At 65.0% G+C, this 56148-nt stretch carries 54 protein-coding genes, 3 tRNA genes, 1 other RNA gene and 1 pseudogene (2 of these 59 cut by a window edge); 29 read left to right on the top strand and 30 right to left on the bottom strand.

Annotated elements, in window-relative coordinates:
* The 4 genes from rnpB to NZK81_RS09165 form a co-directional block, all read right to left on the bottom strand.
* An RNA gene (gene rnpB / locus NZK81_RS09150) (RNase P RNA component class A) lies at window positions 1-241 on the bottom strand; it reaches 222 nt to the left of the window's first position.
* Window positions 242-249: 8 nt separating this feature from the next.
* Window positions 250-954 carry an N-acetylmuramoyl-L-alanine amidase gene (locus NZK81_RS09155; protein ID WP_260045822.1) on the bottom strand — a complete coding sequence of 235 codons (705 nt, stop codon included), beginning with the start codon at window positions 952-954 and terminating at the stop codon, window positions 250-252.
* A 31-nt stretch (window positions 955-985) separates the two neighbouring features.
* Window positions 986-1627, bottom strand: a complete 642-nt coding sequence (locus NZK81_RS09160; protein WP_260045823.1) for a histidine phosphotransferase family protein — start codon at window positions 1625-1627, stop codon at window positions 986-988.
* Window positions 1628-1646: 19 nt separating this feature from the next.
* Entirely contained in the window at window positions 1647-2090 is a 444-nt protein-coding gene (locus NZK81_RS09165) for a M67 family metallopeptidase (protein ID WP_311202081.1), read from the bottom strand.
* A 13-nt stretch (window positions 2091-2103) separates the two neighbouring features.
* Between NZK81_RS09165 and NZK81_RS09170 the strand changes: the two genes are divergently transcribed.
* The 4 genes from NZK81_RS09170 to mtgA all read left to right on the top strand — a co-directional run bounded on the left by NZK81_RS09170 (window position 2104) and on the right by mtgA (window position 6714).
* Complete coding sequence (locus NZK81_RS09170) at window positions 2104-3048, top strand: RluA family pseudouridine synthase (RefSeq protein ID WP_260045824.1); 945 nt, start codon at window positions 2104-2106, stop codon at window positions 3046-3048.
* A 97-nt stretch (window positions 3049-3145) separates the two neighbouring features.
* Window positions 3146-4051, top strand: coding sequence for an RNA polymerase sigma factor RpoH (rpoH, locus tag NZK81_RS09175; RefSeq protein WP_260045825.1), 906 nt, complete (start codon window positions 3146-3148; stop codon window positions 4049-4051).
* Window positions 4052-4203: 152 nt separating this feature from the next.
* Window positions 4204-5976: a GGDEF domain-containing protein gene (locus NZK81_RS09180; RefSeq protein WP_260045826.1), complete on the top strand. Its 1773-nt coding sequence runs from the start codon at window positions 4204-4206 to the stop codon at window positions 5974-5976.
* A gap of 72 nt (window positions 5977-6048) precedes the next feature.
* Window positions 6049-6714, top strand: a complete 666-nt coding sequence (gene mtgA / locus NZK81_RS09185; RefSeq protein ID WP_260045827.1) for a monofunctional biosynthetic peptidoglycan transglycosylase — start codon at window positions 6049-6051, stop codon at window positions 6712-6714.
* An 18-nt stretch (window positions 6715-6732) separates the two neighbouring features.
* Here the strand turns inward: mtgA and NZK81_RS09190 are convergent, their stop codons facing one another.
* Both NZK81_RS09190 and NZK81_RS09195 read right to left on the bottom strand, forming a co-directional pair.
* Window positions 6733-7344 (bottom strand): carboxymuconolactone decarboxylase family protein, encoded by a 612-nt coding sequence (locus NZK81_RS09190; protein WP_260045828.1) that lies wholly within the window; start codon window positions 7342-7344, stop codon window positions 6733-6735.
* Between the two features lie 203 nt (window positions 7345-7547).
* Entirely contained in the window at window positions 7548-10073 is a 2526-nt protein-coding gene (locus tag NZK81_RS09195) for a TonB-dependent receptor (RefSeq protein WP_260045829.1), read from the bottom strand.
* 388 nt (window positions 10074-10461) lie between these two features.
* Here NZK81_RS09195 and NZK81_RS09200 point away from each other — a divergent pair, with 388 nt between their 5' ends.
* A complete protein-coding gene (locus tag NZK81_RS09200) occupies window positions 10462-11403 on the top strand; it encodes a cation diffusion facilitator family transporter (protein ID WP_260045830.1) in 942 nt (313 codons plus the stop codon).
* Window positions 11404-11413: 10 nt separating this feature from the next.
* Here the strand turns inward: NZK81_RS09200 and NZK81_RS09205 are convergent, their stop codons facing one another.
* From NZK81_RS09205 to clpP, 3 genes are all read right to left on the bottom strand, one after another.
* The gene (locus NZK81_RS09205; protein ID WP_260045831.1) at window positions 11414-12274 is read right to left on the bottom strand and encodes a VOC family protein; all 861 of its coding nucleotides are present in this window, start codon (window positions 12272-12274) and stop codon (window positions 11414-11416) included.
* A 173-nt stretch (window positions 12275-12447) separates the two neighbouring features.
* Window positions 12448-13710 (bottom strand): ATP-dependent Clp protease ATP-binding subunit ClpX, encoded by a 1263-nt coding sequence (clpX, locus tag NZK81_RS09210; RefSeq protein WP_260045832.1) that lies wholly within the window; start codon window positions 13708-13710, stop codon window positions 12448-12450.
* A gap of 120 nt (window positions 13711-13830) precedes the next feature.
* Window positions 13831-14499 carry an ATP-dependent Clp endopeptidase proteolytic subunit ClpP gene (gene clpP, locus NZK81_RS09215; RefSeq protein ID WP_260045833.1) on the bottom strand — a complete coding sequence of 223 codons (669 nt, stop codon included), beginning with the start codon at window positions 14497-14499 and terminating at the stop codon, window positions 13831-13833.
* A gap of 218 nt (window positions 14500-14717) precedes the next feature.
* On the opposite strand from clpP, the gene NZK81_RS09220 reads away from it, so the two are divergent.
* Entirely contained in the window at window positions 14718-16184 is a 1467-nt protein-coding gene (locus NZK81_RS09220) for an amidase (protein WP_260045834.1), read from the top strand.
* 106 nt (window positions 16185-16290) lie between these two features.
* Window positions 16291-17799 carry a hypothetical protein gene (locus NZK81_RS09225; RefSeq protein WP_260045835.1) on the top strand — a complete coding sequence of 503 codons (1509 nt, stop codon included), beginning with the start codon at window positions 16291-16293 and terminating at the stop codon, window positions 17797-17799.
* Window positions 17800-17878: 79 nt separating this feature from the next.
* Here NZK81_RS09225 and tig read toward each other — a convergent pair whose 3' ends face one another.
* Together tig and NZK81_RS09235 are read right to left on the bottom strand one after the other, a co-directional pair.
* Window positions 17879-19519, bottom strand: a complete 1641-nt coding sequence (gene tig / locus NZK81_RS09230) for a trigger factor (RefSeq protein WP_260045836.1) — start codon at window positions 19517-19519, stop codon at window positions 17879-17881.
* Between the two features lie 75 nt (window positions 19520-19594).
* A tRNA-Leu gene (locus NZK81_RS09235) sits at window positions 19595-19679 on the bottom strand.
* Window positions 19680-19829: 150 nt separating this feature from the next.
* Between NZK81_RS09235 and NZK81_RS09240 the strand changes: the two genes are divergently transcribed.
* Window positions 19830-19991, top strand: a complete 162-nt coding sequence (locus NZK81_RS09240) for a hypothetical protein (RefSeq protein ID WP_260045837.1) — start codon at window positions 19830-19832, stop codon at window positions 19989-19991.
* 3 nt (window positions 19992-19994) lie between these two features.
* On the opposite strand, the gene sppA is transcribed toward NZK81_RS09240, so the two are convergent.
* Window positions 19995-21866 (bottom strand): signal peptide peptidase SppA, encoded by a 1872-nt coding sequence (sppA, locus tag NZK81_RS09245; protein ID WP_260045838.1) that lies wholly within the window; start codon window positions 21864-21866, stop codon window positions 19995-19997.
* 110 nt (window positions 21867-21976) lie between these two features.
* On the opposite strand from sppA, the gene NZK81_RS09250 reads away from it, so the two are divergent.
* Together NZK81_RS09250 and NZK81_RS09255 are read left to right on the top strand one after the other, a co-directional pair.
* On the top strand, window positions 21977-22957 hold the full coding sequence (locus tag NZK81_RS09250; RefSeq protein ID WP_260045839.1) for an aspartate carbamoyltransferase catalytic subunit: 981 nt from the start codon (window positions 21977-21979) through the stop codon (window positions 22955-22957).
* A complete protein-coding gene (locus NZK81_RS09255; RefSeq protein WP_260045840.1) occupies window positions 22954-24210 on the top strand; it encodes a dihydroorotase in 1257 nt (418 codons plus the stop codon). Before NZK81_RS09250 ends, NZK81_RS09255 begins: the two co-directional genes overlap by 4 nt.
* Window positions 24211-24280: 70 nt before the next feature.
* On the opposite strand, the gene NZK81_RS09260 is transcribed toward NZK81_RS09255, so the two are convergent.
* From NZK81_RS09260 to NZK81_RS09270, 3 genes are read right to left on the bottom strand one after another with little or no spacing between them, the layout of a single operon-like run.
* On the bottom strand, window positions 24281-25603 hold the full coding sequence (locus NZK81_RS09260) for a tetratricopeptide repeat protein (RefSeq protein WP_260045841.1): 1323 nt from the start codon (window positions 25601-25603) through the stop codon (window positions 24281-24283).
* 39 nt (window positions 25604-25642) lie between these two features.
* Window positions 25643-26215: a hypothetical protein gene (locus tag NZK81_RS09265; RefSeq protein ID WP_260045842.1), complete on the bottom strand. Its 573-nt coding sequence runs from the start codon at window positions 26213-26215 to the stop codon at window positions 25643-25645.
* 13 nt (window positions 26216-26228) lie between these two features.
* Window positions 26229-26954, bottom strand: coding sequence for a ParA family protein (locus tag NZK81_RS09270; protein ID WP_260045843.1), 726 nt, complete (start codon window positions 26952-26954; stop codon window positions 26229-26231).
* A gap of 272 nt (window positions 26955-27226) precedes the next feature.
* Here NZK81_RS09270 and NZK81_RS09275 point away from each other — a divergent pair, with 272 nt between their 5' ends.
* From NZK81_RS09275 to NZK81_RS09295, 5 genes are all read left to right on the top strand, one after another.
* Window positions 27227-28336 (top strand): SPOR domain-containing protein, encoded by a 1110-nt coding sequence (locus NZK81_RS09275; RefSeq protein ID WP_311202083.1) that lies wholly within the window; start codon window positions 27227-27229, stop codon window positions 28334-28336.
* A 15-nt stretch (window positions 28337-28351) separates the two neighbouring features.
* A complete protein-coding gene (locus NZK81_RS09280) occupies window positions 28352-29608 on the top strand; it encodes a DUF418 domain-containing protein (protein ID WP_260045845.1) in 1257 nt (418 codons plus the stop codon).
* A gap of 68 nt (window positions 29609-29676) precedes the next feature.
* Window positions 29677-29871 carry a (2Fe-2S)-binding protein gene (locus tag NZK81_RS09285; RefSeq protein ID WP_260045846.1) on the top strand — a complete coding sequence of 65 codons (195 nt, stop codon included), beginning with the start codon at window positions 29677-29679 and terminating at the stop codon, window positions 29869-29871.
* A 58-nt stretch (window positions 29872-29929) separates the two neighbouring features.
* Entirely contained in the window at window positions 29930-30409 is a 480-nt protein-coding gene (bfr, locus tag NZK81_RS09290; RefSeq protein WP_260045847.1) for a bacterioferritin, read from the top strand.
* 22 nt (window positions 30410-30431) lie between these two features.
* Entirely contained in the window at window positions 30432-31487 is a 1056-nt protein-coding gene (locus tag NZK81_RS09295; RefSeq protein ID WP_260045848.1) for an NAD(P)H-dependent flavin oxidoreductase, read from the top strand.
* Here NZK81_RS09295 and NZK81_RS09300 read toward each other — a convergent pair.
* Window positions 31477-33591 (bottom strand): prolyl oligopeptidase family serine peptidase, encoded by a 2115-nt coding sequence (locus tag NZK81_RS09300; RefSeq protein ID WP_419181668.1) that lies wholly within the window; start codon window positions 33589-33591, stop codon window positions 31477-31479. The genes NZK81_RS09295 and NZK81_RS09300 overlap by 11 nt on opposite strands.
* A 166-nt stretch (window positions 33592-33757) precedes the next feature.
* Here NZK81_RS09300 and NZK81_RS09305 point away from each other — a divergent pair, with 166 nt between their 5' ends.
* A complete protein-coding gene (locus NZK81_RS09305; protein WP_260045849.1) occupies window positions 33758-34891 on the top strand; it encodes an AI-2E family transporter in 1134 nt (377 codons plus the stop codon).
* A gap of 227 nt (window positions 34892-35118) precedes the next feature.
* The gene (locus NZK81_RS09310; protein WP_260045850.1) at window positions 35119-35427 is read left to right on the top strand and encodes a hypothetical protein; all 309 of its coding nucleotides are present in this window, start codon (window positions 35119-35121) and stop codon (window positions 35425-35427) included.
* A gap of 39 nt (window positions 35428-35466) precedes the next feature.
* Here the strand turns inward: NZK81_RS09310 and der are convergent, their stop codons facing one another.
* Entirely contained in the window at window positions 35467-36843 is a 1377-nt protein-coding gene (der, locus tag NZK81_RS09315; protein WP_260045851.1) for a ribosome biogenesis GTPase Der, read from the bottom strand.
* Window positions 36844-36970: 127 nt separating this feature from the next.
* Here der and NZK81_RS09320 point away from each other — a divergent pair, with 127 nt between their 5' ends.
* Window positions 36971-37615: a CHAP domain-containing protein gene (locus NZK81_RS09320; protein WP_260045852.1), complete on the top strand. Its 645-nt coding sequence runs from the start codon at window positions 36971-36973 to the stop codon at window positions 37613-37615.
* A gap of 24 nt (window positions 37616-37639) precedes the next feature.
* Here NZK81_RS09320 and NZK81_RS09325 read toward each other — a convergent pair whose 3' ends face one another.
* On the bottom strand, window positions 37640-37942 hold the full coding sequence (locus NZK81_RS09325) for a DUF3297 family protein (RefSeq protein WP_260045853.1): 303 nt from the start codon (window positions 37940-37942) through the stop codon (window positions 37640-37642).
* Between the two features lie 93 nt (window positions 37943-38035).
* Between NZK81_RS09325 and NZK81_RS09330 the strand changes: the two genes are divergently transcribed.
* From NZK81_RS09330 to NZK81_RS09355, 6 genes are all read left to right on the top strand, one after another.
* Window positions 38036-38110, top strand: a tRNA-Val gene (locus tag NZK81_RS09330).
* Between the two features lie 117 nt (window positions 38111-38227).
* Complete coding sequence (locus NZK81_RS09335) at window positions 38228-38419, top strand: YgaP family membrane protein (RefSeq protein ID WP_260045854.1); 192 nt, start codon at window positions 38228-38230, stop codon at window positions 38417-38419.
* A 315-nt stretch (window positions 38420-38734) separates the two neighbouring features.
* Window positions 38735-40015 (top strand): serine--tRNA ligase, encoded by a 1281-nt coding sequence (gene serS / locus NZK81_RS09340; RefSeq protein ID WP_260045855.1) that lies wholly within the window; start codon window positions 38735-38737, stop codon window positions 40013-40015.
* Between the two features lie 93 nt (window positions 40016-40108).
* Complete coding sequence (gene surE / locus NZK81_RS09345; protein ID WP_260045856.1) at window positions 40109-40873, top strand: 5'/3'-nucleotidase SurE; 765 nt, start codon at window positions 40109-40111, stop codon at window positions 40871-40873.
* Entirely contained in the window at window positions 40870-42114 is a 1245-nt protein-coding gene (locus NZK81_RS09350) for a LysM peptidoglycan-binding domain-containing protein (RefSeq protein WP_260045857.1), read from the top strand. Before surE ends, NZK81_RS09350 begins: the two co-directional genes overlap by 4 nt.
* 10 nt (window positions 42115-42124) lie before the next feature.
* Window positions 42125-43159, top strand: a complete 1035-nt coding sequence (locus tag NZK81_RS09355) for a potassium channel family protein (protein WP_260045858.1) — start codon at window positions 42125-42127, stop codon at window positions 43157-43159.
* Here the strand turns inward: NZK81_RS09355 and NZK81_RS09360 are convergent.
* Window positions 43151-43543, bottom strand: coding sequence for a DUF1761 domain-containing protein (locus NZK81_RS09360; RefSeq protein ID WP_260045859.1), 393 nt, complete (start codon window positions 43541-43543; stop codon window positions 43151-43153). The genes NZK81_RS09355 and NZK81_RS09360 overlap by 9 nt on opposite strands.
* A 228-nt stretch (window positions 43544-43771) precedes the next feature.
* Here NZK81_RS09360 and rimO point away from each other — a divergent pair, with 228 nt between their 5' ends.
* The 3 genes from rimO to NZK81_RS09375 all read left to right on the top strand — a co-directional run bounded on the left by rimO (window position 43772) and on the right by NZK81_RS09375 (window position 46878).
* Window positions 43772-45154, top strand: coding sequence for a 30S ribosomal protein S12 methylthiotransferase RimO (gene rimO, locus NZK81_RS09365; RefSeq protein ID WP_260045860.1), 1383 nt, complete (start codon window positions 43772-43774; stop codon window positions 45152-45154).
* A 412-nt stretch (window positions 45155-45566) separates the two neighbouring features.
* Complete coding sequence (locus NZK81_RS09370) at window positions 45567-46328, top strand: competence/damage-inducible protein A (RefSeq protein WP_260045861.1); 762 nt, start codon at window positions 45567-45569, stop codon at window positions 46326-46328.
* Window positions 46312-46878 (top strand): hypothetical protein, encoded by a 567-nt coding sequence (locus NZK81_RS09375; RefSeq protein WP_260045862.1) that lies wholly within the window; start codon window positions 46312-46314, stop codon window positions 46876-46878. The genes NZK81_RS09370 and NZK81_RS09375 overlap by 17 nt, the downstream gene beginning before the upstream one ends.
* Before the next feature lie 24 nt (window positions 46879-46902).
* On the opposite strand, the gene NZK81_RS09380 is transcribed toward NZK81_RS09375, so the two are convergent.
* Both NZK81_RS09380 and NZK81_RS09385 read right to left on the bottom strand, forming a co-directional pair.
* Window positions 46903-47751: a TauD/TfdA dioxygenase family protein gene (locus NZK81_RS09380; protein WP_260045863.1), complete on the bottom strand. Its 849-nt coding sequence runs from the start codon at window positions 47749-47751 to the stop codon at window positions 46903-46905.
* A gap of 84 nt (window positions 47752-47835) precedes the next feature.
* Entirely contained in the window at window positions 47836-48261 is a 426-nt protein-coding gene (locus tag NZK81_RS09385; protein ID WP_260045864.1) for a helix-turn-helix domain-containing protein, read from the bottom strand.
* A 68-nt stretch (window positions 48262-48329) separates the two neighbouring features.
* Here NZK81_RS09385 and NZK81_RS09390 point away from each other — a divergent pair, with 68 nt between their 5' ends.
* A complete protein-coding gene (locus tag NZK81_RS09390) occupies window positions 48330-49178 on the top strand; it encodes a class I SAM-dependent methyltransferase (RefSeq protein ID WP_260045865.1) in 849 nt (282 codons plus the stop codon).
* Window positions 49179-49323: 145 nt separating this feature from the next.
* Here the strand turns inward: NZK81_RS09390 and rplA are convergent, their stop codons facing one another.
* From rplA to NZK81_RS09425, 7 genes are all read right to left on the bottom strand, one after another.
* Window positions 49324-50025, bottom strand: coding sequence for a 50S ribosomal protein L1 (rplA, locus tag NZK81_RS09395; RefSeq protein WP_260045866.1), 702 nt, complete (start codon window positions 50023-50025; stop codon window positions 49324-49326).
* Between the two features lie 4 nt (window positions 50026-50029).
* Window positions 50030-50461 carry a 50S ribosomal protein L11 gene (rplK, locus tag NZK81_RS09400; RefSeq protein ID WP_260045867.1) on the bottom strand — a complete coding sequence of 144 codons (432 nt, stop codon included), beginning with the start codon at window positions 50459-50461 and terminating at the stop codon, window positions 50030-50032.
* 178 nt (window positions 50462-50639) lie between these two features.
* Complete coding sequence (locus NZK81_RS09405; protein WP_260045868.1) at window positions 50640-51722, bottom strand: acyltransferase family protein; 1083 nt, start codon at window positions 51720-51722, stop codon at window positions 50640-50642.
* A 98-nt stretch (window positions 51723-51820) separates the two neighbouring features.
* Entirely contained in the window at window positions 51821-52357 is a 537-nt protein-coding gene (gene nusG, locus NZK81_RS09410; protein ID WP_260045869.1) for a transcription termination/antitermination protein NusG, read from the bottom strand.
* 29 nt (window positions 52358-52386) lie between these two features.
* Window positions 52387-52581, bottom strand: a complete 195-nt coding sequence (secE, locus tag NZK81_RS09415) for a preprotein translocase subunit SecE (protein WP_260045870.1) — start codon at window positions 52579-52581, stop codon at window positions 52387-52389.
* A gap of 145 nt (window positions 52582-52726) precedes the next feature.
* Complete coding sequence (locus NZK81_RS09420; protein WP_260045871.1) at window positions 52727-54238, bottom strand: hypothetical protein; 1512 nt, start codon at window positions 54236-54238, stop codon at window positions 52727-52729.
* Between the two features lie 237 nt (window positions 54239-54475).
* Window positions 54476-54551 (bottom strand) — tRNA-Trp (locus NZK81_RS09425).
* A gap of 132 nt (window positions 54552-54683) precedes the next feature.
* Here NZK81_RS09425 and aat point away from each other — a divergent pair.
* Window positions 54684-55454: a leucyl/phenylalanyl-tRNA--protein transferase gene (gene aat / locus NZK81_RS09430; RefSeq protein WP_260045872.1), complete on the top strand. Its 771-nt coding sequence runs from the start codon at window positions 54684-54686 to the stop codon at window positions 55452-55454.
* Window positions 55455-55489: 35 nt separating this feature from the next.
* Here aat and NZK81_RS21620 read toward each other — a convergent pair.
* Window positions 55490-55789: pseudogene (locus NZK81_RS21620) on the bottom strand (DUF2155 domain-containing protein); the annotation flags it as partial.
* A 131-nt stretch (window positions 55790-55920) separates the two neighbouring features.
* On the bottom strand, window positions 55921-56148 hold the 3' portion of the coding sequence (locus NZK81_RS09440; protein ID WP_260045873.1) for an NADH:ubiquinone oxidoreductase subunit NDUFA12. It continues 174 nt past the right edge of the window; 228 of the gene's 402 nt are visible here — the last part of the coding sequence; the start codon falls outside the window, past its right edge; the stop codon is at window positions 55921-55923.

Here is a 56148-nt window from a genome sequence, read left to right on the forward strand (position 1 = left end):
CCGCTCGCCGTTACCGGAAGCGCGGTGCGCTTTTACCGCACCCTTTCACCCTTGCCTGTGAGCCCAACCGCCAGACTGACGGCGTGCTCCATCGGCGGTATACTCTCTGTGGCACTTTCCCTGAGCTTCGGAAGGCCTGAGAACCTCCCTCGCCCGGCGGGCGTTACCCGCCACCCTCGTTTCGTGGAGCCCGGACTTTCCTCGGCATTCTTGCGAATGACGCGGCTGCCCGGCTCCCCGACGCGGCGCTCACCTAGCACGGCCGGTGTCGCGCTCCAACAGGAGTTCGAACAGGATTCCGCCGATTTCACCGTCGATCTCGCCGTCGATGATCATCGGCCGCCAGCGCCGCTGGAACGCACGTACCGCCGCGCGCCCGTCGGCGATGTCGTAACCGAAGCGTTCAAGGGCAAGGTAGAAGGCGCCGGGATTGTCGTAGAACAGGTTCATCTTGGCCGCGGGAATATCGAGCGCAAGCCCGAGCTGGCCGAGCCGGTGCCAGTCGAAATACTCCCCCGGGTCCTGCTTTCGTGCCGGCGCGATGTCCGAATGGGCCACGATGTTGGCGCGTGGAATGTCGTGGCGCTCGACGATGTCCGCCAGCAGCGGCAGCAGCGCGTCCATTTGCGGCTCGGGAAACGGACGATAGCCGAATTCGTGCCCCGGATTGACCAGCTCAATGCCGACGCTCGCCGAATTCACGTCGGTAATGCCGCGCCAGTAGGATTGCCCCGCATGCCAGGCCCGCTTCTCCTCGGGCACCAGCGAGGTGACGATCCCTTCCTCGTCGATCATGTAGTGCGCCGAAACTTCGGCCTCGGGATCGCACATGCGCGCGAGCGCTTCTTCCGCGCTCTTCATGCCGGTGTAGTGCAGCACGACCATGGAAACCGGAAGCTTGCGCTCGTTCCAGTTGGGCGATTCGACGATGCGGTTGACCAGCCAGCGGTTCATCGTGCCCTTTCCCTGTTCACGCCTGCATTCCTCAGGCCCCCGGCAGCATCGCGCCCAGAACCAGCGCGCCTTCGGAAAGCGCGAACTGCAATTTACCGCCCTGCTCTTGCGCCATGCGCTGGATCATCGTTGCCGGCGCGGTCCGGCTCGAAAGTTCGCCTTCCGGCAGGCTCCCTTCCAGCGCCCGCCCGATGTCGCGATCGAACGCGATGCGGGGCCCGGCCGCGCGCACGACGATCTCGCTCGAACCATCCCTGAATTCGGCCGCGACGTCCAGCGTGCCGCCACGCGGCAAGGCTTCTATGCCGATATGCGCGAAGTTCAGCAGCGTCTTGATGGCCGGCTTGGGCAGGGAATCGCCCGCCAGCGCCCAGTTCACCACGATCCGGGCATTGTTCGCCACCAGCGCATCGATGAGCGCCTGCGCCTCGCTGACCGGCACGAGTTCGCCGAAACCACCGGCCGCCCCGAAGGCAAGGCGGAAGAATTTCAGCTTGTCCGTGGAAATCCGCGCGCTCTGGTCGAGCAGTTCGAAACAGCGCTGGCGCATCTCCGGATCCTTCTCGTCCGCCAGCAACTCGAGCCCGTTCGACAGGGCGCCGACCGGGCTGAGCATGTCATGGCAAAGACGCGAACACAGGAGACTGGCAAGATCGAGCGAGCTCGTAGTCATTTGATGGGACGCTTTCCGTTCACTTCGTCTTGATGTGATCCGCAGGGCATTCTTCCACCATGCGGCAGGTCAATTCGACAAATCCTTTCCCGCTATCGCGCCAGAAAGCAACCTGCCCGCCGGCAATGATCGCCCAGATGCGCAAATCCCCGGTGGAATGTTCGCAATCGGTGGCCGAAGGCACCAGATGCCCGAGGGGATGGGAGTGATAATAGCCCAGAACCTTCGGCCCGTCTTCCCTTGCCGCCTTGTGCGCCGCCAGCAGCACGACAGGATCGATCTCGAAGCGCAAACGCGGCTGGTCGGAGACATTGGCGGCCGGCATCGCCGTGTCTATCCGCCCGATCCCGCCCGGTTCACCGCATCCCAGCAGCAGTCCGCAGCATTCCTGCGGCGCGGCACGATCCGCTTCCCGCCGCAGTGTTGCCATAACGCCACTTGTCACCTCGACAACCATGCCCATGTCAATACCCGCAATGGGGTCAATCGAAAACATCATCCGGGGCGAAATCGGCACGAGTGGCGGACGGCTCGACAAGGCACTGGCAGAGGCGAGCGGCCTTTCGCGCGAACGCATCAAGGCGCTGCTGGGCGAAGGACGCATAAGCCTCTCGGGCAAATCCGTCTCGCAAGCCTCCCTCAAGGTCGAGGCCGGCACCCCGTTCGCGATCACGGTGCCCGAAGCCGCGCCTGCCGAAGCCGTCGCGCAGGACATCCCGCTCAACGTCGTGTTCGAGGACGAGGATCTGATCGTCGTCGACAAGCCAGCCGGTCTCGTGGTCCATCCGGCAGCAGGCAATCTGGACGGAACGCTGGTCAACGCCCTGCTCCATCACTGCCGGGGGCAGCTTTCGGGCATCGGCGGCGTGGCCCGGCCCGGTATCGTCCACCGCATCGACAAGGACACCTCGGGCCTGCTCGTCGTCGCCAAGACCGACCGCGCGCACGAAGGGCTTGCCGCCCAGTTCGCCGACCACTCCATCGAACGCGCCTATCTGGCGGTCGTGGCCGGACGGCCGGTTCCGCTCGCCGGCACTGTAACCGGATCGATCGCCCGTTCGAATACCAACCGCAAGAAGATGGCAATCGTCGAAGATGGAAGAGGCAAGCACGCCGTGACGCATTACCGCACGCTGGAATCGCTCAAGGGCGCCTCGCTGGTCGAGTGCCGGCTGGAAACCGGACGCACCCACCAGGTACGCGTTCATATGTCATCAATCGGGCATATGCTACTGGGTGATCCTGTCTATGGACGTACACCTTCAGCGATTCGCCCGATCCTGCAAAAGCTGGGTTTTTCACGCCAGGCGCTTCACGCCGCGGAACTTGGCTTCATCCATCCCGTTACAGGAGAAAGGGTCCATTTCGTCAGCCCGATTCCCGACGATATGCGAACCCTGATCGACGAATTGCAACACTGAAATCGGATTTATGTGCTATCATGAAAAGGTGGCCGCAAGCTAAGATGCCTAGCAAGGGTCTTTGACCGCTGGCCGACCTAGAAAGGACGGAAAGATAGTGAGCAACAAGAAGCGCAACCTCCCCGCGGTGCCGGCATTGGGCGGTGAGCAGAGTCTCAACCGCTACCTGTCCGAAATCCGCAAGTTCCCGGTTCTGGCGCCCGAGCAGGAATACATGCTCGCGAAGCGCTACAAGGAACACGAGGATCCCGAAGCCGCCGCGCAGCTGGTGACCAGTCACCTGCGCCTCGTCGCGAAGATCGCGATGGGTTACCGCGGCTATGGCCTGCCCGTTTCGGAACTCATCTCCGAAGGCAACATCGGCCTCATGCAGGGCGTGAAGAAGTTCGAACCCGATCGGGGCTTCCGCCTCGCCACCTATGCTATGTGGTGGATCAAGGCCTCGATTCAAGAGTTCATCCTGCGCTCGTGGAGCCTCGTGAAGATGGGCACCACCGCCGCGCAGAAGAAGCTGTTCTTCAACCTGCGCCGCATGAAGAAGAACCTCGACGCCTACGAGGACACCGACCTGCACCCTGACGATGTCGCCAAGATCGCGACCACGCTGGGCGTGTCGGAGACCGAGGTCGTCAACATGAACCGGCGCATGATGATGGGCGGCGATGCCTCGCTGAACGTCTCGCTGCGCGAGGAAGGCGAAGGCCAGTGGATGGACATCCTGCAAGACGATGGTCCGCTGCAGGACGAAATCGTGGCCGAGGCCGAGGAAAAGACCGTTCGCCACGACATGCTGGTCGAGGCGATGGACTCGCTCAACGACCGCGAACGCGACATTCTCACCGAACGTCGCCTGACGGACGATCCCAAGACGCTCGAGGAACTGAGCCAGGTCTATCATGTCAGCCGCGAACGCGTGCGCCAGATAGAGGTGCGCGCCTTCGAAAAGCTGCAGAAGGCCATGAACCGCATCGCCGGCGAAAAGAAGCTCATTCCCGCGCTCTGATCGCCCCGCACCGGGTAAACGAAAAGCCGGGCCCTCCCTCGCGGTGGGGGAGCCCGGCTTTTTCGTGTCCGACCGACGCCTCCCTGTCGGCAAGCACGCGGAAAATCGGGGAAATCTCAAGAGAGATAATGAAAAATTAAGCATAAAAGGGCATGCGGGTGGCAGTCATGGACACTGTCTTCCGCCCCCGGTTCAACGCGCTGAAGGTGCTCGCCATCCTGGCCACCGTGCTGCTGTGGTGTGGCTGGGCAGGCGGCGCCCGCGCCGAGGTCTTCCTGGAGCAACCGCTGTGCCATGCCGTCACCGCGACGCCGGCGCAGCCCGACACCGCACCGCCCTTCTTTTCCTGCGAGGGCCAACCGGTTGGATACCAGCACGGCAGCCTGTGGCTTCGCGCCGATCTCGACCAGCTTGCCGTCAATCCCGACGATCTGGCCCTGCTGGTTCACAATTCCCGGTTCGACCGCCTCGAAGTGGCCTTCACTTACGAAGATGGCCGGATCATTCGACAGGCCGTAGGCAGCGGAGACTTCGGCACGCACTGGCGCACCGGAGCCCAGGTCGCCTTTGAAGCACCCGTGCGCGACGCGCCGCTCAAGGCCGTGACCATGCGCTTCGACCGTCTGGCGAGCGCGCACCTGCTCCGCATGCGCCTGATGAGCCGGGGTGAGGCCAGCCTGCAGTCCACCGCGCTTTCCATCTCTGTTGCCGCCGCCCTGACGCTCCTGCTCATGGGCGCGGTCTTCAATACCTTTCTGGCCGCGACGCTGCGCCGGCAATTTCCCGTGTGGCAGGCCGCATGGGCCACGAGCGTGCTGGTCTGGGGCATGATCTGGTCCCAGCTCAACCTGTTCATCGTGCCGGGCATGGCGGGCGCGGTGTCGGCACAGGCAAGCACGGCGCTTTCCTGCCTGGCCATCACTTGCGCCGCGTTCAGTGCCGTTACCGCCATCGACCCCGCGAATCTGCCGCGCATCCTCCGGCGCATCACGCTCGCGGTCGCAGCCGGCGTGGGCGTTCTGGGCATTCCCCTGACACTCATGCGCAGCGGTCCCATCAATGCCATGGCCAATACGCTGGGCCTCATGGTTCTGGCCGTACTGGCCGGCGTGGCGCTATGCCTCGGCTGGGCCTGGCGTCGGGGCAGCCCGGAGGCGCGGAGCTTCGCCGGCGCCTGGTCGCTGCCGATGGTGACGCTCGGCGTCGTCCAGTTCGCCGATACCGATGCCATGCTGTGGGGCGGCGGGGCGCAGTTGCTGGTGCTGTTCGCCGCGGCCTGGCAAACGCTGTGGCTTGCCGCCGCCGCCTCGCAGACCCATGCGCGGCTTCGCATCGAACACGACAGGGCGCGCACAGCCGAGGCCCGGGCGCACGAACTGGCGCGCCGCGATCCGCTGACCGGCCTGCACAACCGCCGCGGGTTCACCGAAGCAGTGGCACCTATGCTCAAGCTCGCGCATGCCGCCACGAGCCCGATCGCCTTGCTGCTGCTCGATGTCGACCTGTTCAAGCGCATCAACGACAACTACGGCCACGACACCGGCGACGGCGTACTCCAGACGATCGCGCAGCGCCTCAGCCGCTGGGAAGGCGACATGTGTCAGGTGGCCCGGCTGGGCGGCGAGGAATTCGCCCTGATGATTGCCGGCATGGAGGGATTCGCCCTCGCCCGGTTCGCCGAGAGCGTGCGACTGGGCATTGCCGCCTGCGACCACGGACCGGCGATCGAAGGCAGCAAGGTCACCGTCAGCATCGGCGTTGCCAAGGCTCCCTTCCAGTCCGATTTCCGCCAGCTCTACCGACTGGCCGACGAAGCGCTCTACACCGCCAAGCGCCAGGGCCGCGACCGTGTGGTATTCCATGGGCAGGAGGATCGCGAGACGGCTTCGCTCCAGACCACACAGCAGGCGTCGCAAACGGTGTAGTGCACCGTTGCCACGAGCCCCGCACTGGCTCTACAAGCCGGCGCGATACACTACTCGGGTTCTCGCCAGTTCATGCGTCTCATCGCCAGGATCATCGTCTGGTTCATTGCAATCAGCGTCGGACTTACCCTGCTCTACCGCTTCGTGCCGCCGCCGGTGACGATCACCATGATCGTCGACAGCAATGGCATCACCAAGGACTGGGAGCCGTTGAGCCGGATCGACCGCAATATGGTCGCCGCCGCCATCGCCGCCGAGGACGGAAAGTTCTGCGGCCACAACGGCTTCGACACCGATGCGATCGAGAAGGCCATGGAACGCAATGCCGAAGGCGGGCGCCTGCGCGGCGGATCGACGATCAGCCAGCAGACCGCCAAGAACGTGTTCCTATGGCAGGGCGACGGCTGGAGCCGCTATCTGCGCAAGGGACTGGAAGTCTGGTTCACCTTCCTGATCGAGAACCTGTGGGGCAAGCGGCGCATCATGGAAGTCTACCTCAATGTCGCCGAAACCGGCATCGGCACGTATGGCGTAGAGGCAGGCGCGCACCGTTACTGGGGCAAGTCGGCCGCGAACCTGACCCCGCTCGAAGCCGCCCGCATGGCCGCCGCCCTGCCCAGCCCCAAGACCCGCAGCGTCAAGAACCCCACCGGCTTCACGCGTCGCTACGGCAACACCATCGCCGCGCGCATCGCCACGGTAAAGCGCGACGGATACGACGCCTGCATCTACGAATAGGATTGCAGGCCCGTCTCTTCAGCGGGTCTCCAGGCCGTCCGGATTGTTGTCCGTCAGCCGGGTGCGCAGCGAATTCTGCACATAGGCGGTCATGACGTAGTGGCCCACGACGATAGGCAATTCGAGCAGTTGCCGTGCGTCGAGATGGCTGGCGAGCAGGTTCCAGGTTTCGTCACCGATCATGGAATTGGCGTGCAGTTCCTCGGCGGCGCGCAGAACGGCCCGGTCGAGTTCGTCCCATCCCCCGGCCTGCGAGCCCTGCGTGATCCGCTCGATGTCCTCGCGGCTCAACACCCTGTCGCGCGAGGAGTGGACGTGCTCGCCCCATATATAGGGCGCGCCATGAAGCCAACCGGTACGCAGGATCGCCAGTTCGCGCACCCGTGCCGGCAGCGCGCTCCGGATCGAGGCGGTCACGCCCAGGTCGATGTACCCGGCGAAGAATTCAGGACTGTGCGCCAGCGTGGCAAAGAATGGTGCAAGCGGCATGCCTTCGGGATAACCGTAGAGCACCCGCAACTGCTCCATCGCCTCGAAATGCCGCTGATCGAGCTGATCCTTGTCGAGAAAGGGCAGGCGCTCGCGCGATCCCACCACCTGTTCCGTGCGCTCGGCGGCATCCCACCCCATGGCCCGTGCTCCTCACCCTGTCCACGCGCCTGTCTTGCACGCTTGCCCCAAGGCTATCGCCGGCACAGCCGTATACGCAAGGTGGTCGATACTGTTACCGCCCTAGGGATGGAGCCACTGCAGCCGCGGTCACGACAGGCAGCAGAAAGGGGAGGAACCTCGCGGTTCCTCCCCTCCTTGTTCTGCAGTCCTGATCGCTTGGATCAGAAGCCCATGATGAACGAGGCGCTGATCGCACGCGGCGCACCGATGTTCACGTAGCTCGACGTGGTGGTCAGACCGCCAGAGGCGGAACCGATGTAAACTTCGTCGAACAGGTTGGTGATGTTGAGCTGCAGGTAGGACTTGTCCAGACCTGCCTTTTCCAGCGAGAAGCGAACATCGAGATCGACGACCGTGTAGCCGGGCAGCGCGATGGTCTCGTCGTTGACATCGTTGAGGTAGCGCTTGCCGGTCCGCTTCACCTGCGCACCGATATCGAACGAACCGATCGTGCCCTGGATGCGGCCACCAAGGGTATAGATCGGGGCACCGCGTTCACGCTTCCCGGCCGTGTTCACATAGGCCAGGCCGTCTGAAATATGGCAGTAGCCGTCAGGCAGGCTGCCGCAATCGGTACCGTAGAGCACGTCGTTCTTGATCTTGGACTTCAGGGCCGACCCGAAGACATAGACCAGGATCGGATCGATCGGACGCCAGGACACGCTGCCGTCGACACCATACTTCTCGACCTTGCCGAGGTTGGTCGTGATCGAGCAGTCACACTCGGCGAAGTAGGACGAAGCCAGGCGGTTCTGGTAGGTGTTGTACCAGCCCGCGATCTGCGCCTGAACGTTGCCGGTCTGGTAGCGAATGCCGATGTCGAACGAATCCGAGGTTTCCGGGCTGGGCTTCGCCGCAGGGTCGCTCTTGGCAAAGTACAGCGCGCCGTAAAGATCGTCGGTGCCCGGAACCGAGAGGTTCTTGGCATAGCTGACGAACATGCTGGCTTCCGGCGTGAACTTATAGGTGATGCCCGCGCTCGGAAGGAACTTGCTGTAGTTGTACGTGCGCGACGTGGGAGCGACACTGTCCGGATAGGCTGCGAGATAAGCCGCCGTGTCCGAGGAAGCGATGCAATTGCCGTAGCCGTCGCCCGGGTAAGCCGAGAAGCAGTACTGGTTCAGCTCACGCTGGAAAAACGGCACGCGTGCGCCGATAAGCACGACCAGGCTGTCATCCATGAACGAGCCGCGATACTCGCCCGAAACCTGGTTCAGCATGGCGATCGACTTGCGATCACGCTTGTTGAGCACGAAGCCATCAGCGGTCAGGATCGGGTCGTTGACCGGGAACACGTCGTAGGGCTCGCCGTTCGTCTTCAGGTAGCCGATCTGGCCCGACTGGCGGTGACGCGCACGATCGAACGTGTACGAGATACGAACGCGGTTCTGATCGTTGATGTCGTAGGCGAGGTTGGCGATCACGCCGATGCGGTCGGTCTGAGTCTGGCTCGGCGCAAGGACGCGCACAGAATCCAGCAAATCGCCGTCACCATTGAGATCGATGCCCGCGTAGTAACGACCACCGATCTGCCCAAGCAGACCGCCGCCGTTCGCACCGTTTTTGTCCGCATCGCCATTGCCATACTCATAGGCCGTCCCGGTGCCGCCACCGTTGGCCTTGACGTACTGGTAGTACGGCTCGACGTTGAGGATCAGGTTGTCCATCAGTGTGAAGCGCGAGGCAACGCGGATATTGCCGGTGTTCGACGGATTATAGCGACGCTCAAACGGCGCACCGCAGCTGTTGGGACTGTCGGGTTCACCCGGCTCGGGCGTATCGGTGGTGCAAGGCGTACCGTCGTAGAGCGTGTAGAAGCGATCGCTCGGCGACTGGATGCTCCAGCCATCCGCGTTGAGGCTGGCCGGCGAACCGTTGAAGTTGTTGCGGTTCTCGTTGTAGTGACCGGCGACTGAAATGAAGTCACCATTGTCACCGATCGGCTGATAGATCTTGCCGTTGTACTGCTGCTTGTCGACGCCGCCGTAGTTCGAGAAGGTCGAGTCGTTCTCGGTCTTCGAAGCCGAGAACCAAGCCTTGGTGCCGGCTGCGGTGAATTCGCCCGTGTTCACAAGGATGAAGCCACGGTACATCATGCGGTCGCCCGGGTGGCCGCGGGCAATGACGTTGCCATAGGTCAGGCTGGTCAGCACGCCGAAGTCATCGCTCGGATCGATCGAACGGATGTTGATCGTGCCGCCGGCAGCCGAAGCGGTCGGGCTGTCAACGTCGGTCGAACCCAGGCTGACCGTCGCGGATTCGATGATCTCGGGGTCGAGCATCTGGTTGGTGTAGAGCGCGTAGTTGCCCGAGTCGTTCAGCGGGATACCGTCAACGGTCTGCGAGATACGATCCGAGGAGAAGCCACGGACGGTGAAGCTGCCGCCCAGCGAACCCCAGGGGTCGTTGTTGGTGAAGCTTACGCCCGGGACCAGGTTCAGCGTTTCGTTGATGGTCTGGCCCGCAGTCTGATGCGAGATCAGTTCCTTGGTGATTGCAACCTTGGCCTTCGGCGTTTCAGGAACATCGATGCCGCCGATCGCGGTTTCGCGGACGCCGGAAACAACGATCGCATCGCCTTCGAATTCGGCCGAGCCGGTCGACTGCGCGAATGCCGGAACGGCAAGGAATACGGTACCAACGGCAAGCGTGCTGGTTGCCGTCTTGAGAACGGATTGGAAATTCATTTTAGCCCCCTGAGCTCTTTCGGACTGGGTGGACACAATCTGCGACGATTTGACTTGTTGCCCTCCGCCGCATTGTTGCTGCGGCTGCTAAGAGCAGGGCGATATGACAACTTTCTGACGTTTGGGACTCATTTGCATTCGCATGCGCGAAATTTTGTGACAATTCAGTCATATTTCCCAGGGGAACGAAATTTTATCCTTTTAATACAATACATTAAAATCGACGTTCGATTTTGCACTGCGGCAAAAATGTCACGGCGAGCGATTTCCACCACCCGCGACAAATCCTAACAGACTATGTCACTGATAACCCTGCTGATACCACCGAACCATGTGATGTTACGTCATCGCTTGATGCGGTCACGCGCCCCGTGCGAAAGATTTCGGCATGAGCGCCGGACACCACCATCATCACGGTCATGACCACGGCCACCACCATCCCGCCCCTCCGGCGGGTGGAAACGTGGGCCGGGCCTTCGCACTTGCGGTAGCCTTCAATCTGGTCTTCGTCGTCACGGAAGTGGCCGCGGGATTCCTGAGCGGCTCGATGGCGCTGCTGGCGGATGCCGGGCACAACCTGTCGGACGTGCTCTCGCTGCTGCTGGCATGGGGGGCCAGCGTGCTGTCGGCCCGCCCGCCTTCGGAACGCTTCACCTACGGCCTCAAGAGTTCCTCGATCCTCGCCGCCATCGCCAATGCCGCGCTGCTGTGGGTCGCGGTGGGCGCGATCCTGGTCGAGACGATTCGCCGCTTCGCCGACCCCGCGCCGGTGACGGGCACGACGATGATGGTCGTTGCCGGCATCGGCATCGCGGTCAACGCCTTGTCCGCGCTCCTCTTCGCCAAGGGCTCGAAATCTGACCTGAACCTGCGCGCAGCCTTTATCCATCTCCTTGCCGATGCCGTGGTCTCGGTCGGCGTGGTCATCGCCGGGCTCGTGATCCTCGTCACCGGCTTCGAACTGATCGACCCGATCACCTCACTGGTCATCACCGCCGTCATTGCCTGGTCGAGCTGGGGCCTGCTGCGCGATTCGCTGCGCATGGGCATGCTGGGCGTGCCCGAAGGCATCGATGTCACCGAGGTGCGCGCGCACCTTGAGGGATTGCCCGGCGTCGCGCGGGTCCACGACCTGCACATCTGGCCGATGAGCACCACCGACACGGCCCTGACCGCCCACCTCGTGATGCCGGCTGGGATGCCGGGAGACGCCTTCCTGCGCGATCTGGCCCATGAACTCGACCACGACTTCGGCATCGGCCATCCGACCATCCAGATCGAGGCCGACGGCGACTGCGCCTGCCCGCTGGAGCAGGCGGGCGCGATCTGAGCCCGGGCGATCAGCCCGGCAGGAATTCGTGCCGGGCGCCCAGGAAATCCTCAGGGTCGATCGCGAAGCCCGATGAGACGCACCCGTCCTGCGTCAGCCGCAGCTTGAGCTTGCCTGCGAAGTGCACTTTCGCGCGCTCTTCCTCGGCGACCTTCCAGACCAGCGCATAGATGCCGTTCTGGTCCCTGGCGAGGAAGGCTCCGAGCGGGCCGGAACCAGTGTCTTCCGGCTGAAGGAAGGCGACCCGCGTATGGCCCACGCGCAGCAGAACGCGGCGGGCGGGCTGCGGCAGATCGGTTCGTGCGTCCTCCAGAATCTCGCCGTCGACGATTTCGGTGAAGAAATGGAGCGCCCCCGCCATGTCGGCAGTCACGCAGGCGATGTGGTCCAGGCCGGTGACCGCGCAGGCATGCCCCGCGCCCACCGCCGGGTTCCAGTTGCCGCGATCGTAGGGATCGTTCGGCATCGGCAGTTCGCACACTTCCAGCAGCACGCCGCCCGTCGATTCGGGCTTCACGAAGAAGAACACGCCATAGTCGCTCGCCACCGTGCAGCCCGCCTCGCGGAACGCCGCGCTGGCGGCATTGCCGTCGGGCACCTTGATCTCGAAGGAGTGGAACGCCTGGCCGATCTTCGCCGTCATGCGCGCGAAAGGCTTGGTCAGGTCTTCAGAGTGGCGCGGCCCCATAGGTTCCACCATGTGGTCTGTCACATAGAGCAGCGCCGCGTCGCGGTCCTCGGCAGGGAAATAGTTCTCCGCAAAGACGAGTCCCCCGAGCGCATCCTGATAGAGCAGGCGGCATTTGTAGATATCGGTGGTGGCGTGGATGGTGTGAATCACGCGCGAGACCGGAATGCGGCTGTCAGTCATCTGGCTCTCCCCTTTCGCGCCAGACTGAATGCCCCCCACCCTGCCCGCAAGCGCGGACCCGAGCCCGGGAGCAGGCATCGCCGCAGCGTCTCCGCCTCCAACAGCGGAAAGGCCGCCCACCTTGCGGTAGGCGGCCTTTCGCCATGTCTTGAAGATCGGGGCAGCTCAGCCCGTCAGGCGGCAGCTTCCGTCTTGTCGCCCTTGTGGACGCGGACCGGCTCCTTGCGCCCGTCGACCACGTCCTTGTCGACCACGACTTCGGCAATGTCGGTCTCGGTCGGCAGGTCGTACATCGTATCGAGCAGCAAGCCTTCGACGATGGAGCGCAGGCCGCGAGCACCGGTCTTGCGGTCGATCGCCTTCTGGGCGATCGCCTCGAGCGCATCGTCGGTGAAAGTCAGCTCGACGTCTTCCAGCTCGAACAGCTTGGCGTACTGCTTGACCAGCGCGTTCTTCGGTTCGCGCAGGATCTGTACCAGTGCCGAGATGTCGAGATCCTCAAGCGTCGCGATGACCGGCAGGCGGCCGACGAACTCGGGGATGAGGCCGAACTTGAGGAGATCCTCCGGCTCGCTCTTCTGCAGCAGTTCGCCCACGCGACGCTTGTCGGGATCGGCAACGTGCGCACCGAAACCGATCGAACGCTTCTGCAGGCGGTCGGCGATGATCTTTTCGAGGCCCGCGAAGGCCCCGCCGCAGATGAACAGGATGTTGGTCGTGTCCACCTGCAGAAATTCCTGCTGCGGGTGCTTGCGACCGCCCTGCGGCGGAACCGAAGCGGTCGTGCCTTCCATCAGCTTGAGCAGCGCCTGCTGCACGCCTTCGCCCGAAACGTCGCGCGTGATCGACGGGTTCTCGGCCTTGCGGCTGATCTTGTCGATCTCGTCGATGTAGACGATGCCATGCTGCGCCTTCTCGACGTTGTAGTCGGAAGCCTGAAGCAGCTTGAGGATGATGTTCTCCACGTCCTCGCCCACGTAACCGGCTTCGGTCAGCGTGGTCGCATCGGCCATGGTGAAGGGCACGTCGAACGTCTTGGCCAGCGTCTGGGCCAGCAGCGTCTTGCCCGAACCGGTCGGGCCGACGAGCAGGATGTTCGACTTCGAAAGCTCGACGTCGCCCTGCTTGCCGCTGTGTTTCAGGCGCTTGTAGTGGTTGTGGACAGCCACCGACAGGACGCGTTTTGCACGCTCCTGACCGATCACGTAGTCGTTAAGCGTCTCGCAGATTTCGCGGGGAGACGGCACGCCGCCGTCCTTCTTGCCCGCGATCCCGGCCTTGGTTTCCTCGCGAATGATGTCGTTGCAAAGCTCGACGCATTCGTCGCAGATGAAGACCGTGGGTCCCGCGATCAGCTTGCGCACTTCGTGCTGCGACTTGCCGCAGAAACTGCAGTACAGGGTGCTTTTCGCGTCAGATCCGCTCAATTTCGTCATTTTCCGTCTTTGGCCCCCCGCTGAGGCGACTCACACAGTGTACTCTGGCGGAGGGCGGTTTATCAATCCTAAGCCGAAATGCTTGCCTCCGGCTAAAGATAGGGTTTCGTTCCCCGAACGTCAGCCCTCCGCCGGCTTGTCGCCATCGGGCCGCGTCTCGAAGACCTTGTCGACAAGACCAAAAGCCAGAGCTTCCTCGGCTTCGAGGAAAGTGTCGCGGTCCATGGCCTTCTCGATCTCGTCGAGCGACTTGCCGGTGTACTTCACGTACATATCGTTCAGGCGCTTGCGCATCCGCAGGATTTCGCGCGCCTGAATCTCGATGTCGGAAGCCATGCCCTGGGCACCGCCCGAGGGCTGGTGGACCATGATGCGGGCGTTGGGAAGCGCGATGCGCATGCCCGGCTCGCCGGCGGCCAGCAGGAAGCTGCCCATCGAGGCTGCCTGGCCGATGCACACGGTCGACACGCGCGGCTTGATGTACTGCATGGTGTCATGGATCGCCATGCCCGCCGTGACGACGCCGCCCGGCGAGTTGATGTACATCGAGATGTCCTTCGAGGGATTTTCCGATTCGAGGAACAGGAGCTGGGCGACGATCAGCGACGCCATGTGATCTTCCACCTGACCGGTCACGAACACGATGCGTTCGCGAAGGAGGCGCGAGTAGATGTCGAAGCTGCGCTCGCCGCGGCTGGTCTGCTCGACAACCATCGGCACCAGCGCGCCGGTCACGGGATCGGTAGTGAACTTTCCTTGGGCGCCCGAAGCGCCAAACAGGTCGAGCATGGGAGTCCTCTTCTAGTTTGCAGGGCCTATGTCGCGTGCCAATCCACGATGTTCAAGAGCATTAACCCTTCAATCGTTGTCGCGTTTCGGACAATCGGTGCCCCAAACGGGGAAAATCGCCCACCCTGCCCCTGCCCTGGGGCTCTCGCCTGTTGCAGTTTTGTGCACTGCAGCGCAGGTTTCGTCCGGTCGCCAATACGAACGGGAATCGGGTAGATATGAACAGATCACAGGGGAAATGGCTCGCGGTCGGAGCGGCGATCGCCATCGCCTTGCCGGGAGCGGCAGCCGCGCAGGAGAGTCCGCAGACCTATCTCGAACGGATCGAGGCGATCGACGATGCCGGCCCCCGTCTCGACGCAGTGATTGCCATCGCGCCCGAGATCGCCAGCGAAGCGCCGGCAAGCGCGCCGCTGGCGGGCCGCGCGGTCCTGGTCAAGGACAACATCGAAACGCGCGACATGGCCACCACCGCCGGGAGCCTCGCGCTCAAGGACAACATGACCGGGCGCGATGCCCCGCTGGTCGCGCGGTTGCGCAAGGCCGGTGCGGTGATCCTTGGCAAGACCAACCTTTCCGAATGGGCCAACTTCCGCGGCGACCGCTCATCGAGCGGCTGGAGCGGCGTGGGCGGCCAGACCCGCAATCCCCACGCCATCGACCGCAGCCCATGCGGCTCTTCGGCGGGCAGCGGCGCGGCAGTCGCGGCCGGGCTCGCCTGGGCAGCGGTGGGGACCGAGACGAACGGCTCGATCACCTGCCCCGCATCGGTCAACGGCGTGGTCGGTTTCAAGCCGACGGTCGGCCTCGTCAGCCGCACCTACGTCGTGCCGATCAGCGCCACCCAGGACACGGCAGGGCCGATGACGGCGAACGTGCACGACGCGGCCCTGCTGCTGACCGCCATGGCCGGCAGCGATCCCGCGGATGCGGCCACTGCCGAGGCGGACCGACACGCCGTCGATTTCACCAAGGGTCTTGCCGAAGCCACCCTCAAAGGCGTGCGCATCGGCGTCCTGCGCAAGCAGGCCGGAAAGCTGCCCGGCGTCCTTGCGCTGTTCGACCGGGCCGTCGCCGACATGAAGCGGGCGGGCGCCGAAATCGTGGAGATCGACTACGAACCCGACGAAACCATGTGGCGTGATGAAAACACCCTGCTGCTCTACGAGTTCCGCGAGGGCATCGACGCCTACCTCGCCGACCTGCCCGGCGTGCCCCCTGCCCGCGACCTTGCCGGCCTGATCGCTTTCGACAACGCTCACGCGGACGAGGAATTGCGCTGGTACGGCCAGGAAACTTTCGAGGAAGCGTTCGCGGCAACCGACACCGAGGCCTACCGCAAGGCTCTGGAGAATGCGCAGCGTCTTGCCGGACCAGAAGGGATAGACCGGCTCATGACGGCAAACCGCGTCGATGTGCTCGTCGCGCCGACCACCGGCCCGGCCTGGCCCATAGACCTCGTCAACGGCGATCACTTCATGCGCGTCGGCGCGGGATCGCTGGCGGCCATTTCCGGCTATCCGCATCTCAGCGTGCCGATGGGACAAGTGGAACGGCTGCCGGTGGGCCTGTCGTTCATGGCGGGCAAGTGGCAGGACGCAAAAGTCCTGCGGATCGGCGCCGCCTACGAACGCGCCCGCACCGCGCCGCTTTCGCCGCCGTCCTTCCAGGACTGGCACCAGTAGAGCCAGCTGCCGCGCAGAAAGCGCTCCGATACGTCAGGAAGCGTGCCCGAGCGCTTTCTGCGCGGTTTCACGAAATATTTGCGCATGGGTAGTATTGCGGCGCCCAATGTTCGATCACGACGAAAGCGCGCACAACGCCCCCTGCATGGCAGCTGTCACGATTGCGCTGGCGGCATTGGTCATCGCCATCACATGGACCGCCTTCGAGCGAGGACCATGGTACGATGAATTCTATACGCAATACGTGACCCGGCCCGGCCCGGGCTGGTTCGAGGCGCTCACGACGAGCTGGCTGGCCGACAACCATCCGCCGTTCTTCTACATGCTGATGCGCGCCACCGCCTGGATGGGCGCGATCGAGCCCCATCGGCTGGTCAACCTGGCGGTCGCCGCCGTGGCCGTGCTGGGAGGCTGGCTCGTCGTCCGCGGCGAGGCGCGGCTCCGCGCGCCCGCCGCCATCATGGTGCTGCTGCTGACCGCCAACCACTGGACCATGCATTCCGGCACCGAGCTTCGCTCGTACTTCACCTCGCTATGTGCGGGCGCGCTGCTGTCCCTCACGCTGGCGAGCATCTGGCTCTCTCCCTCGAAAGGCGAGTGGAGCAGGCAAGCCGTCTATGCCCTGACCGTGCTCGTGGCGTTCAACACCCACATCATCACCACGCTGTTCAGCGGCGCGTTCATCGTGCCGTTTCTGACCGTGGCGCTGCTTCGCCGGGACCGGGAGCGGCTGCGCGCTCTGTTCCCGGCGCCGATCGCGGCGGGCGTGGTCTTCCTGTCGGTCACGGCGCTCCAGTTTTCGCACTGGGAACAGAACACGCAGGTCTTCTGGATTGCCGGAGGCTTCAATTCGGCCCGCTATTCCATGGAATATGCCGTGCAGCGCACTCTCGAGGCCAACCCGCTGATCCTGCTCGGCAGCGTGGCCGGTACCGTGCTGCTGTGCCGCGACGTTCTGCGTACCCGGAAGGTCCCCGAGTTGCTGGAGCTATGCCTGCTGGCCGGCGTGGGCCTTTGCCTCGCCTTTGCCCTGCTCATGGGCATCCACCTGATCCGGCCGGTCATCATAGAGAAGTACCTCACCGCCGCCGTGGGCACCGTCGCCTTCGTGATGGCCGCCGCCTGTACGCGCCTGCTGAGCGCGCTGCCACGCCGGGTCGAAGTGCCCCTGCTGTTCCTCGCGCTCGCCGTCAGCCTTCTTGCGCTCGCCGACAATGCCCGCAAGGTTGCCGCTCTCAACAGCTGGATGGGGACCGGCAGGCTGATCGCCCGCACCGTGGCGAGCTGCCCGCAGACAACCGTGCACACCGATGACTTCTGGAACGCGGACGTCATGGCCATGTCACCGGCGGACAACCGGTACGTGGCGCCCTGGGCCTACAAGCGCATCGCAACGCGCCTTGGCTTCCACATCGCGCCGGCATCGTCCCGCGCGCTGTCCGCGACGTGCCCCAACCTCTTCTGGGCCGAACACGACACCACCAGGCGCTTCGACGAAACCAGCGTTCTGGAGCACATCCGGCAAAGCGGCTTCGCCATCCGGTCGATCACGCTCTACCGCGTGGGCGACGGCTGGGTCGCCAGCGACCGCCCCCTCCTCCCGACGGAAGACTGACCGTCCCACCCGCCGGAATCAGAAAGGCCCGACGCGAGCAACGCGCCGGGCCTTTCGGGTCTCGTATGACCTGAAGAGATCAGTCTTCGGTCTTGGCAGCCGCCGGTTTCTTGGCGGGAGCCTTCTTCGCAGGCGCCTTCTTGGCAGCCGGCTTGGCCTCGGCCTCGCCCTCGTCAGCGGCCTTCTTGGCCGGAGCCTTCTTCGCGGGCGCCTTCTTGGCGGCCGGCTTGGCCTCGGTCTCACCCTCGTCAGCTGCCTTCTTGGCGGGAGCCTTCTTCGCAGGCGCCTTCTTGGCGGCCGGCTTGGCCTCGGCCTCACCCTCGTCAGCCTCGGCCTTCTTGGCGGGAGCCTTCTTCGCAGGCGCCTTCTTGGCAGCCGGCTTGGCCGCTTCGCTTTCGGTGTCGGCTTCGATCGCGGCCTGCAGTTCCTCGGCGGTCACTTCACGCTCGGTGACTTCGGCCTTCTCGATCAGGAAGTCGACGACCTTGTCCTCATAGAGCGGCGCGCGCAGCTGGGCGGCCATCATCGGATCGTTGGCGACGTATTCCATGAAGCGCTGACGATCTTCCGGGCGGTACTGCTGCGCCGCCTGCGAAACCAGCATCGACATTTCCTGCTGTGTGACTTCCACGCCGTTGGCCTGACCGATTTCCGACAGGAGCAGGCCCAGACGCACGCGACGCTCGGCGATCTTGCGGTAATCGTCCTTCTCCGCCTCGATTTCCTTCAGCGCGGCCTCGGGATCTTCCTCGTGGCTGGCTTCGTGGGTGAGCTGCTGCCAGATCTGCGAGAACTCGGCCTCGACCATCGTCGGCGGCACGTCGAAATCATGGCCGGCGGCCAGCTGGTCGAGCAGCGAGCGCTTCATCGCCGTGCGGGTGAGGCCGGCGGTTTCCTGCTCGAGCTGCCCCTTGAGCAGGCCACGCAGCTGTTCGAGGCTCTCGAGACCCAGTTCCTTGGCGAAATCGTCGTCGATCTTGCTCTCGGCGGGTGCCTTGATCTCGTGGGCGACGATGTCGAAGGTGGTTTCCTTGCCGGCGAGATGCGCGGCCTGGTATTCCTCGGGGAAAGTCACGGTGATGACGCGCTCTTCGCCCGCCTTCAGGCCAACGAGCTGTTCCTCGAAACCGGGGATCAGGTTGCCCGAGCCGATCACAATCGGCTGCTTCTCGGCCTTGCCACCCTCGAACTCGACGCCGTCGAGCTTGCCGGTGAAATCACAGATGACCTGATCGCCATCCTCGGCCGCGCCGTCCTTGGTCTCGAAACGCTGCTGCTGCGAGGCGATGCGCTCGACGGCTTCATCGACCTTGTCCTCGGCAACCGGAACGGTCAGCTTTTCCAGCTTGAGACCTTCCAGCGAAGGCGCTTCGATCTGCGGGAGCACTTCGAGGCTGACGGTCAGCTCGGCGTCCTTGCCCTGCTCGTAGCCTTCGCCCAGCGACACGTCGGGGTTCATGGCCGGACGCAGCGCGTTGTCGGAAACCAGCTTGTCCATCGCCTCGCGGATCGAGGTGTTGAGCGCGTCCTGATGGATCGCCTCACCGTGCATCTTCTTCACGAGGTTCGCGGGCACCTTGCCGGGGCGGAAGCCGGGCATACGGACCTGCGGGGCAATCTTCTTGATTTCGCCTTCGACGCGCTCTGAGATGGTCTTGGCGGGAATGGTCACCGTGTAGGCGCGCTTCAGGCCCTCGTTGGTGGTTTCGACGATCTGCATTTCGATGCCTTCCTATGCGATTCTCGGGGCCTTTCCGGCCGATTTTCTTGGCTCACCCTCTCTCAGGCAGCGGTCTGGTGCGGGCGAAGGGACTCGAACCCCCACATCTTTCGATACCAGAACCTAAATCTGGCGCGTCTACCAGTTCCGCCACGCCCGCTTGGATGAAGCCTGAAACTCAAGGGACGGGCCCTTATAAGGTCGCGCGGAAAAGGGCAAGCGCCGCGACGGCCGGGACAGCCCCTTGCCCCCTTGCGGGACGCCGCAATTGCGCCCACGTAGGAAAAAACGCTCTTAAACAGAGGTAATCATGGCGACCCAGCCCGACGACAATCCCGGTGGCGTGCCTGCCGAAGTTCCCGTTCAGCCCAGCGAACCGGGCGAACCCGCCTCGCCGCCCGAGACAGAACCCGACGCGCCCGACTTCGACCAGCCCGACACCGGCCCGGCGGAAATGCCGCCGCTGGACTGATCGCTAGCGGGTGAGCTGCAACAGCCCCCGCACCAGCGACAGATCCTTAGGCCTGACGCCCTGTCCCGGCAGCGGCGGACATTCCAGGCAATAGGCCTGCACGCCCCGCGTCCCCAGCAGGTTTTCCAGCTGCCCCAGCGCCCTGCCCGCCTGCGCCCGCTGGCGCGCGGCGACGAGGCCGGCGAAGTCATGCGCCAATGCATCGTCCCGCGGCCGGGTTTCCAGCCCGGCGATGAACGTACTGAAGGCGTCCGGGGCCTTGCGCAGGTATTGCGCGTGCCACTTTTCGTTGCCCACGCCCCCTGCCTTGGCCGCATAGGCCAGCGCGGCATCAAGATCGCCCATCTCGTCGACCAGCCCGAGTTCGCGGGCTTCCGCGCCCGGCCAGACGCGCCCCTGCGCCACCGCGTCGATCTGCTCCGGCGTACGCCCCCGAGCCTTGGCAACGAGGTCGATGAACTTGCCGTAGGTATTCTCTACGGTGGACTGGAGCAGGTCGTTGAGTTCGGGAGTGAAGCCACCGAAGATGTCCGGCTGACCCGATAGCGGCGTCGTGCGCACACCGTCGCTGGTCACGCCGAAATCGGCCAGCGTCTTCTCGAAACTGGGAATCACCGCAAAGACGCCGATCGACCCGGTGATCGTGGCCGGCTCGGCAAAGACCTTCTGCGCCGGGGTCGAAACCCAGTAGCCGCCACTGGCCGCCATGTTGCCCATCGAGACGACGACCGGGATCTTGGCATCGCGCCAGCGCTGGATCGCGCGGCGGATGCGCTCGGCGGCCGTCGCCGAACCGCCTGGCGAATCGATCCTGACCACGAGCGCCTTGTACCCCTCGTCGATATTGTCATCGAGCAGCTTGGCGATGCGGTCGCCGCCCGCCTTGCCCGGACCGGCATCGCCATCGACGATCTCTCCGGCAACGGTCACCACCGCAATCGCCTTTCCGGGCTTCTTTTCGGGATTGGCGGCAAGCCAGGTGGCAAGGCTCGTGTGTGCGTAGGGCAGGTCGTCATCGTCGCTGGACTTGCCGGCCAGTTTGGCCACCCGCTGATCGAATTCGGTCTTGTCGCCAAGCCTGTCGACCACGCCGGCAGCCTTGGCACCCTTGGCAAAATCCCCGCCGGCGGCCTTCATCGCCCCGACCGGATCGGAGGCCAGCTTGTCGAAATCCGCCTTGGGCCGCGCCTTCTTCACGTCCGCTTTCCAAGCATCCCACAACGCACCGTAGACGTCCTCGTAAGCCTTGCGCGCCGCGGGCGACATGTCGGAACGCAGATAGGGCTCCACGAAGCTCTTGTAGGTGCCCACGCGGTAGACATGGGCATTGATCTTGAGGCGGTCGATCAGGCCCTTGTAGTAATTCATGTTGCCGCCCGGCCCGGCGACGAAAGCCTCGCCCATCGGATCGAGCCAGGCCTCGCTCGAATGCGCGGCAAGCTGCACGCCATCGTCGAGATAGACAGGGGCAAAGGTAAGCACCGGCTTTCCGGCCTTGCGCACCGCGTCCATGGCCGCCCCGATCTCCTTCAGGTGAACGAACCGTCCGCCCATGAAGCGCGAGAGATCGAGGACGACCACCTTGACCCGCTCGTCCTTCGCCGCCAGCCGCAGCGCGCGCTCGATGTCGTGCGCCTGGAATTCGCGGGTCGGCGCCTCGCCGGCAATCAGCACGTCCAGCGGATCGACGTCGCTCTTTTCCTCGACAACGACGCCGTCGAGATCGAGCAGCAGAGCGCCCTTCTCCACATACCCCGCCGAAGGACGGACGGAAAGCACGACGTACATCGCGCTGAAGAACAGGACCAGGAACAGAAGCGCCAGGGCATCCTTGATACCGACCAGCAGCTTCCAGATCTTGCTCGCGAATTTCATGGAGTCACCTGCCTTTCCAGCAACTTCATAGCTGCAGGGCCGCCGGCATGAAAGGGAGCGCGCGAATTGGCTTGAGCCCGGCGACAGGGCCGCTTAAGGCACTGTCTCCAATGATCTCGCCAGAATACACTTATCCGGAAGGCGCCGCGGCCTTCCCGCACAACGGCCTCGTGGGAATCGCCGGGCTCGCTCCGCACGAGATATGGTTCCTGCTCGACGAGGCGGAACAGTGGGTGGAGCTGAACCGCAACGCGCAAAAGCACCGCGAGGTGCTTTCCGGCCTCACCATCATCAACGCCTTCTTCGAAAACTCGACGCGCACGCTGCTCAGCTTCGAGATCGCGGGCAAGCGGCTGGGCGCCGATGTCGTCAACATGGCGGTGGCCACCTCCAGCGTGAAGAAGGGCGAAACGCTGATCGACACGGCGATGACGCTCAACGCCATGCGCGCCGATGCCATTGTCATCCGCCATGCCAGCTCGGGCGCGGTGCAGCTCATCGCCGACAAGGTGGATTGTCCGGTGCTCAACGCCGGTGACGGGCAGCACGAGCACCCGACTCAGGCCCTGCTCGATGCGCTGACCATCCGCCACGCCAAGCGCGCGTTCAACGGGCTGCGCGTCACCATCTGCGGCGACATCCTGCACAGCCGCGTCGCCCGCTCCAACATCCTGTGCCTCACCTCGCTCGGTGCCGACGTGCGCGTCTGCGCGCCGCCCGCGCTGATGCCAGCGGACATCGAGCGGATGAACGTGCAGGTGTTCCACGATTTCGACGCCGCGCTCACAGGCGCGGACGTGGTGATGATGCTGCGCCTGCAGATGGAGCGCATGGAGGGGCAGTTCATCCCCTCCCCGCGCGAATACCGCCATCTTTACGGGCTTTCGATGGAACGCCTGGCCAAGGCGCAGCCTGACGCGCTCGTCATGCACCCCGGTCCGATGAACCGGGGCATCGAGATCGAAAGCGACGTGGCGGACCTTGCCGGACGCTCGCAGATCACCACGCAGGTGGAAATGGGCGTCGCCATCCGCATGGCCTGTCTGGACGTGCTGACCCGGCGGGGCCGCAAGGCGGAGGGCTGGGCATGAACACGCACGCACCGCTGACTGTCACCAACGGCCGCCTGCTGCTGCCCGGCGGCGAGATCGTGCCCGGCGCGATCCGCTCCGAAGACGGCTTCATCACGGCCATCGGCCCCGATGTCACGCCGCAGCCGGGCGACCTCGTGTTCGAGGCTGCAGGCAAGCTGGTGACGCCGGGCCTCGTCGATCTGGGCGTGTTCGAGATCGACAAGCCCGCGTTCCACTTCGGCGGCATCACCCGCGCGGCGCTGATGCCGGACCAGAACACCCCGCTCGACATACCCTCGCGCGTGCGGTTCGCAGCCCAGTCGGGCAAGCCGGACTTCTGGGTCCACCCGCTGGCAGGCGCGACGCGCGAGCTGAAAGGCGAAGCGCTGGCCGAGATCGCGCTGATGCGCGAGGCCGGGGCCCGCGCCGTGGCCACCGGCCGCCGCTGGATCGGCGATTCGGGCACGATGCTGCGCCTGCTGCACTACACCGCGATGCTGGGCCTGACCGTCATCGCGCACGCCGAGGACGGCGGGATCGTCGGCAAGGCGGTTGCCACCTCGGGCGAGATGGCCACCCGCCTCGGCCTGCCGAGCGCACCGGCCAAGGCCGAAGCGCTGGCGATCGCCCGCGACATCGCGCTGGCCGAGCTGGCCGGTGCGGCGATCCATTTCCGCAACGTGACCACCGCCGCCGGGCTCGATCTGGTCCGCGCCGCCAAGGTGCGCGGGCTGAAGGTGACGGCCGGCGTCTCGCCCGCCTACTTCATGCTGTCGGACCTTGCCGTCGCCCAGTTCCGCACCTTCGCCCACCTCTCGCCCCCGCTCCGCTCTGAAGACGACCGCAAGGCCGTGATCGCCGCTGTCGCCGACGGCACGATCGACGTGATCGGCTCGGGCCACGATCCGCGCGGCCCGGAGGACAAGCGCCTGCCTTTCGCCGATTCGGCCCCCGGCATGGCGGGCGCGGAAACACTGCTGCCGCTCACGCTCAATCTGGTACGCGACGGGGTGATCCCGATCGGTCGCGCCTTCGACCTGCTGGCAGCCAACCCGGCTCGCCTGCTCGGTGCCGATGCCGGACGTCTAGCCGTGGGCGCCGAAGCCGATATCGCCGTGGTCGATCCGGACCGGCCGTGGATCGTCGATTCGGACAAGATGGCCGCCAGCGCGGGCAACACGCCTTTCGACAAGCAGCCGGTACAGGGCCGCGTCCTTGCCCTGTTCAAGGGCGGCGTGACGGTACGCACCAAGAAAGTCCGCCCAGCCTGACGAAAAAACGGCCCTCGTCCCGAAGGACGAAGGCCGTGCAAGGTTCACATGGAACGGGTTGAAACTGAACTCAGAGCTTGGCCAGCATCGCGCCGGTCTGGGCGCTGCCGGGCACCGCGCCGGGCAAGGCGCGCGTCTTGACGTAGGCGAAGCAGCCGTCGCCGCGCTCACGGACGCTGGAGCACAGCGAGCGTGCCGCGCTGCGGTCGAAGCCTTCGGCCGCGACGCGGAAGTAGCGCTGGCCGCGCACGTCGGCCTCGGTGATGCGCATCTTGTGATCCTTGAGCGCGGGGTTGCGCGCCACGAAGATGCCCCAGGCGCGCTTGGCGCCTTCGAGTGAACGGAACGAGCCGAGCTGCACCAGATGCGTGCCCTTCGCGGGCGCTTCGACATAGGCGCTGCGAGCTTCGCCGAGCGGCTGGACCTGCGGCTGGGAAACGAACTTGACGCTCGCGGCTTGCGGCGCCTCGGCAGCGCTCGTGGCCAGCGAGGCCGCAACCGGTGCTGTGTCCTCGTCTCGGGCCAGCGTCGCTTCGTGCACGTGACGATCGTCGGCAGGCGCGGCAGGAACCGTATTGGCGGCGACCTTTTCGACCGGGGCATCCTCCGCGACCGCCGGCAGTTCGGCTGCCGCAACGGGAGCGGGCGTTTCCGTCACGGCCACGCTCGATGCGGAATCGGCGAGCGTCAGCGCAGCGGGCTGGCCGACGTCGGCCCGCACGGGCGCGCCCAGCAGGGCTGCAACGCGCATCTGGTACTGTTCGGGACGAATGCGGGCCGCCCATTCGCCCATGCGGGCGTCGAGGCGATCGGCAGGCACATCCTGCGACGCGATCACCCGTGCTTCGGCCCAGCGGCCGCTCAGGGCATAGGCATAGGCCAGGTTCTGGCGGGTCTTGGCATCGCTTTCACCGCCGCGCACTGCATCGGAGAGCAGCGCCACGCCCTGCGAGGGCTGCCCGGCCAGGGCAATGGCAAGGCCAAGGTCGCTCACCGGAATGTCGTTGCGCCAGCGCGCCAGCACAGTCATCGCTTCGGCATTACGTCCCGTACCGATGTAGGCCAGCGCCAGACCAAGGCCGATGCGCGCATTGTCTTCACCCAGGCTGATGGCGTCCTGGAACGAACTTGCCGCCGCGTCGAAGCGGCCCGCCGCGAGGTAGGACTGCGCCAGATCGACACGGTCCGAGGCATCGCGCGGCGACTTGGCAACCCGCTGCTCCGCCTTGGCCACGCGCAGATCGAGCTGCGCATCGGCGCTCTCGGGCGACACCGCCGGCTGGCCGGAACTGGCGATCGGCATCTGACTCGCACAACCGGCCAGCAGCACGGCCGCCATCGCGGTGCAGACGGTAAGACCCGCGGTTCTGGCGTGAGTGTTGAAGCGTTCCATCGGACGTATTCCCCCTGAATCTCTTTCCGGCAGCCAAGGTCAGCTATGCTTCTTCGCGGTGCCCTGCAGCTGCGCGATTTCCGGAACCTCGGACAAGTATTTGTCGAGCGCCTCGGTCACGAGGACCTGCGCGCTGCGATTAAGGACCACGGCCGCCATCTTGAGGCGGAAATGCCGCTCCGCATCGAGACGCAATGTGAAAGCCGCGCGGCGGCCCTCGGGAAGGACCGGGTTGTGCGGCACGACGACCTGGTTGATGCGCCAGGCAATCTGCTCGATCTGCCGCAGCACTTCCGGCACCGCCTGTTCGGGAGCAGCCTGTTCAGACACGGGCTGCCCGGGCTCCTTCGTCGCCGGCACCAGCTTGGTGACCGGCGCCGGAACGGACCGTGCGGCTGGCGCAACCGGAGCGGACGCGGGAGAAGCTCCCTGTTCCCGATTGTCATCGTGACCTTGCCCCCAGTCGTTCCAGCCGAGGTCCTCTGCATGCGCCACAGCGCCGCCGCCGCTCATGAACTTGGACGTATCCTGCCTGCGCATGGCGGGCTTGGCCCCGCCCTTGCGGGCCAGCAGCCTCGGCGAAAGCGAGGCGAAAGCGTGGTTCTCGCTCATGTCGAGCCTCGCCTCAGGAACCCGCCACGCGGCGACCGAAGCCGCCGACGGGGCGAACCGAACCCTGCATCACGTGCTGACCGGAGGAGGACGGCACCGAGAACACCGTGCGGCGGAAGTTCCGCTCGAGCCGGTCGGCGACGTAGTTCCACAGGGCCACGACTTCGTTGGCCGAACGCCCCTTGGGATCGACTTCCATCACGGTGCGCCCGTCGATCATCGAGGCCGCGAAGTCCGTGCGCTGGTGCAGCGTGACCGGCGCCACTGTGCCGTGCTGCGAAAGCGCAACGGCGGCTTCAGCGGTAATGCGCGCCTTGGGCGTCGCCGCATTGACGACGAACAGCAGCGGCTTGCCCGCACGCTCGCACAGATCGACGGTCGCGCCCACGGCGCGCAGGTCATGCGGGCTCGGACGCGTCGGCACGACGATCAGTTCGGCCACCGAAATGACGCTCTGGATCGCCATGGTGATCGCCGGCGGCGTGTCGATGACCGCGAGCTTGAAGCCCTGCTGGCGCAGCACCTGCAGGTCGTTGGCAAGCCGTGCCACGGTCGTCTGCGCGAAGGCAGGCAATTCCGCCTCACGCTCGTTCCACCAGTCGGCCAGCGACCCCTGCGGGTCGATGTCGATGAGGACCACCGGCCCGGCGCCGGCGCGCTGGGCCTGAACAGCAAGGTGGCCAGACAGGGTCGTCTTCCCCGAACCACCCTTTTGCGATGCCAATGCTAGTACGCGCAAACCATGTCCCCCAAAGAAAACTACGGGTAAATTCAACAATCCGAGGGAGAAATTCGCAGATCGTTCCTAATTTTGAGTTAATCGTTGGAGCCCTGAAAAACTGCGCTAACATGGCGACCGGACTTGGTTCGGCGGGGTATGGTAAGGCTGGATTTACCATTTCTGGTAACAAGGTTTCGCGTCCGGTTACGTACCACTCCTCTGGTCGCTGTGGGCGAAACGGCGGACTTTCGGTTACCATTTCAGCAATCACGAGGCGCAAACGGGGCATGATGGACGTGAAAAAATTTCTGCCGGTTTTCTGCCTCTGCAGCCTTGCCGCCGTCGCGTGCGCCCTGCCCGCCGCCAGCGCCCGGGCCGACGTCAAGGGCGGCATAGATGCATGGTCCGCAGGCGACTATGATGCCGCCGTAAAGCAATGGAAGCCGCTCGCGGACCGGGGCGATCCCGATGCGCAGTTCAACCTCGCCCAGGCCTACACGCTTGGCCGCGGCGTCCCGCGTGATCCGGAAAAGGCCAAGAAACTCTATGGCGAGGCGGCCAGCCACGGACATCTGCAGGCCGCCGACATCTATGGCCTGCTGCTGTTCCAGGGCGGCGAGCGGGAAAAGGCCATGCCCTATATCAAGGCCTCTGCGGCGCGGGGCGATCCCAACGCGCAGTACATTCTCGGCGTCGCCCACTTCAACGGCGACCTTGCGGAGAAAGACTGGATCCGCGCCTATGCGCTCGAAACCCTCGCCAGCCAGGCCGGAATGCCGCAGGCGGCGCGTGCGCTGGCGAAGATGGACGAACACATACCGCTCGCCGATCGCCAGAAGAGCGTGATCCTTTCCACCCAGCTCGCCGCCGATGCCGAAGCCACGCGGACCCGCCTCGCCACCGCGGCCGAACTGGGCGCGCCGACGACCCCGCCGCATACACGGGGACCGCAAGTCGCAGACACCCCCCCGAAGGCGCCGGAAGTCGTGTCAGCGGAACGGGCCGTTGCCGAAGCCATGCGCGTCGCAGGCAACGACAGCCCAGCCACAGCCGGCGCCGACTATACCCGCGCCGCTTCGCCATCGGTCGCGATGGGCAGCCCTGCCTCCACTCCCAAGCCGACGCCCGTCCACCCGGAGCCCAGGGCATCGGCGCCGGCCGCCCCCGCGTCAGGCCCATGGCGCGTGCAGCTCGGCGCCTTCGGCGTCGCCCGCAACGCCGAGGCGCTGTGGACGAAACTGCGCAACCGGCCCGAACTCACCGGTCGCACCAAGCTGCTGGTGCCCGCCGGCAGGCTGACCAAGCTGCAGGCCGGGGGCTTCGCCTCCCAGGCCGCCGCCAGCGCCGCCTGCTCCCGCCTCTCTGCGAGCGGCTACACTTGCCTGGCCGTGCGGGACTGACCGGGGCCGGCTCCCTTGCATGACCCCGCACCGGATCGGGAAGCGCTCGCCGCGTCGTCGCCGCGGCTGGCCTCGCTCGACCTGATCCGCGGCGTCGCCGTCCTCGGCATTCTGGCCATCAACATCTCCGGTTTCGCGGGGCCGATGGCTTCGCTGACCTCGCCAAACCTGCCCCATCCGGTCGCCCCGGCGGACGAGGCTGCCTTCGCGCTTTCCTTCCTGTTCTTCGAGGGCAAGATGCGGGCGCTGTTCTCGCTGCTGTTCGGCGCCGGGCTTATCCTGTTCTGGGAGCGCGCCGAGGCGGCCGGGCGCGACGGCGATGTGCTGCAGGCGCGCCGGCTGTTCTGGCTGATCCTGCTGGGCGGACTGCACTACCTGCTGCTATGGTGGGGCGATATCTTGTTCCTCTATGCCGTGTGCGGGCTCGCTGCGCTGCTGCTGCGACCGTTGGGCAACCGCGCGCTGCTCGTCATCGCGCTCGGCCTCTACTACGCCTGGCACTTGTGGGGCCTGTTCGGCCTTGCCCCCGCGATCGGTGCAGAGAACGCCATCCGCCATGGCACCGCATCGGCCGCGCAAGTTCGGATGGTCTCCGAATGGCTGGAGCCGCTCCGCGACTGGGCGGCCGAGGAAATGCGGGAAAGCCACCTCGGCTTCGTCGGCCTGATCCTCGTCAAGCTCGGCCAGCGGCCGTTCTGGCAGATCCAGATGGTCTTCGGCAATTTCTTCGAGACCCTGCCGCTGATGCTGCTGGGCATGGTGCTCTACCGCCGCGGCTTCTTTTCCGGCGCGCTGCCCCGTCGCAAGCTGGTTGCCGTCGGCGTGACCTGCACCATCACCGGCCTTGCGCTCACCGCCATGTTCCTTGGCTGGGCCTGGCCGCGCCACTTTCCGCCGGTCGCCATGCATGCGGCGCTGGTCTGGGGCATGGCCATGCCCCACCTGCTGTGCGGCTGCGGCTATGCCGCGCTGCTGGTGCTGGCCACCCCGAAGCTCGCCCCCACGCCCCTCGGCCGCAGGCTGATCGCGGCAGGGCGCATGGCCTTCAGCAACTACATCCTCACCAGCCTGACCATGACCTTCGCCTTCTACGGCTGGGGGCTAAGCCTGTTCGGCACCGTGCCTCCCGCCGCACAGTGGCTATTCGTTCTTGCGGGCTGGGCACTGATGCTGGGCTGGAGCACGCCATGGCTCCGCCGCTTCCGGCGCGGGCCGCTCGAATGGCTGTGGCGTTCCTTGATCGAGCGCAAGGCACTTCCCAACCATCTTTGATAACGAGTCGCAAAAGCTATTGCGATCCATTCGCAGTTAGGTATAGTGGTAGGCAAGAGGATTCGCCTATGTACGTATGTATCTGCAATGCCATCCGCGAAAAGGATTTTCGCGCCGCCGCGCGGCGCTACGCGGGCAATGCCGAGGCCATTTATGCGGCCCTTGGGCACACCCCCCAGTGCCGCCAATGCCTGGACGAGGCGGAAGAAATCATCTCGGAAGAAGCAACCGAAGTCGGAATGGCGATTGCCGCTGCCGCCTGACTTGAATTGACAGAGCCCTGAACGCATACTCCGCCCCCCAAGTCACAGGAGCTGCGCTATGCAGGGCGACCAGCAAGTCATCGATTTCCTCAACAAGGCGCTGTTCAACGAGCTGACGGCCATCAACCAGTACTGGCTGCATTACCGCATGCTGGACAACTGGGGGATCAAGAAGCTCGCCGAATACGAACGCCACGAGTCGATCGACGAGATGAAACATGCCGATGCGCTCGCAGACCGCATCCTGTTTCTCGAAGGGCTCCCCAACTTCCAGGCTCTGGGCAAGCTGAGGATCGGCGAAGGCGTCGAGGAAATCCTGAAAGCGGACCTCGCGCTCGAACATGACGCCCTGCCGCTGCTCAAGGAAGCCATCGCCCATTGCGAAGCGGTGCGCGACTACGTCAGCCGCGAGATCTTCGAGCGCATTCTGGAAAGCGAGGAAGAGCATATCGACTTCCTCGAAAAGCAGTTCGACATGATCGCGCGCATGGGCCTGCAGAACTACTGCCAGCTCCAGAGCAAGCCCGCGGAAGACTGATCCCGACGGCGCGGAACCGGCAATGGACCTTGTTGCGCGCCTGAAGCTTTCCGTCCCGTTGATTCAGGCCCCCATGGCGGGAACTTCCACGCCCGGCATGGCCGCCGCCGTCAGCAATGCCGGCGCGCTGGGCTCGATCGCCGTGGGCACGCTGACGCCGCAAGCCGCCGCGCGCGACATAGCGCAAGTGCGGGCCGCGACCGACCGGGCCTTCAACGTCAACCTTTTCGTCCACGCCCCGCCCGGGACCGACCCCGCGCGGGAAGCCGCGTGGCTCGATGCGCTGCGCCCGCTCTTCACCGCGTTCGGCGCGCAACCGCCCATCGCGCTCGAAACGATCTATCCAACATTCTCCGGAAACGCGGAAATGCTCTCGACGCTGGTGGATCTGGCCCCGCCGGTCATCAGTTTCCATTTCGGCCTGCCCGATGCCGGGGCCGTCGCCGCGCTCAAGAGCGCCGGATGCGTACTGCTGGCAACGGCGACCTCGCCCGATGAGGCTCTGCTGGCGAAAGAGGCCGGAATCGACGCACTGGTCGCCCAGGGCTGGGAAGCCGGCGGGCATCGCGGCATGTTCGATCCCACCGCCCCCGACGACCGCCTGGGCACAATGGCGCTGACGCGGTTGCTGGTATCGCGATCGGGAATGCCGGTCATCGCCGCCGGCGGCATCATGGACGGCCATGGAATTCGGGCCGCGCTCGACCTTGGCGCCATCGCGGCGCAACTCGGCACGGCCTTCGTGGCCTGCCCGGAAAGCAGCGCGGATGAGGCCTACCGCACCGCTCTTGCCGGAGTGGCCGCGCAACACACGACCATGCTCGACGCCATCTCGGGCCGCCCGGCCCGCTGCCTCGCCAATCGCTTCACCACCTTTGCCGATACTGCCAGCCTTCCGCCCGTTGCCGCCTATCCGCGTGCCTATCACGCTGGAAAGGCGCTCAACGCCGTGGCCAAGGCAGCCGGAGAAGGCGGTTTCGGGGCACAATGGGCAGGACAGGGTGCTCCCCTCTCCCGCCCCGTGCCTGCAGCAGATCTGGTAGCCCTGCTGGCGGAGGAACTGGCCGCTAGTCGCTGACCCGGGGGGCCACGTCGTCGGCCTTCCCGTCGGTCCGGTACTTGTCGAACCACGCAAGGATCGCCGAAGCCTTGGCCGCCGATTGCGACGGGCGCGCGGCGATGCCGCCATGGCTTGCATCGGGAACCTTGACCATCGCCGTCGGCACGCCGCGAATCTGCAGGGCCGCATAGTACTGCTCGGATTCGCTGTCGGGCGTGCGGTAGTCCTCGGACCCGACCACCACCAGTGTCGGCGTCTTGACGTTGCCGACAAGGCTGAGCGGCGAGCGCTTCCAGTATGCCATGGGGTCTTCCCAGGGCTTCTTGTCGAACCAGTAGCGCGAGGTGAACGGCGTCGCGTCCATGGTCAGCGCCTCGCTGATCCAGTTGATCACCGGCTTCTGCGTCGCCGCCGCCTTGAAGCGGTGGGTCTTGCCCACGATCCACGAAGTCAGCACGCCGCCACCGGAGCCACCGGTGACGAAGAGGTTCTCCGGGTCTGCCACACCATCGGCAATCGCGGCATCGACGGCGGCCATCAGGTCGTCATAGTCGGTGCCCGGATAGGCGCGGTCGATCAGGTTGGCGAATTCCTCACCATAGGACGTGCTGCCACGCGGATTGGTGTAGAGCACCGCATAGCCGTGTGCGGCATAGAGCTGATAGTCGGTCGAGAACGTCGGACCGTACGCGGCATTGGGACCACCATGGATCTCGAGGATGAGCGGCGCCTTCTGCCCCGGCTTGAGGCCCGGCGGCGTCACCAGCCAGGCGTCGATCGCCCGGCCGTCGGGCGCGGTGACGGGCAGCTTGCGCACCGGCGCCATGGCCTTGGCGCCAATCCACGTACCGTTGAGGTTAGTCAGCCGCTTTCCGCTGCTGCCGGCGCTGACCCACAGATCGGCCGGTTCGCTGGTCGTGCCTTCGGTATAGGCGATCCTGCCGCCGTTCGAGACGCTGAACGCGCCGCCCGTATAGGGCCGATCGAAGTGTGCGCCGGCAGTTAGCCCCTCGACCACGGTCTTCATCGAACCATCGAGAGCGACCCGCGCGACCCTGGTGCCTCCGCGATCGTCGTACCGGACATAGATGGCATTGTTGCCCGCCCATTCGAGCGCGTCGATCGAACGGTCGAGCTTCGCCGTCAGCAGCCGCGAGCCGCTGCCGTCCGCGTTCATCACATAGAGGTCGTTGTTCTCGTAAGAACGATTGACGTCGTCGAAGCCGACATAGGCGATGTGCTTGCCATCAGGCGAAAGGCGGGGCGCCGCATCCGGACCCTGGCGGCTGGTCAGCGCGGTGATCGCGCCGCTGGCCACGTCGACGTTGTAGACTTCCGAATTGTTGATGTCCCGTTCCCAGTCCGCGTGGCGATTGGCGCTGAAGACGATCCGTCGCCCATCCGGACTCCACGAGAGCGGGCCGCCATCATCGAAATTGCCGAACGTGACCTGCCGCGGCGCACCACCCTCGGCCGATACGACGAAGATGTGATCGAACCCCGCAGGGAGATAGCCAGCCCCGTCGAAGCGATAGGTCACGCGGTCGATGATCTGCAGCGGCTTCGCCCACTTGGCCCCCTCGGGGCGCCCCGCAGGCTGCGAACCCAACTTCATCGGCTCGCCCGGCACGCGCATGGTATAGGCAACCTGCTTGCCATCGGGCGACCACGCAAGGTTGCCGGGGCTGTCCGGCAGTTCGGTCACTTTCACTTTCGCACCGCTATCGAGCCACAGCACGTAGAGCTGCGGCGACCCCGTGCCGTCGCTCGACACATAGGCGAGGCGCTTGCCGTCCGGCGACCAGACCGGCGAGAAATGCGCGCCGGGCCCCGTGACCAGCGGGCGCTGCGCCCCGGATGCCACGTCGACCAGCCAGATGGACGGCACGATCTTGTCGGTCATGATGTCCGCGCTAGAACGGACATAGGCGATCTTCGATCCGTCGGGCGAAATCTCCGGATCGGTTGCGCCGTCTAGCTTGAACAGGTCGTCGGCCGTGAAGGCCCGCTCGGGACCGTCGGGCCTGGCGGCATCCTCGGCCGCGAGAACGCCCGGGACGGCCAGACATACGGAGCCGACGAAAGCGACGGCGGCAAAACGGGAAAGGTAAATCCTTGGCAAGGAATAAACTCCTGCAAATAGCGTGATGGCAGGTGTCTCGCCTGTTTTGGCTCCGAAATCCAGACCGGCAGGAAGCACCCGTCGATCTGCCTCATGCTTTCGTCGGACCGGCCTGGAAGCCAGAACGAACCAATTGCAAACGCGCGTTTCGTGCTAAGGAGCGGGCATGGAATCACCGCGCAGGCGTACATTCGAGGTCGAAGACGGCGGTTTCATCGCCCTCGTCATCTTCATAACCCTGGCCTTCGCCTACCTGCTGGCACCCTATTTCGGGGCCGTGCTGTGGGGCGTGGTCGCAGCCATCATGTTCCAGCCGATGACGGCGAAGCTGTCGGTCAGGCTGGGCGGGCACAGCAATCTGGCGACGTCGCTGGTGCTGCTCCTGCTGATAGCCGTCTTCGTCGTGCCGACGATCCTGCTGGGCATCAATCTCGTGAACGAGGCCACGGCGCTCTACGGGAAGCTCACCAGCGGACAGATCGACATCGGCGCGATGCTGCACGACCTGCAGTCCGCGCTGCCGCAAAGCGTGCGGCGCTTCATCACGCAGTATGGCCTGTCGGACCTGGAGAAGCTGCGCGCCGAGTTCGGTTCCAGCATCACCACCGGGCTGCAGGCCGTAGCCGGACGGCTGCTGTCAGTCGGCCAGGGCGCCCTCAGCTTCATGGCCGGTCTCGGCGTGATGCTCTACCTCAGCTTCTTCCTCCTGCGCGACGGCCAGCGTTACGGCGACCTCGTGCGCGAATCGCTCCCGCTGAACCGGGACACGCGCGATTCGCTGATCGACCATTTCCTGCTCGTGGTGCGGGCCACCATGCGCGGCACCGTGGTGGTCGCGGTGGTTCAGGGTGCAGTGGGCGGCATCCTGTTCTCGCTGCTGGGCATCGAGGGCGCATTGATCTGGGGTGTCCTGATGGGCTTCCTCTCGCTGCTGCCCGCCGTGGGCACCGGCTTCGTCTGGGTCCCTGTCGCGGTCTACCTGTTCGCCACGGGAGAGATGGGCAAGGCCGCGATCCTCGTGTTCTGCGGCGTGTTCATCATCGGCATGGTCGACAACGTGCTGCGCCCGATCCTGGTCGGCCGCGACACCCGGATGCCCGACTTCGTCGTCCTGATCTCCACGCTCTCCGGACTCGAACTGTTCGGCCTCAACGGCTTCATTATCGGCCCGGTCATTGCCGCGCTGTTCATGGCGGTGTGGAACCAGCAGCGCGAGCGCAAACTGGCAATGGCGGCGGAGATGGCGGCAGCGGATAGTTCGACGGAAGCCACCGAAGAGACCGCCGCGCATCCTTCCTGAGCTGCGGCCCACGGCAACTTGCGCTCCCTCGCGGCTGCTACGCTTGCCCTGCATGAGAGCAACGAAACGCCGCTAAGACTCCCATAAGAAACTGACAATACTAACTTTTTACCTTTTCAAAACGTCAAATTCCACCAATCGTGTATTCGCGTTAAGGAAAAAAGTTAGGCTCAAAACTACCATTGAATGCGAAATTCCCTGTCCAATCTTCGGAAAAACAGGGTCCCATGCCGTCAGCCGCGCTCGCATCCTCATTCAGGCCATTTGATCCCGGCCAGCCCTCGACGCCCGACCCGGTAGTCAGTGTCTCGTGGGGCAGCATTTTTCCGGTCCGTCTTGCCCGCAAACCGAAGGCCCAGGCCTGCGCCCATTGCCGCTTCTGGGATTCCTTCGACGAGCACGACCCCTCCGGCGCGGGGCTCTGCCGCCGTTTCGCCCTGGCCCCCACCTATGATGCATGGCCCATTACCGAAGCTGCAGACCGGTGCGGCGACTGGGCGCAGGCAGAGGCCCCTGCCCGGCAGGCCAACGCCTGAGCAAGGCGCGCACTGCCTGGAAGCGTCAGCCCGGCAGAATCATTTCTTGCTGAACGGGTTCTTCGGCGAGCGCAGCGTCAGCCGGATCGGCACGGCCTCGAAACCCAGTTCGCGACGGATGCCGTTGATGAGGTAGCGTTTGTAGCTTTCGGGCAGCAGGTCGAGCCGGGTGCCGAACAGCACGAAGCCCGGCGGGCGCGTCTTGGCCTGGGTGATGTAGCGCAGCTTGATCCGCTTGCCGCCCGGCGCCGGCGGCGGATTGGCGGACAGCGCATCGTCGAACCAGCGGTTGAGCCCGGAAGTCGGCACGCGCCGACTCCAGGCCTCGCGAATCGAGAAGGCAGCGGCGATCAGGTCGTCGAGCCCCTTGCCCGTGCGCGCGGAGACCGCCAGCAGCGGCACCCCGCGTACTTGCGCGAGTCCCTCGTCGAGCGCGGCGCGGATGCCATTGAACAGCTTGCTCGCGTCCTCGGCCACGTCCCACTTGTTGATCGCGATCATCAGCGCGCGGCCTTCCTCGAGCACCATCGAGGCGATCTTGAGGTCCTGATGCTCCAGCCCGCGCGTGGCATCGAGCAGCAGCACGACCACTTCGGCGAAGTCGATCGCATGGCGCGCATCGGCCACGGCCATGCGCTCCAGCTTCTCGGTAACCTGCGCCTTCTTGCGCATGCCCGCGGTGTCGATCAGACGCACCTGCCGCGTTTCGCCGGTCTTGGGATCGGTCCAGTTCCAGTCGACCGCGATCGAATCGCGGGTAATGCCCGCCTCGGGACCCGTGAGCAGCCGGTCCTCGCCGAGCAGCCTGTTGATCAGCGTGGACTTGCCCGCGTTAGGACGACCGACGATGGCGAGCTTGAGCACGGAAGTAGGATCGAACTCCCATTCCTCTTCGTTCTCGTCTTCCTCGCTGGGCTGGAGCGGTTCGAGATGCGGCAGCAATGCCTCGAACAGATCCGCCATGCCCTCGCCGTGTTCGGCGGAAATCGCCACAGGATCGCCAAGGCCGAGCGAGTAAGCTTCCAGCAACCCGCCTTCGCCCGCGCGGCCTTCTGCCTTGTTGGCCAGCACGATCACCGGCACCGGCGATGCGCGCAGCCACTGGGCAATCTCCTCGTCGAGCGGCGTCAGCCCGGCGCGCGCATCGACCACGAAGAGCGCGACATCGGCCGTTTCCAGCGAGGCCTCGGTCTGCATGCGCATGCGACCGGGCAGCGTTTCCGCTTCGTCGTCTTCCCAGCCGGCGGTATCGACGATCTGGAATTTCAGCCCCAGCAGCTCCGCATCGCCGAATCGGCGATCGCGCGTGACGCCGGGCTGGTCGTCGACCAGCGCCAGCTTCTTGCCGACGAGCCGGTTGAACAGCGTGGACTTGCCGACGTTGGGACGTCCGATAATGATGACTTGTGGGAGCATGATGGAAGCCGCTTGGGGATTTCCCGCGGGTTTGGCAAGCATTCGGCAATTGGCCGGCAATTTCTTGCCACTTTGTTAACCCTGATTTGCAGGAACCTACTAACGCTAATCGCCTATTTCTGGCGGCATGAAAGGTCTCAAAAACGCAATATTCCTAGGGGCTTGCGCGATAGCGATCTCGCCGGCCACCGCCAGTTCCGCGATCGACCGGATCATTTCGGGCGACGAGGGCACGAGCAGCCGCACGGTATCGGGCAGCAGCCAGACCTCCGGTCTCCTCCAGTGCGTCCCCTATGCCCGGCAGCTTTCGGGCATCCAGATCTATGGCGACGCGCATACCTGGTGGAAGCAGGCCAAGGGCCAATACGCGCGCGGCCATACCCCGCGGGTCGGCGCCGTCATGGCGATCCGCCCGCACGGCAATTCCCACCTCGGCCATGTCGCGACAGTCAGCAAGATCGTCGATTCACGCACGATCCTGCTCAGCCACGCCAACTGGTCCTACCCCGGCAAGATCGAGCGCAATGTCGCCGCGCTCGACGTCTCCCCGGAAAACGACTGGAGCGAGGTGCGCATCTGGTATGCTCCCAGCAACAACCTGGGCGTCTCTCACTGGCCGGTCGCGGGCTTCATCTACAATGCCAGGCCCGGCACCGTCCCTGATCTCGGCAGCGAACGCCTGGCTCAGGTCGCCGAACACAGCGAGGCGAAGTCGGGACGCAAGCGCCGCCATGGCGACCCGATCGGCGAGATCATCGCCGGGACATATTGAAGAACGGCAGCGCCGGAAGGAATTTTAGCCCTTGCTGGCGACCGGCGGGTTTTCGCCCAGATCCTCGTACCAGGCTTCGACCGGGCCGGTCAGCTTGATCGTCAGCGGATTGCCGCGACGATCAAGCGTCTTGCCCGCCTGTACGCGCACCCAGCCTTCGGAAATGCAGTATTCCTCGACATTGTTGCGCACGGTACCCTTGAAGCGGATACCGATGCCCCGCTGCAGCTTTTCGGCATCGAAATGCGGGCTGCGCGGATTGATCGCGAGGTGATCGGGCGGCACGTCGGGGCCGGCCTGCTCGGGCGTGCTGGTCTCATCGGTCATGAGGCCGCCTTTAGAGTCAGAACGGCGCTTGTCAATTCAACGCTTGTCAACTTGCCCCGAGTTGTCTAGGGGCGCGCTTCCGCAACTGGTAGCGGGCGCGTAGCTCAGCGGTAGAGCACACCCTTCACACGGGTGGGGTCACAGGTTCAATCCCTGTCGCGCCCACCATCCTTCGGATGGCTCCATTTTCCCGATAGCATTTGCCAATCGTACGTTGACCGTGGTCAATGCGACCATGGCGCTGCAGGGCGCATTGCCGAAGCGTCAATGACCGGGAGACAGGGAATGTTCAAAGTCAATGTCGGCAGCGTCGACCGCGCGCTGCGCATCATCGTCGGCCTCGTGCTTTTCGCGCTCGTGTTCGTCGGCCCAAAGACCCCGTGGGGTCTGATCGGCGTGATACCGCTGGTAACCGGCCTGCTTCGCAGCTGCCCGCTCTACAGCATGTTCGGCATCACGACCTGCAAGGCACCGTAAGCGCCGCCAGTCCGCGAAGAAGGCGATATACCGCAACTCGGCGCTGGCCCTCGGCGCCGTATCGGCGGGTGCCTGCGGATTGCGGAAAGCGCCGTGCAGGCACCCGAACGGTGCTGCGGGACACTATCCCAAGCCTTGAGCATCAGGGCATCCTCGGGCGTCAGGTGCAAAAACCAGTTCCAGCGTTGCGCCGGATTGAAGGCGGTGGTCACGTAGCCCCCCTCGATCCTTGCGAAGAGTCTCGCCCAATAACCACAAAAACCACAAGCGAGCCGTCTTGCGGCTGCCACGCCGAGGCGGCATAGGCGCTGGACCATGCATGACATCCGCCAGATCCGCGAAAACCCGGCCGCCTTCGATGCCGGTCTCGCCCGCCGCGGGGTAGAACCCGCCGCCGAAGCCATCCTCGCGCTCGACGAGCAGCGCCGCTCCGTCGCCACGCGCATGCAGGAGAGCCAGAACCGCCGCAACGAGGCCTCCAAGGCGATCGGCAAGGCCATGGGCCAGGGCGACAAGGACACCGCCGAGGCGCTCAAGGCCGAAGTCGCCCAGCTCAAGGAAACACTCCCCGCGCTCGAAGCCGAGGAAAAGGACCTTTCCGCAAAGCTGCAGGACGAACTGGCGCGCCTGCCGAACATCCCGGTCGATGAAGTCCCGGACGGCGAGGACGAGACGCAGAATGTCGAAGTGGCGAAGTGGGGCACTCCGCGCGACTTCGCGTTCGAGGCAAAGGAACACGCCGATATCGGCCCTGCGCTCGGCCTCGATTTCGAGACCGGCGCGCTGCTGTCGGGCGCGCGCTTCACCTTCCTGAAGGGGCAGATGGCACGCCTGCACCGGGCGCTCGCACAGTTCATGCTCGATACGCAGACCGCGACCAACGGCTACATGGAATGCAACGTCCCGCTGCTGGTGCGCGACGATGCCGCGTTCGGCACCGGCCAGCTTCCCAAGTTCGCCGAGGACCTGTTCCAGACGACGGACGGGCGCTGGCTGATCCCCACCGCCGAAGTCAGCCTGACCAATGCGGTGCGCGAACAGATCCTCGATCCCGAGACGCTGCCGCTTCGCATGACTGCCCTCACCCCCTGCTTCCGCTCCGAGGCCGGCGCGGCGGGGCGCGATACGCGCGGGTTTATTCGCCAGCACCAGTTCGAGAAGGTCGAACTCGTCACCGTCTGCAAGCCGGAAGAGAGCCAGGCCGAGCACGAACGCATGGTCGCGGCCGCCGAAGGCATTCTGCAGGCACTGGACCTGCCCTATCGCAAGGTGCTGCTCTGTGCCGGAGACATGGGCGCCACCGCGCGTAAGACCTTCGATCTCGAAGTCTGGCTGCCGGGACAAAGCGCCTACCGCGAGATCAGCTCGATCTCGAACTGCGGCGACTTCCAGGCCCGCCGCATGAACGCGCGCTTCAAGCCGGAAGGCTCGAAGAAGACCGAGTTCGTGCACACGCTCAACGGTTCAGGGCTAGCGGTCGGCCGCACGCTGGTGGCGGTGCTGGAGAACTACCAGCAGGAAGACGGCTCGGTGCTCGTGCCCGAGGCGCTCAAGCCGTGGATGGGCGGGATCGAAAAGCTCGTCCCCGCATCATAACGCCCCGCTCATCCTGAGCTTGTCGAAGGATGATGGTACAGCGCTCGCGTCCTTCGGCAGGCTCAGGACGAGCGGACATGGGAAAAACCGAACATGCGCATCCTTCTCACCAACGACGACGGCATCAACGCACCGGGCCTCTATGTCCTTGAAAAGATCGCCGCGCAGCTTTCGGACGACATCTGGATCTGCGCGCCGAGCGAGGAGCAGTCGGGCGCGGGCCATTCGCTGACCCTTACCCGGCCCGTGCGCATGCGCCAGCACGCCGAGCGGCGCTTTTCGGTATCGGGCACTCCCACCGATTCGGTGACGATGGCACTCAAGAAGATCCTGCCCGCCCCGCCCGACCTGATCCTGTCGGGCGTCAACCGCGGCGCCAACATGGGCGATGACGTGACATATTCGGGCACCGTTTCCGCAGCCTTCGAAGGCGCCCTCGCCGGCATCCGTGCCGTCGCGCTCAGCCAGGTCTATGCCAGGGAGGGCGTCGGCAACGCGGTGGATTTCTCGGCGGCGGAAGCCTGGGGCGCCAAAGTGCTGAAGCCTCTGCTGGACATGCCCTTCGCGCCGCGCACGCTCATCAACGTCAACTTCCCTCCGGTCGCTGCCGGTGAGGTCAAGGGCGTTCGCGTCGCCCGACAAGGCTTTCACGATTATGCGCGCGGGTCGGTTGTGGAAGGGACGGACCCCCGCGGTTTCCCGTATTACTGGTTCGGGCTACATGGGATAGAGCACACGGCCGGTAGTAATACGGATCTCGAAGCGATTGCAGGAGGCTATGTTTCAGTGACGCCATTGCAGATCGATCTGACCCATGAAGGGTCGCTTGACCAGCTGACGGACCTCTATCGGGCATGAAGCACGCGCCGCTGCTAACCTGCGCCGCCCTTGTACTGGCCGCCCCGACGATGGCCGTGCCGGCTCTTGCGGCCGCTGCGAACGACGAGACGGCCCATGTCGTCGAACAGGGCGAAACACTGAACGGCATCGCCAACCGCGCGGGCGTTTCGGCCGAGGCGATCGCCAGGGCCAACGGCCTTGAGCCGCCGTACGTCGTCAGGATCGGCCAGAAGCTCGCCATCCCCCGGGCGCGTGCCGCGACAAGGCAGAGCGCGCCGGCCGCAACCGGCTTCCACGTGGTCGAGCAGGGCGAAACGCTGGGCGGCATCGCGCGCCGCGCCGGCGTATCCGCCGCCGCGCTGGCCAAGGCCAATGGCCTTGAAGCGCCGTATATCGTCAGGATCGGGCAGAAGCTGCAGATTCCGGGCACCGCGCCGGTTCGCACTGCCTCGCGCGCGATCGAAACGCGCCAGCCCTCTACCCCCGCCACCGCCACGGCGCCGGATCAGGAAACCGTGCACGTCGTTGCGGCAGGAGAAACGCTGGGCGGCATCGCCGCGCGCGCCAAGGTCCCTCGCGTGCTGATTGCCGAGGCCAACGGCCTTGAGCCGCCCTTCATCGTCAAGGTCGGTCAGAAGCTCCAGATTCCGCGCACGCGCCACTACGCAGTCGCATCCGGCGACACCGCCTTTTCGATTTCGATGAAGTACGGCGTTCCCTGGGAACAGATCGCGCTGGCAAACGGCATGCAACCCGATGCGCCGGTGCAGGCCGGACAGGACCTGCTGATCCCGACGCTGCTTAATCCCCCGCCCACGGGTGTTTCCAAGCTGGACCCGGCGCCGCTGTCCAGCGCGGCAGCCAGCCCGGCCCCGGTAAAACAACCGCGTTTCGGCTGGCCCGTGAACGGTCCGGTCCGGCGCGGCTATGCGACCGGCAGCGACTATCACGACGGGCTGGACATCAAGGCCGCCAAGGGCACCATGGTCCGCGCCGCCGCCGCCGGCACGGTCAAGTTCGCGGGCAAGGAAAAGGAACAGTTCGGCAATCTGGTCGTCATCGACCATGGCGACGGCTGGTTCACCGCCTACGGCTTTCTCAGCCGCATCACCGTGAAGGAAGGCGCCAGGGTCGCTGCGGGCGAGCGCATCGGCCTTGTCGGCAGCACCGGTCTTGCCAAGGGCGATGAGCTGCATTTCGAAGTGCGCCAGAACGGCAAGCCCGTCGATCCGCTGGACGAGCTGCCCAAGGCTCCCTAGGCCCTAGCAGATGTCGAGAAAGCGGACCCCGTCTGCGCTGTTCAAGCCGCTGCGCCGCGCGCTGGCCGTACCTGTCTGGGCCGATGTCACCTTGCGGCTCGGTGCAGCGCTCGGGCTGGTTCTCGTGGTCGTCATGGTCCACTGGCTGGACCGCGACGGACTTAAGGACACGCACGACGGCGTCATCAGCTTTCTCGACGTCGTCTATTTCACGATGATCTCGATCACCACGACCGGCTTCGGCGACATCGCCCCGGTCAGCGACAAGTCGCGGTTGATCGAGGCGGTGATCGTCACGCCGATCCGCCTCGCGGTGATCTACATCTTCGTCGGCACCGCGTACAATTTCATCATCAAACGCAGCTGGGAGACCTGGCGAATGAAACGCATCCAGGAACGCCTTGCAGGCCATATCGTCGTGCTCGGCTACGGCGTCAGCGGCTCGGAATCCGTGGCGGAACTGATCGCGCGCGGGACCGATCCGTCGAACATCGTGGTCATCGATCCCAGCCCGCAGCGGCTGACCATGGCGGAACAGGCGGGCTGCAACGTCATGGAAGGCGACGCCACGCGCGACGAGACGCTGGAGGCCGTGCGCATCGGCGCGGCGCGTACCGTGCTGGTTTCGGCCGGACGCGACGATACCACGATCCTGATCATCCTCACCGCCCGTCACGTGGCACCGGACGTTCCGATCACGGCCGTCGTGCGCGCCGACGACAACGAGCCGCTCGCCCGGCAGGCCGGCGCGAACAATGTCATCAATCCGGTGCGCTTCACCGGCCTCCTGCTGGCGGGTTCGGCCGAGGGCCGGCACATTTCCGACTATCTCTCCGACCTTGCCTCGGTCACCGGCAGGGTCCAGCTGGTCGAACGGCCCGTTGCCCTGTCGGAAATCGGCCAGCCGCTCGAGAAAATCGGATCGGGCAAGGGATTGCGGATCTATCGCAACGAGCGCGCCATCGGCTTCTGGGAAGCGGAAGCCATGTCGCTGGAAGCCGGCGACGTGATCGTGGAGATCACCGCGACGCCGCCGTCAGCCTAAAACCCAGAACACCAGCCCCATGGCGAGATAGGCGACGAGCCAGAAGGCGCAGTCGACCACGCGGCGCATCGGCTCGACGCGATCGCGCAAGTGCGTCAGCCAGACGGCCGGGACGACGAAGGCAAGGGCGATACCGCCGGTCTGCATGAAGTAGAGCCACGGCTTGGCCGACAGGGTCTCGGCGCCGATGCGCGCGAAATTGTGTCCCAGCATCACCGAGCTTATCAGGAACACGAAACCGACCAGCATGTAATTGCCGCCGCTTTCGGCATTGCCCTGCAGCAACTGGCGCCCGGTCCGGAACAGCGGCCCGTTCCACACGAGCCCTACGGCCAGCGCAAGCGCCGCAGCCAGAAACACCGCCAGCCAGTTTACGGGACCCATCGCGCCTTCCTTCCTCGATATTCGTTCGATTCCGCCGGCTTACGAGCCTCCGACGCGAACAGACGTGCCACATGCCCCTGCTCCGGTCCATCCGGTTGCGTGCAAATTCCGCCAGCCCCCTGCCCGAAGGCACTGAGCGGCCGGCAGCGACAAGTTCCACGACGAAGGCACCCTCTTCGCGTTTTTCGTGACTCCGTGGCTCTTTCAGCGTATCGGGCGCGCCATCCCATGGCCACAGAAATTCCCTCCCCGCCCAAGGTCGGCATGGTCAGCCTCGGCTGCCCCAAGGCTCTAGTCGACTCCGAACGCATCCTCACCCGCCTGCGCGCGGACGGTTACAGCATGAGCCCCGACTATGCCGGGGCCGATGTCGTGCTCGTCAACACCTGCGGTTTCCTCGATTCCGCCAAGGAAGAAAGCCTCGCCGCGATCGGCGAAGCCATCGCCGAGAACGGCCGCGTGATCGTGACCGGCTGCATGGGCAATGAAGCCGACGCGATCCGCGCCAGGTTCCCCGATGTGCTCGCCGTCACCGGCGCGCATCAGTACGAGGCGGTGGTCGAGGCCGTCCACGATGCCGCGCCGCCCGAGCTAAGCCCTTACGTCGACCTCATCCCGCAGGCCTACGACGAGGCCGGCGTGAAGCTGACGCCGCGCCATTACAGCTATCTGAAGATCTCGGAAGGCTGCAACCACGCCTGCTCGTTCTGCATCATCCCCTCCCTGCGCGGAAAGCTGGCCAGCCGGCGTATCGACGCGGTGCTGCGCGAGGCGGAAAAGCTGGTGCAGGCCGGCACGCGCGAGCTGCTGGTGATCAGCCAGGACACTTCGGCCTACGGCGTCGACGTCCGCCACGAGGAGCGCATGTGGAAGGGCCATCCGGTCCGTACCCACATGACCGACCTCGCCCGCGAACTCGGCCAGTTGACCGACGCGCAAGGGCGCAGGCCCTGGGTGCGACTGCATTATGTCTATCCCTATCCGCACGTCGACGCGGTGATCCCGCTGATGGCGGAGGGGATCGTCACGCCCTATCTCGACATTCCCTTCCAGCACGCCGCGCCTTCGGTGCTCAAGGCGATGAAGCGCCCGGCCAACGAGGCCAAGGTGCTCGAACGCCTGCGCTCCTGGCGCGAGATCTGCCCGGACATCGCCATCCGCTCCAGCTTCGTCGTCGGCTTCCCTGGCGAGACAGAGGCGGACTTCCAATACCTGCTCGACTGGCTCGATGAAGCCCAGCTCGACCGCGTCGGCGCCTTCCGTTTCGAACCTGTCAAGGGTGCGGCGGCCAACGACCTGCCCGACGCCGTGCCCGAAGAGGTCAAGGAAGAGCGCTACGCCCGGATCATGGAAAAGACCGCCGCGATCAGCGCCGCCAAGCTGGCTGCCAAGGTGGGCCGGACACTGCCGGTCATCATCGATGAAATCGGCGAGCCGGACGAAGACGGTGACGTCGGCGCGACCGGCCGCTCGCAGGCCGATGCCCCCGAGATCGACGGAAACGTGTTCCTGCGCGACGTCCCGGATGACCTGCAAGTAGGTGATATCATTGACGTTCTCATCGAAGATGCGGACGAGCACGATCTTTTTGGCGCCCCCGCCGCCGGCTAGGATCTATCGGATCAGCGATATGAAGTTGCAAATCATGCAACAGCTGCAAAGGTTTTCGCATTTGCGGAGAGCACGCCGGAAGCCCATACAGGTTGGGCCTTTCAGGCATCCTCTCCCAAAAACTTTCATAGGGCTGATCTTCGGATCGGCCCTTTTTTTTGGGGCCGACGATCGCCCCTTCGGCCGGACGCGAAGCGGGGATCAGCAGTTGCAATACATGCAACACACCTAAACCTTTTCGCATTTGCAGCATAGGGCGGCGTGGAGCATAAGGATCAGGCCTTTCAGGCATCCTCTCCCAAAACTTCCATGGGCTGGTCTCCGGACCGGCCCTTTCTTTTTGGGCGATTTGTCGCGACAGTTCGGGACCGAACCTCTGGCCCCGGCGGCGCATTTGTCCTAGCCAGTCGCCATGGTCAGTCCCTCGCGAATCTACACTGCCGCCCTCGTCGTAATCGGCGACGAAATCCTTTCGGGCCGCACCCACGACAAGAACATCGCCCAGGTCGCCACCTGGTTGCAGGTTCAGGGCATCCGCCTGCGCGAAGTGCGCGTGGTGGCGGACGAGACGGCCGCGATCGTCGAGGCCGTGAACACTCTGCGCGCGCGCAACGACTACCTCTTCACCACCGGCGGCATCGGCCCCACCCACGACGACATCACCGTCGATGCGATAGCCGAGGCGCTGGGCGTTCCGGTGATCGTCCATCCCGAAGCCTGCGCCATTCTGGAAGGCTATTATGAAACGCGCGGCGGCATGAGCGACGCGCGCCTGCGCATGGCCCGCACCCCTGAGGGCGCAAGCCTGATTCCCAACCGCTACACCGGCGCTCCCGGCATTCGCGCGGGCAACGTGTTCATCATGGCGGGCGTGCCCAGCATCACCGCGGGCATGCTCGATGCGTTGTCCGGCCAGCTCGAAGGCGGCGCGCCGCTGCTTTCGGAAACCGTCGGCTGCTGGGTAGGCGAAAGCGAAGTGGCGGATCTGCTGCGCGAGACCGAAAAGACCTTCGAGACCTGCCAGATCGGCTCCTACCCGTTCTGGGCCGAGGGCCGTACCGGCGCGAACTTCGTGATCCGCTCGGTCGACGCCAACGACCTTGCCGCTTGCACGCGGGCTCTGGTGCGCGGGCTCGAAGCGCTGGACAAGCCGGCGATTGCGGGGGGAATTTGACTTGCTCCTGCCGATCGTCGTGATGGCCAGCTCCATGACGGATCCGTCCGCCCAACCGACCCTCGACGCCTTCGAGGCCGTGCTGCGCCGCCACGACAGCGCGACGCTGGCCCTCGAGGAATGGTGCGCCGCGCGCGGCGTGGCCGATCCCGCGCGGATCACGGCGCACAGCGCCGGCGAGCCCGGCGCGGAACCGCCGGGCGGCGTGCGCAGGCAGCTCGGCCTGGAGCCCGACGAGCCCCTTGCGATGCGCAACGTCAGGCTGGCCTGCGGGCAGACCGTTCTCTCGGTCGCGTGGAACTGGTACGTCCCCTCACGGCTGACAGTCGGGATGAACGAGATGCTGCGCGACAGCGACGTGCCGTTTGGCAAGGTCGTCGCACCGCTCCGCTTTCGTCGCCAGCAGCTGGAGGTGGTGCGCGGCCAAGCCGAGAACTGCCCCGAGGGCACGATCTCGACGCACCGCGCGATGCTGCTGCTGCCCGACGGGCGGCCGCTCGCCTACCTCATCGAGTGCTATACTGCCGCGAATCTGGCCGGCAGCCGCTGAGCGCCGCCGCCGGCTCGGTCCGGATCAGGCCGCGACAGCCTCGGTCCCGGCAATAGAGGTGCGGTGCATCATGCGGCCGGTCGACTTGTCGTAGGGAACCGCCCGGTGCATCGCGCCGGTGTTGTCCCAGATCACGAAGTCGCCCTTCTTCCACTTGTGGCGCAGCGAATAGGCGGGCTGCGCGGCCCATTCGGCCAGACGCACCAGCATCGCCCGGCCCGCCGGGATGTCCATGCCGACGATGTGGTCGGCCGTCGTGCCGATCACCATAGACTTGCGCCCGTCCTCGTGCCTCCAGACCAGCGGGTGTTCCTTGATGAGGCCAATGCCCAGCACGCGCTCGCGGTGCTTTTCGGGGATGGCATCAGCAATCGGCGAGAGGCTGGCCTTGACCGAATGCTCCGCCTTGAGCCCTTCCAGCGCCTGCTTTTCCTCCTCGGGAAGCCCCTCGTATGCGGCGTAGGTGCTGGCGAACTCGGTCTCGCCGCCCTTGTCCGGCGCGATACGGCAGGACAGCAGCGTAGCGAACGGCGGCGGCATGTCCACCGTGATGCCGTCCATGTGCCAGAAGAACGTGCCCAGCACGTATTCGGGCTGCGGGTTGATCTTCTCGTCGAGCGTGACCTGATAGACGTCCTCGTCGTTGCTCTGGACGTTGGTGGTATTGGTCAGGCGAACCTTGGGGCCGATCGCGTTGGTGATCGCGAGCTGCTCCTCGTCGGTGAGATCCACTTCCGGGAACACCAGCACCGTGCGCTCCGCCACCTTCTCGCGAATCGCCTTGGCGGCTTCTGGCGTGAAGATGTCTGCCCGGTCGTCCCACGAGACCCGAGAACCGATGAACTCCTTAATATTTTCAAAGTGAATAGCCATGACGGCCGCTACTCCCAAGCGTTATGCTGAACATGTGTACAGCACGTTAGTACATGGGAATCGTTCGCAGGTAAATGGCTTGCTTCAGGCCTGCAGAGGGGGCACGGCGGCCGGCAGGCCGCCTTTGGCCGCAACCTTGAGGTATCGCTGGAAAGTCGCGCACTCGAAATGCGAGGGCGCCGGACAGGCCGCCGCGTGCCGCAAGGCATCGCGCATGGCCGACAGGCGGCGGATCGTCTGGTCCAGATCGTCCGCCTTGGCCAGCAGCGCATCGCGATCGATCGTCGGCGCGTCGTCGGGCGGAAGCATCGCGGCCAGTTCGTCGAGCGAGAACCCGCCCGCCTGCCCAAGACGGATCAGCGCCAGCCGCTGCAGCACGACCGGCTCAAACAGACGCCGTATCCCTCGGCGCCCGACCGAGGCGATCAGCCCCTTGTCCTCATAGTAGCGCAACGCCGAAGCCTTCACGCCCGATCGCCTGGCCACTTCCGAAATATCGAGCAGTTTCACATCTTGACCTCAAGTTGACTTGAACTGGCAGAGTGCCCTGCACACCGATTCCCGACAAGGACAAACCAATGACCACGACCATGAACAACCCTGCCGGAACGAGCCCGGGCTCGGACTGGAACGCCGAGACGGCCACGCACTGGATCGCCGCACAATCCGCGATGGAAGCGATGCTGCGGCCCTTTTCTCAGGTCCTCTGCGCCTATCTGGAGGACATTGCCGAAGGGCACGTGCTCGACGTGGGCTGCGGAACCGGCGCCACCACCTTCGACATCCAGAACCAGCTGAAACCGGGCGGGCAGTGCACCGGCATCGACATCTCCGAAGCCATGACCGCAGTCGCGCGCGAGCGCGCGGCACGCGAAGGATCACGCGCCCGCTTCATCTGCGCCGACGCGCAGGGGCATGATTTCGGCCATGCGCGCTTCGATGCCGTCGTATCCCGGTTCGGCGTGATGTTCTTCAACGATCCCGTCGCCGCCTTCGCCAACCTGCGCGGCGCCTGCGCCGACGGCGCCCCGCTTCACATGGTCACCTGGCGGTCGCCCGCAGAGAACCCGTTCATGACCCTCGCACGCGACACGGCCCTGCCCCTGCTGCCTGCCCCGATCGCCCGACAGGACAAGCCCACGGGCCAGTTCGCCTTTGCAGACCCCGCCCACGTGACCGATAACCTCGCCCATGCGGGATGGTCCGACATCGCGATCGAGACATGCGACGCTGCCTGCGTTTTCCCTGTCGGGGCCCTGAAGGCCTATGCCGCGCGAATGGGGCCGATCGGGAGGCTGATGCCCCTGCTCGATTCCGCGCTGCAGGAAAGGGTCACGGCCGCCGTGCTCGACGCCTACCACCCCTATGTGCATGGCGACGAGGTACGCTTCAACGCGGCCTGCTGGGTCATATCGGCGCGGAGTTGATGCCCGGCGCGCGGCCCGCCTGCCCCCCGGTACTCCTTGAACCACCTGCTTCCACGCCCATCCGGGGCGTTGGCGAAGTTCCAAAAGAAAAGGCCGGGAGGTTTCCCTCCCGGCCTTTTCTTTATTCATGCGGTCCTGAAGAGGATCAGGCGCCGGCGATTTCGGTCGTGTCGATCTTGAGGCCGGGGCCCATCGACGAAGACAGCGCGATCTTCTTGACGTACTTGCCCTTGGCGCCCGAGGGCTTGGCCTTGACGATCGCATCGACGAAAGCGTCGAAGTTGGTCATCAGGTCGGTGTCCGAGAACGACATCTTGCCGATACCGGCGTGGATGATGCCCTGCTTCTCGACGCGGAACTCGATCTGGCCGCCCTTGGCGTCCTTCACGGCCTGTTCCACGTTCGGGGTGACGGTACCCAGCTTCGGGTTCGGCATCAGGCCCTTGGGACCCAGCAGCTTACCGAGGCGACCGACGACGCCCATCATGTCGGGCGTGGCGATGACGCGGTCGTAATCGAGGTTGCCGGCCTGCATGTCTTCCATGAGGTCCTCGGCACCCACCTTGTCGGCACCGGCGGCGAGAGCGGCCTCGGCCTTGTCGCCCTTGGCGAACACGGCGACGCGAACGGTCTTGCCGGTGCCGGCCGGGAGCGAAACCATGCCGCGAACCATCTGGTCGGCGTGACGCGGGTCGACGCCCAGGTTCATCGCGACTTCGACGGTCTCGTCGAACTTGGTGGTCTTGAGCTCGCGCAGAAGGGCTAGAGCTTCACCCACGGGGTAGAGCTGCTGGTTGTCGCCCAGCTTTTCCGCGAGGGTCTTCTGCTTCTTGGTCAGCTTTGCCATGTGATCAGCCCTCCGTCACTTCCAGGCCCATCGCACGGGCCGAACCTTCGATGATCTTGGTCGCGGCCTCGATATCGTTGGCGTTGAGATCCTTCATCTTCATCTCGGCGATCTCGGAAAGCTTCGAGCGCGCGATCTTGCCGGCGGAAATCTTGCCGGGCTCCTTCGAGCCGGACTTGAGGTTGGCGGCCTTCTTGATGAGGAAGGAAGCGGGCGGCGTCTTGGTGACGAACGTGAAGCTGCGATCCGCGTAGACCGTGATGATGGTCGGGATCGGCATGCCCTTTTCCATCTCCTGCGTGGCGGCATTGAACGCCTTGCAGAATTCCATGATGTTCACGCCGCGCTGACCCAGAGCCGGACCGATCGGCGGCGAGGGGTTGGCAGCGCCGGCGGGCACCTGCAGCTTGATATAGCCTTCAATTTTCTTGGCCATGAGAGGCCTCCTTTCACACTGTCGCTTCCGCCGAAGCAGAAGCTCATGTTAAGCGGTCAAGCAGGGACAAAAGCCCCCTCCCGCGCGAGAATCGGTCCTGTCATCGAATCTGAAGACCGGTCCGAAGGGCGCGCCCCTAACCGAATTCGGAAGAAAAGGGAAGAGCCCCCTGCCCAGGTCAGGCAGGATGGACCTTGCGGGCACGGGCCACCTGCTCATGGCGCTCCCACGAGGCGCGAATCACCCGGCGTGCCGGCACCTCGACAATGCGGTAGCACAAGTCCGACACGATCAGCACCGCCAGCGCGAACAGGACCGTCACGCTCCAGAGCGTGCCCGCCGCCCCCTCGAACGGCGACCACCAGTTCTCGACCAGCAGCAGCATGGGGTAATGGACAAGGTAGATCGCATAGCTGCGATCCCCCAGCCAGCGCATCGGCGCACTGCCCATCCACGGCGCGCGCAGCGCCAGCAACAGCAGCGCCGGCCAAGCGTAGAGGCACAACGGCAACAGCGGGCTCATCCGCCCCATGTCAAGCGCGAGGCCGAACGCGAGAATGCACGCGAGCACGGCGGTCGGCGCCTGCGCGAGCCGCTCGCGCAGGCACCAGAGCGTCTGGCCGAGAAAGAACCCCAGCAGCGCGCGCGGCAAGCCATCGCCGACCCAGGGCCCGCCCGGTCGCCCCTGCACTACGAAATGCAGGAGCGCGCCGCCGATGGCGATCATCGTTACCCAGCGCAGCGTCCGCCTGCCGCCCGTGGCCCCCAAGGCGAACAGCACGTAGCAGACCACTTCCACCGAGATCGACCAGCTCGGCCCGTTGAAGGTATGCGCGACCGGCTGGACGAAAGCCTGTAGCATCAGCAGGTGCGCGACGAAGGCAAGGCCGGTATTGGCGGGATCGGCAAAGAAGAACGCCGCGCAGAACAGCAGCGTCAGCAGGTGCAGCGGATAGAGGCGAGCCACACGCGCCGCTGCAAACGCACCGAGCCCTTCGCGCGTCAGGCCGCGCCGCTTGCCATCCCCCTGAAGATAGACATGCGCGAAGATGTAACCGGAGATCAGGAAGAACAGGTCGACGAGTGTCCAGCCCCAGGTCTGGAACCAGCCCAGCAGGCGTGGCTCGCCATCCAGTGTAGCAGGGGCAAACAGAGCCTGCGGATGATAGAGAAAGGCAACGCCGCAGGCCGCCAGACCACGCAGCCCGTCAAGCCGTGTCAGGCGAGAAACCGTCTCCAACCTGGCAGGCTTGCTATCCATTCTCGTCCCCAACATGATGGGGACGAGTAGCCAATCAGGGTAATTTTCCGGTTAACCCGCGCCCTGCAAGCAAGAAAATGCCGGGCGCGGATGCCAAATTACTTGCTGAGTTCGACGTGCTCGAAATCGAGTTCGACCGGCGTCGCGCGACCGAAGATCGAAACCGAGACCTTGACGCGGTTCTTGTCGAAATCGAGTTCCTCGACAATGCCGTTGAAGCTGGCGAAGGGGCCGTCCAGCACCTTGACCTGATCGCCGATCTCGTAATCGATGTTGATCTGCTTGCGCGGTTCGGCGGCGGCGGCTTCGGCGGCACCGAAGTAGCGCGCGGCCTCGGCTTCGCTGATCGCCTGCGGCTTGCCGCTGGCGCCGAGGAAGCCGGTTACCTTCGGGGTGTTCTTGACGAGGTGGTAGACGTCGTCGTTCATCGCCAGCTTGGCGAGCACGTAGCCGGGCATGGTCTTGCGCTCGACCTGCACCTTCTTGCCGCGCTTGACCTCGGTGACGGTCTCGTGCGGAACCTGCACGTCCTCGACGAGCTGCGACAGGCCCATCCGCTCGGCTTCCGAGAGGATGGATTCCTTCACCTTGTTCTCAAAGCCGGAATAGGCGTGGATGATGTACCAGCGGGCCATGGTTCTCTCTTTATCCAGTATTCAGGCGATCACAGAAGCGACAGCAGCGAGCTGACGATCCAGCCGAACAGCGCGTCGATTCCGAGGAAGAACGTCGCCAGCAGCACGGTCATGATGCCGACGAAGATCGCGGTCGTCACTGTTTCCTGGCGCGAGGGCCAGTAGATCTTGCGGGCTTCCGTCTGGACCTGGCGCATGAATTCGCCGGGATTGATCTTGGCCATGTCAGTCGCTCTCGTGTCTCTTGCCTGATTGCCGAAGCAAAAATGTCTCGTCGCTTCCGGCTAGGGGACATCGCCGCCCCGGGTCCGAGAAATCGGGGGGCCGGGAGGGGCAGATGTTATCCTCATGTCGGAAGGAAATGGGGACTTAGCTTCCGTCAGCCGGATTTGCAAGGTCCACCGCGTCCGGCAATCGCGCCAGGAACGAGTTCGGCGTGCTGTAGACGATTCGCGCCCCGTCCGGCAGCGCCACCGGATGCACGTCGCCGATGAACCAGAGGTAGTCGGCATGGCGCGCCGGCTTGAACTTGCGCAGATCGATGCGCTGGTTGGACCAGAACAGGATGCGCTGCGTCGGATCGTTGAAGCGGTACTTCGTCTCGCGCATGGCCAGCATGTGTACGTCGGGCAGCGCGAAGTTCGAATTCTCCATCGCGCTGCGGCGGACCACGGCGAAGCTGCCGAAGTGCTCGAAAGGCCCGAAACGCCATTGCCGGCGCGGAATCGCCACCGCCGTCGCGACTTTCGCGCCTTCGGGCACATAGTCGAGCGCGCCGATCATCTGGCGCGCCGTCTGCGCGTCCTGGTGCCAGACCACCGTCGTCACCGCGATGCGCGAGGTGAACAGCAGCCCCGCCAGCGCCAGCCCCCAGCGCGGCACCGGCCAGTCGATCGCCAGACACGCAACCATAAGCGCAGCGGTGCTCAGGCGATAGTCGGCATAATCCCCGCCGAAGATCTGGCGCGGCACGATCAGCGTCAGCACCAGCAGCAGCAGCGCCGCCCAGCCGACCCGGCCATCGATGCGCTTGGTAAACAGCGCAAAGGCGATCACCGCCAGCACCAGGCACAGGCTGGTGATGTCGAACACCTGATCGTAGCTGCGCATCGCCTTGTAGAGGATGGCCCACTTGTACTCGAGCACGCCCCAGCGCCCGTAGGACACCTGGGAATTGGCCCCCATCCCCGCGAGCATCGGCACCAGCGGGAAGATCAGCGGCCAGGGCTTGGTGAACGGGCGCCAGTCCTTCCAGTTGCGGCGCTTGGTCCATTCGTAGCCGAACACCAGCACGCCCATGATGCCCCAGCCCGACACGTGGCACAGCCACACGCCGAAGGCGATCGGAACGAACACGATGTGCCGCCAGACCGATCCCTCCATGCGCACCCACAGCGCAAAGGCGAACAGAGCCATTGCCAGCGACAGCGAATAGTTGAGGAAGCCCATCAGGAACGAGGGCGACCAGATCATCGCAAAGGCCAGGATCGCGCCGACGCCGACGCGCTTGCGCAGACTCCACACCACCGCGATGATCGAAAGGCCTGTCAGGAAGGGAATCAGCGCGACGATCATGCGCCCTGCCCGCTCCAGCCCGAAGATCGGCGCCATCGGCACCATCAGCAATTCGACGCCGAGGTTGCCGGTCCATTCCCAGTTGAACAGGAAATAATGCGTCAGGAACGGATCGTTGCCGTGATCGAGCAGGACCTTGTATCCCGCCAGGTGCGAGGGATAGTCGGTCATCTGGGGAGTCCAGGCCACCAGCGCGGGAAGCGCCGCCAGGAACGACAGGACTATACCCAGCCAGAGAGCCTCGTCGCGTTTCCTGCGATACGCTTCACCAAGTTCGCCTGCCTCAGGCTGTGCCGTTCCGTGCATGTGCGACTAAGTCTTTCCCCACTATGCCAATCACCGGGTCGTCGTCGGATCGGGCGTTCCGACATCCCTGAGCCCTGCAGGCCGACTCGCCTGCGCGCCGCCGTCCTAGCCCCCACCGGGCGATTGACAAGACATGCGCACGCTACAGCTGTTCTCGGCTCGCCGCAAATTCCCGCGAGACTGCCCGCGAATCGCTCTTGGCGATGGGTGGGCATTGGGTACGATTTCGGGGAAATCTGGCAGGAGTGGCAGGATTCGAACCCGCGGCCCTCGGTTTTGGAGACCGATGCTCTACCAACTGAGCTACACTCCTGCAGGCGCCGGAGCCTCTAGATGGAGACGCGGAGGATTACAAGGGCAGCTTGAAGGTCACGTGGAAATTTCGTGCGAACAGCGAAATTTCGGGGTTCGGGACCGGCCCTTTGCCTTCTAGTATGGCATCACCATGCATGCTCCCCATACCGTCGACCTGATCGAGCCAGACTTGCTCATGCTCGCATACCGCACCGGAATCTTTCCGATGGCGGACAGCCGCGAAGATCCCGAGATCTTCTGGGTGGAGCCTCGGCTGCGCGCAATCCTGCCGCTCGATGGCTTCCGCATGTCGCATTCGCTGGCGCGCACGCTGCGGCGCGGACGCTTCACGGTGACCTGCAACGCCGCCTTTTCGCAAGTGGTCGAAGCCTGCGCCGCGCCGCGCCCGTCCTCTGCTTCCGATGAAGAGGAAGGCGAGGAAGGACGCAGCTGGATCAGCCACCGCATACAGGCGAGCTACGAGAACCTGCACCATCTGGGCCACGCGCATTCGATCGAGTGCTGGCAAGATGGCCTGGATGGCCAGCGGCGACTGGTCGGCGGGCTCTACGGCGTCGGCTTCGAGCGGGTGTTCTGCGGCGAAAGCATGTTCAGCCGCGTCTCGGACGCCTCCAAGGTCGCGCTGGCGTGGCTCGTCGCGGCCATGCGGCGGGGCCATGCCAGCCTGCTGGACTGCCAGTTCATCACCACGCACCTTGCCTCGCTGGGCGCGGAGGAAATGAGCCAGAAACGCTATCTGACGTTGTTGCGTGCCGCTCAGTCGCCCGTGGCGGCAGGCGACGGCGAGGCCGTACTGGCGCTGCCCGAGGCCTTCGCGGCACTGCTCGAGGATGCCGCCGCAGCCGGCCTGGGAGCCGCGCCGGGGAAATTCATCGCACAGGCCTTCACCCACACGTCATAGACCGGGTGCTCGACGACGTTGAGGCCCGGCGAATTCTTGAACAGCCAGCCCGAGAACACCTTGTGCCAGGCAAGCTTTTCCCTGGCGCTTGCGCGTTCCTCGACGAAGACCTGCACGAATGCCCCCTCTTCTTCCGGGTGCTCCCAGGGCAGCGTCTTCTCGCAGGTCGCAACCTTCACGACGAGATTACCGAGTCGTTTCGACTCGCCCGGCTTCATCACGAGGTCCTGCGTCAGGTTGTTGCGCTTGTTGAGCACGCCCAGCGTCACGACGCGGTCCTTGTTCGGCGTGCCGATGTGCTGCCCGCGCTCCGCCTGTGCGGGGCCTGCCTGCATCCCGGCGATGGCATCGGGCACTTCCGTGTCCTGCCCCTCGGGATTGGGCTCACCGCCTCCGCAGGCCGCGAGAAGCGACAGCGAAGCGAAAATCGGCAGGTAGGCGGCGGCCCGCTTCACGAGGCCGCCCTTCAGGCGTCCGGGGACCAGGCTTCGTAGTCGCCAGTAGCCGCCGCACGCTTTCCGCCGCGCTCCAGCGCGCCCTGCGGGCGATAGGCCTGCACGGTGCCGGTGGCATTGGGCGTGTAGTCGGCTTCCCAGATGCGTGCCGGCGGCAGATGGCTTTCGGGAACGTCGTCATAGGAATGATGCAGCCAGCCGTGCCATTCGGCCGGCACCTTGCTGGCATCGTTGGCTCC

The organism is Novosphingobium mangrovisedimenti (assembly GCF_025153475.1).
Lineage (GTDB): Bacteria > Pseudomonadota > Alphaproteobacteria > Sphingomonadales > Sphingomonadaceae > Novosphingobium > Novosphingobium mangrovi_A.

Coding starts and splice junctions, on each gene's coding strand:
- NZK81_RS09155 (WP_260045822.1), bottom strand. CDS start 954: ATGAACCGCTGGCTGGTCAACCGCATCGTCGAATCGCCCAACTGGAAC.
- NZK81_RS09160 (WP_260045823.1), bottom strand. CDS start 1,627: ATGACTACGAGCTCGCTCGATCTTGCCAGTCTCCTGTGTTCGCGTCTT.
- NZK81_RS09165 (WP_311202081.1), bottom strand. CDS start 2,090: ATGGGCATGGTTGTCGAGGTGACAAGTGGCGTTATGGCAACACTGCGG.
- NZK81_RS09170 (WP_260045824.1), top strand. CDS start 2,104: ATGGGGTCAATCGAAAACATCATCCGGGGCGAAATCGGCACGAGTGGC.
- NZK81_RS09180 (WP_260045826.1), top strand. CDS start 4,204: ATGCGGGTGGCAGTCATGGACACTGTCTTCCGCCCCCGGTTCAACGCG.
- mtgA (WP_260045827.1), top strand. CDS start 6,049: ATGCGTCTCATCGCCAGGATCATCGTCTGGTTCATTGCAATCAGCGTC.
- NZK81_RS09190 (WP_260045828.1), bottom strand. CDS start 7,344: ATGGGGTGGGATGCCGCCGAGCGCACGGAACAGGTGGTGGGATCGCGC.
- NZK81_RS09195 (WP_260045829.1), bottom strand. CDS start 10,073: ATGAATTTCCAATCCGTTCTCAAGACGGCAACCAGCACGCTTGCCGTT.
- NZK81_RS09200 (WP_260045830.1), top strand. CDS start 10,462: ATGAGCGCCGGACACCACCATCATCACGGTCATGACCACGGCCACCAC.
- NZK81_RS09205 (WP_260045831.1), bottom strand. CDS start 12,274: ATGACTGACAGCCGCATTCCGGTCTCGCGCGTGATTCACACCATCCAC.
- clpX (WP_260045832.1), bottom strand. CDS start 13,710: ATGACGAAATTGAGCGGATCTGACGCGAAAAGCACCCTGTACTGCAGT.
- clpP (WP_260045833.1), bottom strand. CDS start 14,499: ATGCTCGACCTGTTTGGCGCTTCGGGCGCCCAAGGAAAGTTCACTACC.
- NZK81_RS09220 (WP_260045834.1), top strand. CDS start 14,718: ATGAACAGATCACAGGGGAAATGGCTCGCGGTCGGAGCGGCGATCGCC.
- NZK81_RS09225 (WP_260045835.1), top strand. CDS start 16,291: ATGTTCGATCACGACGAAAGCGCGCACAACGCCCCCTGCATGGCAGCT.
- tig (WP_260045836.1), bottom strand. CDS start 19,519: ATGCAGATCGTCGAAACCACCAACGAGGGCCTGAAGCGCGCCTACACG.
- NZK81_RS09240 (WP_260045837.1), top strand. CDS start 19,830: ATGGCGACCCAGCCCGACGACAATCCCGGTGGCGTGCCTGCCGAAGTT.
- sppA (WP_260045838.1), bottom strand. CDS start 21,866: ATGAAATTCGCGAGCAAGATCTGGAAGCTGCTGGTCGGTATCAAGGAT.
- NZK81_RS09250 (WP_260045839.1), top strand. CDS start 21,977: ATGATCTCGCCAGAATACACTTATCCGGAAGGCGCCGCGGCCTTCCCG.
- NZK81_RS09255 (WP_260045840.1), top strand. CDS start 22,954: ATGAACACGCACGCACCGCTGACTGTCACCAACGGCCGCCTGCTGCTG.
- NZK81_RS09260 (WP_260045841.1), bottom strand. CDS start 25,603: ATGGAACGCTTCAACACTCACGCCAGAACCGCGGGTCTTACCGTCTGC.
- NZK81_RS09265 (WP_260045842.1), bottom strand. CDS start 26,215: ATGAGCGAGAACCACGCTTTCGCCTCGCTTTCGCCGAGGCTGCTGGCC.
- NZK81_RS09275 (WP_311202083.1), top strand. CDS start 27,227: ATGGACGTGAAAAAATTTCTGCCGGTTTTCTGCCTCTGCAGCCTTGCC.
- NZK81_RS09285 (WP_260045846.1), top strand. CDS start 29,677: ATGTACGTATGTATCTGCAATGCCATCCGCGAAAAGGATTTTCGCGCC.
- bfr (WP_260045847.1), top strand. CDS start 29,930: ATGCAGGGCGACCAGCAAGTCATCGATTTCCTCAACAAGGCGCTGTTC.
- NZK81_RS09295 (WP_260045848.1), top strand. CDS start 30,432: ATGGACCTTGTTGCGCGCCTGAAGCTTTCCGTCCCGTTGATTCAGGCC.
- NZK81_RS09305 (WP_260045849.1), top strand. CDS start 33,758: ATGGAATCACCGCGCAGGCGTACATTCGAGGTCGAAGACGGCGGTTTC.
- NZK81_RS09310 (WP_260045850.1), top strand. CDS start 35,119: ATGCCGTCAGCCGCGCTCGCATCCTCATTCAGGCCATTTGATCCCGGC.
- der (WP_260045851.1), bottom strand. CDS start 36,843: ATGCTCCCACAAGTCATCATTATCGGACGTCCCAACGTCGGCAAGTCC.
- NZK81_RS09320 (WP_260045852.1), top strand. CDS start 36,971: ATGAAAGGTCTCAAAAACGCAATATTCCTAGGGGCTTGCGCGATAGCG.
- NZK81_RS09325 (WP_260045853.1), bottom strand. CDS start 37,942: ATGACCGATGAGACCAGCACGCCCGAGCAGGCCGGCCCCGACGTGCCG.
- NZK81_RS09335 (WP_260045854.1), top strand. CDS start 38,228: ATGTTCAAAGTCAATGTCGGCAGCGTCGACCGCGCGCTGCGCATCATC.
- serS (WP_260045855.1), top strand. CDS start 38,735: ATGCATGACATCCGCCAGATCCGCGAAAACCCGGCCGCCTTCGATGCC.
- surE (WP_260045856.1), top strand. CDS start 40,109: ATGCGCATCCTTCTCACCAACGACGACGGCATCAACGCACCGGGCCTC.
- NZK81_RS09350 (WP_260045857.1), top strand. CDS start 40,870: ATGAAGCACGCGCCGCTGCTAACCTGCGCCGCCCTTGTACTGGCCGCC.
- NZK81_RS09355 (WP_260045858.1), top strand. CDS start 42,125: ATGTCGAGAAAGCGGACCCCGTCTGCGCTGTTCAAGCCGCTGCGCCGC.
- NZK81_RS09360 (WP_260045859.1), bottom strand. CDS start 43,543: ATGGGTCCCGTAAACTGGCTGGCGGTGTTTCTGGCTGCGGCGCTTGCG.
- rimO (WP_260045860.1), top strand. CDS start 43,772: ATGGCCACAGAAATTCCCTCCCCGCCCAAGGTCGGCATGGTCAGCCTC.
- NZK81_RS09370 (WP_260045861.1), top strand. CDS start 45,567: ATGGTCAGTCCCTCGCGAATCTACACTGCCGCCCTCGTCGTAATCGGC.
- NZK81_RS09380 (WP_260045863.1), bottom strand. CDS start 47,751: ATGGCTATTCACTTTGAAAATATTAAGGAGTTCATCGGTTCTCGGGTC.
- NZK81_RS09390 (WP_260045865.1), top strand. CDS start 48,330: ATGACCACGACCATGAACAACCCTGCCGGAACGAGCCCGGGCTCGGAC.
- rplA (WP_260045866.1), bottom strand. CDS start 50,025: ATGGCAAAGCTGACCAAGAAGCAGAAGACCCTCGCGGAAAAGCTGGGC.
- rplK (WP_260045867.1), bottom strand. CDS start 50,461: ATGGCCAAGAAAATTGAAGGCTATATCAAGCTGCAGGTGCCCGCCGGC.
- NZK81_RS09405 (WP_260045868.1), bottom strand. CDS start 51,722: ATGGATAGCAAGCCTGCCAGGTTGGAGACGGTTTCTCGCCTGACACGG.
- nusG (WP_260045869.1), bottom strand. CDS start 52,357: ATGGCCCGCTGGTACATCATCCACGCCTATTCCGGCTTTGAGAACAAG.
- secE (WP_260045870.1), bottom strand. CDS start 52,581: ATGGCCAAGATCAATCCCGGCGAATTCATGCGCCAGGTCCAGACGGAA.
- NZK81_RS09420 (WP_260045871.1), bottom strand. CDS start 54,238: ATGCACGGAACGGCACAGCCTGAGGCAGGCGAACTTGGTGAAGCGTAT.
- aat (WP_260045872.1), top strand. CDS start 54,684: ATGCATGCTCCCCATACCGTCGACCTGATCGAGCCAGACTTGCTCATG.